General features: G+C 71.6%; 47 protein-coding genes and 3 pseudogenes (1 of these 50 running past the window's edge). 27 read left to right on the top strand and 23 right to left on the bottom strand.

What is annotated here, in order from left to right:
• Positions 1-264: 264 nt before the first annotated feature.
• Complete coding sequence (locus RV986_RS17550; protein WP_475918301.1) at positions 265-525, bottom strand: UBP-type zinc finger domain-containing protein; 261 nt, start codon at positions 523-525, stop codon at positions 265-267.
• A 60-nt stretch (positions 526-585) separates the two neighbouring features.
• Between RV986_RS17550 and RV986_RS17545 the strand changes: the two genes are divergently transcribed.
• On the top strand, positions 586-2,181 hold the full coding sequence (locus RV986_RS17545) for a Na+/H+ antiporter (RefSeq protein ID WP_475918300.1): 1,596 nt from the start codon (positions 586-588) through the stop codon (positions 2,179-2,181).
• Positions 2,182-2,210: 29 nt separating this feature from the next.
• On the opposite strand, the gene RV986_RS17540 is transcribed toward RV986_RS17545, so the two are convergent.
• The 3 genes from RV986_RS17540 to RV986_RS17530 form a co-directional block, all read right to left on the bottom strand.
• Positions 2,211-3,092, bottom strand: coding sequence for a 1-aminocyclopropane-1-carboxylate deaminase/D-cysteine desulfhydrase (locus RV986_RS17540; protein ID WP_475924312.1), 882 nt, complete (start codon positions 3,090-3,092; stop codon positions 2,211-2,213).
• Between the two features lie 160 nt (positions 3,093-3,252).
• Positions 3,253-3,843, bottom strand: a complete 591-nt coding sequence (locus RV986_RS17535; protein WP_475918299.1) for an N-acetylmuramoyl-L-alanine amidase — start codon at positions 3,841-3,843, stop codon at positions 3,253-3,255.
• Between the two features lie 181 nt (positions 3,844-4,024).
• On the bottom strand, positions 4,025-4,258 hold the full coding sequence (locus RV986_RS17530) for a hypothetical protein (RefSeq protein ID WP_475918298.1): 234 nt from the start codon (positions 4,256-4,258) through the stop codon (positions 4,025-4,027).
• Positions 4,259-4,524: 266 nt separating this feature from the next.
• On the opposite strand from RV986_RS17530, the gene RV986_RS17525 reads away from it, so the two are divergent.
• The 5 genes from RV986_RS17525 (at position 4,525) to RV986_RS17505 (ending at position 8,762) form a co-directional block, all read left to right on the top strand.
• Entirely contained in the window at positions 4,525-5,931 is a 1,407-nt protein-coding gene (locus RV986_RS17525; RefSeq protein WP_475918297.1) for a family 2B encapsulin nanocompartment shell protein, read from the top strand.
• Positions 5,932-6,101: 170 nt separating this feature from the next.
• Positions 6,102-7,154, top strand: coding sequence for a family 2 encapsulin nanocompartment cargo protein polyprenyl transferase (locus RV986_RS17520; protein ID WP_475918296.1), 1,053 nt, complete (start codon positions 6,102-6,104; stop codon positions 7,152-7,154).
• Positions 7,155-7,379: 225 nt separating this feature from the next.
• Entirely contained in the window at positions 7,380-7,991 is a 612-nt protein-coding gene (locus RV986_RS17515; protein ID WP_475918295.1) for a GNAT family N-acetyltransferase, read from the top strand.
• A gap of 26 nt (positions 7,992-8,017) precedes the next feature.
• Positions 8,018-8,341, top strand: coding sequence for a hypothetical protein (locus RV986_RS17510; RefSeq protein ID WP_475918294.1), 324 nt, complete (start codon positions 8,018-8,020; stop codon positions 8,339-8,341).
• 31 nt (positions 8,342-8,372) lie between these two features.
• On the top strand, positions 8,373-8,762 hold the full coding sequence (locus tag RV986_RS17505) for a DUF952 domain-containing protein (RefSeq protein ID WP_475918293.1): 390 nt from the start codon (positions 8,373-8,375) through the stop codon (positions 8,760-8,762).
• Here RV986_RS17505 and RV986_RS17500 read toward each other — a convergent pair.
• From RV986_RS17500 to sodN, 7 genes and pseudogenes are all read right to left on the bottom strand, one after another.
• Positions 8,759-9,235 (bottom strand): annotated as a pseudogene (locus RV986_RS17500) (VOC family protein); the annotation flags it as partial. The gene RV986_RS17505 and the pseudogene RV986_RS17500 sit on opposite strands and share 4 nt — an antisense overlap.
• 540 nt (positions 9,236-9,775) lie before the next feature.
• Positions 9,776-10,057: pseudogene (locus RV986_RS17495) on the bottom strand (VOC family protein); the annotation flags it as partial.
• Between the two features lie 20 nt (positions 10,058-10,077).
• Complete coding sequence (locus RV986_RS17490) at positions 10,078-10,932, bottom strand: ATP-grasp domain-containing protein (protein ID WP_475918292.1); 855 nt, start codon at positions 10,930-10,932, stop codon at positions 10,078-10,080.
• A gap of 57 nt (positions 10,933-10,989) precedes the next feature.
• The gene (locus RV986_RS17485) at positions 10,990-11,406 is read right to left on the bottom strand and encodes a VOC family protein (RefSeq protein WP_475918291.1); all 417 of its coding nucleotides are present in this window, start codon (positions 11,404-11,406) and stop codon (positions 10,990-10,992) included.
• Positions 11,407-11,416: 10 nt separating this feature from the next.
• Positions 11,417-11,842, bottom strand: coding sequence for a helix-turn-helix transcriptional regulator (locus RV986_RS17480; RefSeq protein ID WP_475918290.1), 426 nt, complete (start codon positions 11,840-11,842; stop codon positions 11,417-11,419).
• 429 nt (positions 11,843-12,271) lie between these two features.
• Positions 12,272-13,328: pseudogene (locus RV986_RS17475) on the bottom strand (ATP-binding cassette domain-containing protein).
• A gap of 180 nt (positions 13,329-13,508) precedes the next feature.
• Complete coding sequence (gene sodN / locus RV986_RS17470; protein WP_023546844.1) at positions 13,509-13,904, bottom strand: superoxide dismutase, Ni; 396 nt, start codon at positions 13,902-13,904, stop codon at positions 13,509-13,511.
• Between the two features lie 144 nt (positions 13,905-14,048).
• On the opposite strand from sodN, the gene sodX reads away from it, so the two are divergent.
• Positions 14,049-14,483 carry a nickel-type superoxide dismutase maturation protease gene (sodX, locus tag RV986_RS17465; protein ID WP_475918289.1) on the top strand — a complete coding sequence of 145 codons (435 nt, stop codon included), beginning with the start codon at positions 14,049-14,051 and terminating at the stop codon, positions 14,481-14,483.
• Here sodX and RV986_RS17460 read toward each other — a convergent pair.
• Positions 14,387-15,016: a CGNR zinc finger domain-containing protein gene (locus RV986_RS17460; protein WP_475918288.1), complete on the bottom strand. Its 630-nt coding sequence runs from the start codon at positions 15,014-15,016 to the stop codon at positions 14,387-14,389. The two genes, sodX and RV986_RS17460, sit on opposite strands and share 97 nt — an antisense overlap.
• Positions 15,017-15,136: 120 nt before the next feature.
• Here RV986_RS17460 and RV986_RS17455 point away from each other — a divergent pair, with 120 nt between their 5' ends.
• Positions 15,137-15,895 carry a class I SAM-dependent methyltransferase gene (locus RV986_RS17455; protein ID WP_475918287.1) on the top strand — a complete coding sequence of 253 codons (759 nt, stop codon included), beginning with the start codon at positions 15,137-15,139 and terminating at the stop codon, positions 15,893-15,895.
• A gap of 217 nt (positions 15,896-16,112) precedes the next feature.
• On the opposite strand, the gene RV986_RS17450 is transcribed toward RV986_RS17455, so the two are convergent.
• From RV986_RS17450 to RV986_RS17440, 3 genes are all read right to left on the bottom strand, one after another.
• Positions 16,113-16,865 (bottom strand): amino acid ABC transporter ATP-binding protein, encoded by a 753-nt coding sequence (locus RV986_RS17450; RefSeq protein ID WP_475924311.1) that lies wholly within the window; start codon positions 16,863-16,865, stop codon positions 16,113-16,115.
• Positions 16,866-16,987: 122 nt separating this feature from the next.
• Positions 16,988-17,926, bottom strand: a complete 939-nt coding sequence (locus tag RV986_RS17445; RefSeq protein WP_475918286.1) for an amino acid ABC transporter permease — start codon at positions 17,924-17,926, stop codon at positions 16,988-16,990.
• 38 nt (positions 17,927-17,964) lie between these two features.
• Positions 17,965-18,921 carry an ABC transporter substrate-binding protein gene (locus RV986_RS17440; protein ID WP_475918285.1) on the bottom strand — a complete coding sequence of 319 codons (957 nt, stop codon included), beginning with the start codon at positions 18,919-18,921 and terminating at the stop codon, positions 17,965-17,967.
• Positions 18,922-19,462: 541 nt separating this feature from the next.
• Between RV986_RS17440 and RV986_RS17435 the strand changes: the two genes are divergently transcribed.
• The 4 genes from RV986_RS17435 to RV986_RS17420 all read left to right on the top strand — a co-directional run bounded on the left by RV986_RS17435 (position 19,463) and on the right by RV986_RS17420 (position 22,901).
• Positions 19,463-20,686 (top strand): NAD(P)-dependent malic enzyme, encoded by a 1,224-nt coding sequence (locus RV986_RS17435; protein ID WP_475918284.1) that lies wholly within the window; start codon positions 19,463-19,465, stop codon positions 20,684-20,686.
• A 350-nt stretch (positions 20,687-21,036) separates the two neighbouring features.
• A complete protein-coding gene (locus tag RV986_RS17430; RefSeq protein WP_475918283.1) occupies positions 21,037-22,002 on the top strand; it encodes a zinc-binding dehydrogenase in 966 nt (321 codons plus the stop codon).
• A 123-nt stretch (positions 22,003-22,125) separates the two neighbouring features.
• Positions 22,126-22,335, top strand: coding sequence for a helix-turn-helix domain-containing protein (locus tag RV986_RS17425; RefSeq protein ID WP_475918282.1), 210 nt, complete (start codon positions 22,126-22,128; stop codon positions 22,333-22,335).
• Positions 22,335-22,901 carry a Clp protease N-terminal domain-containing protein gene (locus RV986_RS17420; RefSeq protein WP_475918281.1) on the top strand — a complete coding sequence of 189 codons (567 nt, stop codon included), beginning with the start codon at positions 22,335-22,337 and terminating at the stop codon, positions 22,899-22,901. Before RV986_RS17425 ends, RV986_RS17420 begins: the two co-directional genes overlap by 1 nt.
• Before the next feature lie 129 nt (positions 22,902-23,030).
• On the opposite strand, the gene RV986_RS17415 is transcribed toward RV986_RS17420, so the two are convergent.
• Both RV986_RS17415 and RV986_RS17410 read right to left on the bottom strand, forming a co-directional pair.
• On the bottom strand, positions 23,031-24,233 hold the full coding sequence (locus RV986_RS17415; protein WP_475918280.1) for a PadR family transcriptional regulator: 1,203 nt from the start codon (positions 24,231-24,233) through the stop codon (positions 23,031-23,033).
• Position 24,234: 1 nt separating this feature from the next.
• On the bottom strand, positions 24,235-25,125 hold the full coding sequence (locus RV986_RS17410) for a DUF4097 family beta strand repeat-containing protein (protein WP_475918279.1): 891 nt from the start codon (positions 25,123-25,125) through the stop codon (positions 24,235-24,237).
• 213 nt (positions 25,126-25,338) lie between these two features.
• On the opposite strand from RV986_RS17410, the gene RV986_RS17405 reads away from it, so the two are divergent.
• On the top strand, positions 25,339-26,229 hold the full coding sequence (locus RV986_RS17405) for a hypothetical protein (RefSeq protein WP_475918278.1): 891 nt from the start codon (positions 25,339-25,341) through the stop codon (positions 26,227-26,229).
• Positions 26,230-26,329: 100 nt separating this feature from the next.
• Here RV986_RS17405 and RV986_RS17400 read toward each other — a convergent pair whose 3' ends face one another.
• Positions 26,330-26,512: a DUF6104 family protein gene (locus RV986_RS17400; protein ID WP_005312030.1), complete on the bottom strand. Its 183-nt coding sequence runs from the start codon at positions 26,510-26,512 to the stop codon at positions 26,330-26,332.
• 170 nt (positions 26,513-26,682) lie between these two features.
• On the opposite strand from RV986_RS17400, the gene RV986_RS17395 reads away from it, so the two are divergent.
• The 13 genes from RV986_RS17395 (at position 26,683) to fxsT (RV986_RS17335) (ending at position 49,120) form a co-directional block, all read left to right on the top strand.
• Positions 26,683-27,282: a CU044_2847 family protein gene (locus RV986_RS17395; protein ID WP_475918277.1), complete on the top strand. Its 600-nt coding sequence runs from the start codon at positions 26,683-26,685 to the stop codon at positions 27,280-27,282.
• Positions 27,279-29,612: a VMAP-C domain-containing protein gene (locus tag RV986_RS17390; protein ID WP_475918276.1), complete on the top strand. Its 2,334-nt coding sequence runs from the start codon at positions 27,279-27,281 to the stop codon at positions 29,610-29,612. The genes RV986_RS17395 and RV986_RS17390 overlap by 4 nt, the downstream gene beginning before the upstream one ends.
• Positions 29,613-29,730: 118 nt before the next feature.
• Positions 29,731-30,915 (top strand): AAA family ATPase, encoded by a 1,185-nt coding sequence (locus tag RV986_RS17385; protein ID WP_475918275.1) that lies wholly within the window; start codon positions 29,731-29,733, stop codon positions 30,913-30,915.
• A gap of 7 nt (positions 30,916-30,922) precedes the next feature.
• Positions 30,923-34,402: an SAV_2336 N-terminal domain-related protein gene (locus tag RV986_RS17380; protein ID WP_475918274.1), complete on the top strand. Its 3,480-nt coding sequence runs from the start codon at positions 30,923-30,925 to the stop codon at positions 34,400-34,402.
• 65 nt (positions 34,403-34,467) lie between these two features.
• Complete coding sequence (gene fxsA, locus RV986_RS17375) at positions 34,468-34,650, top strand: FxSxx-COOH cyclophane-containing RiPP peptide (RefSeq protein ID WP_475918273.1); 183 nt, start codon at positions 34,468-34,470, stop codon at positions 34,648-34,650.
• A gap of 361 nt (positions 34,651-35,011) precedes the next feature.
• Positions 35,012-36,193, top strand: a complete 1,182-nt coding sequence (locus tag RV986_RS17370) for an FxsB family cyclophane-forming radical SAM/SPASM peptide maturase (RefSeq protein ID WP_475924310.1) — start codon at positions 35,012-35,014, stop codon at positions 36,191-36,193.
• Positions 36,193-37,707 carry an aKG-HExxH-type peptide beta-hydroxylase gene (locus RV986_RS17365; protein WP_475924309.1) on the top strand — a complete coding sequence of 505 codons (1,515 nt, stop codon included), beginning with the start codon at positions 36,193-36,195 and terminating at the stop codon, positions 37,705-37,707. Before RV986_RS17370 ends, RV986_RS17365 begins: the two co-directional genes overlap by 1 nt.
• Positions 37,708-37,899: 192 nt before the next feature.
• Entirely contained in the window at positions 37,900-40,911 is a 3,012-nt protein-coding gene (fxsT, locus tag RV986_RS17360) for an FxSxx-COOH system tetratricopeptide repeat protein (protein WP_475918272.1), read from the top strand.
• 106 nt (positions 40,912-41,017) lie between these two features.
• On the top strand, positions 41,018-41,440 hold the full coding sequence (locus RV986_RS17355) for a CU044_2847 family protein (RefSeq protein ID WP_475918271.1): 423 nt from the start codon (positions 41,018-41,020) through the stop codon (positions 41,438-41,440).
• A complete protein-coding gene (locus RV986_RS17350) occupies positions 41,437-42,381 on the top strand; it encodes an AAA family ATPase (protein ID WP_475918270.1) in 945 nt (314 codons plus the stop codon). The genes RV986_RS17355 and RV986_RS17350 overlap by 4 nt, the downstream gene beginning before the upstream one ends.
• 7 nt (positions 42,382-42,388) lie before the next feature.
• On the top strand, positions 42,389-44,302 hold the full coding sequence (locus RV986_RS17345; RefSeq protein WP_475918269.1) for a magnesium chelatase: 1,914 nt from the start codon (positions 42,389-42,391) through the stop codon (positions 44,300-44,302).
• Positions 44,292-45,608, top strand: coding sequence for a CHAT domain-containing protein (locus RV986_RS17340; RefSeq protein WP_475918268.1), 1,317 nt, complete (start codon positions 44,292-44,294; stop codon positions 45,606-45,608). The genes RV986_RS17345 and RV986_RS17340 overlap by 11 nt, the downstream gene beginning before the upstream one ends.
• A gap of 530 nt (positions 45,609-46,138) precedes the next feature.
• Positions 46,139-49,120: an FxSxx-COOH system tetratricopeptide repeat protein gene (fxsT, locus tag RV986_RS17335; protein WP_475924308.1), complete on the top strand. Its 2,982-nt coding sequence runs from the start codon at positions 46,139-46,141 to the stop codon at positions 49,118-49,120.
• Positions 49,121-49,190: 70 nt separating this feature from the next.
• On the opposite strand, the gene RV986_RS17330 is transcribed toward fxsT (RV986_RS17335), so the two are convergent.
• From RV986_RS17330 to RV986_RS17315, 4 genes are all read right to left on the bottom strand, one after another.
• A complete protein-coding gene (locus RV986_RS17330; protein WP_475918267.1) occupies positions 49,191-53,027 on the bottom strand; it encodes a multifunctional oxoglutarate decarboxylase/oxoglutarate dehydrogenase thiamine pyrophosphate-binding subunit/dihydrolipoyllysine-residue succinyltransferase subunit in 3,837 nt (1,278 codons plus the stop codon).
• 282 nt (positions 53,028-53,309) lie between these two features.
• Positions 53,310-54,413, bottom strand: a complete 1,104-nt coding sequence (locus RV986_RS17325; protein ID WP_475924307.1) for a HAMP domain-containing sensor histidine kinase — start codon at positions 54,411-54,413, stop codon at positions 53,310-53,312.
• A gap of 117 nt (positions 54,414-54,530) precedes the next feature.
• Positions 54,531-55,268, bottom strand: coding sequence for a response regulator transcription factor (locus tag RV986_RS17320; protein WP_362083054.1), 738 nt, complete (start codon positions 55,266-55,268; stop codon positions 54,531-54,533).
• A 113-nt stretch (positions 55,269-55,381) separates the two neighbouring features.
• Positions 55,382-56,059 carry a spermidine synthase family protein gene (locus RV986_RS17315; RefSeq protein ID WP_475918266.1) on the bottom strand — a complete coding sequence of 226 codons (678 nt, stop codon included), beginning with the start codon at positions 56,057-56,059 and terminating at the stop codon, positions 55,382-55,384.
• Between the two features lie 202 nt (positions 56,060-56,261).
• On the opposite strand from RV986_RS17315, the gene RV986_RS17310 reads away from it, so the two are divergent.
• Positions 56,262-57,146, top strand: coding sequence for a rhomboid-like protein (locus RV986_RS17310; RefSeq protein ID WP_475918265.1), 885 nt, complete (start codon positions 56,262-56,264; stop codon positions 57,144-57,146).
• Here RV986_RS17310 and RV986_RS17305 read toward each other — a convergent pair.
• Positions 57,119-57,483, bottom strand: partial view of an ATP-binding cassette domain-containing protein gene (locus RV986_RS17305; RefSeq protein ID WP_475918264.1) — the 3' portion only. The gene runs 124 nt beyond the window's last position; the window shows 365 of its 489 coding nt (coding positions 125-489); the start codon falls outside the window, past its right edge; it ends in the stop codon at positions 57,119-57,121. The two genes, RV986_RS17310 and RV986_RS17305, sit on opposite strands and share 28 nt — an antisense overlap.

The raw sequence follows: 57,483 nt of genomic DNA, 5'->3' as shown, positions 1-57,483 counted from the left end.
GCCGAGGGTCGCCCCCCGGGGTAACGCGCTAGGTGGTTCAGCGGTGACGCTACCGCGCTCCCAAGTTTCCTGTCCTGGGGACCCCGCCCCCTGCTGTCACTCATAGTAAGCCTATGAGTACGGACAGTGGCTAGGGGTCTGCGGGCCCAAATAGGAAGAGCGCGCGCCGGGTTGACGTACCCAGGCGTCAGACGGTCGAACCGTCCGGGTCGCGGGTCACGCGCCGGTGCGATCCGCGAGCTGTACCAGTATGCCGTCGAGGCGTCATGCGAGGACGTGGTCGACGAAACACCAGCGCCAGCTCTCACCGGGTTCGAAGGTACGCATCACGGGATGTCCGGTCTCCTTGAAATGTTCCGTCGCGTGTCGCAGCGGCGAGGAGTCGCAGCAGCCGAGGTGTCCGCAGCTCAGACACAGCCGCAGCTGCACCGGGTGCGTACCGGAGGCCAGACACTCCAGGCAGGTCTCGCTCAGGGGCTCGGGTTCGGGGTGCTGCAGCTCGTCGGAGTGCGTGCACTGTTTCATGATTGCCAGATTACGTCGGGCGCGCGGCATGTCGCGCGAAAACGAGGCGGGCGGAAGACGATGCACGTTTTGCCACTGCTGTTGCTGGTCGCGGGGAGCGCCGCGGTCGCCGGGTTCGCCCGTCGCACTCCGGTACCGGCACCGCTGCTGCTCGTCGCGGTGGGTCTGATCATCTCGTACGTCCCCGGAGTGCCCGGTTACGCACTCGACCCGGAGATCGTGCTCCCGCTGGTGCTGCCCCCGCTGCTGTACACGGCGGCCACCGACAGCTCGTATCTCGATCTGCGGGCGCATCTGCGGCCCATCGCGCTGCTGTCGGTCGGGTACGTGCTCTTCGCGACGCTCGTCGTCGGCTGGGCCGCCTATCTGATCGTGCCGAGCCTGCCGCTGCCCGCGGCACTGGTGCTCGGCGCGGTGGTGGCGCCGCCGGACGCCGTCGCGGCCACGGCGGTGGCGCGCCGGGTGGGACTGCCCTCGCAGATCACCACGATCCTGCAGGGCGAGTCCCTGGTGAACGACGCGACCGCCATCACCGCCTACAAGGTGGCCCTGGCCGCCGCGGTCGGCGAGGGCGCGACCTGGGCGGGCGGCATCCGCGAGTTCCTGCTCGCGGCGGTCGGCGGTGTGGTCGTCGGCCTCGTCCTGATGATGCCGATCCACTGGCTGCGCACCCATCTGAAGGAGGCGCTTCTCCAGAACGCGCTCTCCTTGCTGATCCCCTTCGTCGCGTACGGGGTCGCCGAGCAGGTGCACGCCTCCGGGGTGCTGGCGGTGGTCGTCGTCGCGCTCTACCTCGGGCACCGCGCCTGGGAGGTGGACTTCGCGACCCGGCTCCAGGAGGAGGCGGTCTGGAAGATGGTCGCGTTCGTCCTGGAGTCGGCGGTGTTCGCCCTGATCGGACTGCAGCTGCCGGTCGTCCTCAAGGGCCTCGGCCACTACGAGGGCGCCACCGTCGTCTGGTACGCGGTGGCCGTCTTCCTGGTCGTCGTCGCCGCCCGGTTCGTCTGGATCTATCCCGCCAGCTTCCTGCCCCGGATCCTGTCGGCGCGCATCCGGGAGCGCGAGGGGAACCTGACCTGGAAGGGACCGTTCGTCATCGGCTGGGCCGGAATGCGCGGGGTGGTCTCGCTCGCCATCGCCTTCTCCATCCCGCTCACCCTGCACGACGGTGCCCCCTTCCCCGATCGCAACCTCATCCTCTTCCTCACCTTCACGACCGTCATCGGGACCCTGGTCGTACAGGGACTCACCCTGCCCCCGCTCATCCGCCTCCTGAAGCTGCGGGGACGCGACGTCCAGGCCGAGACGCTCGCCGAGGCGAACGCGCAGGCACAGGCGTCCCGGGCCGCCGAGCGGCGCCTCGACGAGCTTCTCGCCGACGAGAGCAACGCCCTGCCCCCGCCCCTCGCCGACCGGCTCCGCTCGGTCCTGGAACGCCGTCGCAACGCGGTCTGGGAGCGGCTCGGCGCCGTCAACCCGGTGACCGGGGAGACCGCCGACGACACCTATCGCCGGCTGTCCCGCGAAATGATCAGCGCCGAGCGCGAGGTCTTCGTGAGGCTCCGCGACCACCGGCACATCGACGACGAGATGCTGCGCACGCTGCTGCGCAGGCTGGACCTGGAGGAGGCGGCGGCCTACCGGGAGGCGGCGTGAGGGCGCCTTCGCGCCGGTCGGCCGTGCCCTCAGCCGAACGGTGCCCCGGTGATCACCGCCGCCACCGTCGTCCCCCGCGCGAAGGCGCCCTCCTGCGCCAGCGCGACAAGTCCGTACAGCAGTTTGGCGACATAGAGACGTTCGACGGGCAGGCCGTGGCGCTGCTCGAAGTCCTCGGCGAAGGCGTCGAGGTCGGGCGTGGTGCGGGCGTATCCGCCGAAGTGGAAGCGGTCGTCGAGCGACCAGGCGCCGCGGCGGCCGCCGAAGGCGGACTCCTGGAGGGCGCCTATGTCGGCGCTCAGGAAGCCGCCCCTGAGGACGGGGACGCCCAGGGCCCGCTGGCCGGGGGCGAGCCCGGCGGCCAGGCCCGCGAGGGTGCCGCCGGTGCCGCAGGCCAGGGCGGCCACGTCGACACCGCCGTGCCCGCGCAGCTCCGCGCCGAGCTCCCGGCAGCCGCGTACGGCGAGGGAGTTGCTGCCGCCCTCGGGGACGACGTACGCGTCCTCGGCGTCCGCCGCGCGCAGCAGGGCGGCCAGGGTCCCCGGCTCGGTCTTGCGGCGGTACATCGATCTGTCGACGAAGTGGAGTCGCATGCCGTCGGCCGCGCACCGGGCCAGCGAGGGGTTGAGGGGGCGGTCGGCCAGCTCCTGGCCGCGGACCACCCCCACGGTCGTCAGCCCGAGGAGGCGGCCCGCCGCGGCGGTGGCGCGCAGATGGTTGGAGTAGGCGCCGCCGAAGGTGAGAACCGTGCGGCCCGCCGCCGCGCGGAGGTTCGGCGCCAGCTTGCGCCACTTGTTGCCGATCAGCTCCGGGTGGATCAGATCGTCCCGCTTGAGCAGCAGCCGCACGCCGTGGCGCGCGAAACGCTCGTCCGTCACCTGGCACAGCGGCGAGGGCAGCCGTGGCCGCAGACGGGTCGGGTCGAGCGCTTCGGGGACGTCAGCGGTGCTCGGGGTGCTCGGGGTGTTTCTGGTGCTCGGGGTGTCCGGGTCGTCCGGGGTCGCGGGGCTGGGCACCCCACCATTGTCGGACAGCTGTCCGGTATGCGGGCAGCCGCCCCGCGCCCCACCGTCATTTGAGGCGGTCGCGGACGCGTTCTCTCAGCGAGGCCATCGTGAAGCCGCGCGGGTCGATCTTGCCCGGCTGCCATTCCAGGTGGCCGATGACCGAGCGCTCCGACCAGCCGTGATGGCGGCAGACCGCGGCCGCGACCTTCTCGATCGCCTCCAGCTGGACCTCCGGCCAGGGGTCCTTGCCGTCGCCGAGGTTCTCGCACTCGAAGCCGTAGAAGTGGCGGTTGCCGTCGGTGTTCGCCTCGTTGTCCGGCGGGAGCGCCTTCTCCGCGATCACGGCGCGCAGTACGTCGTCGTCGCCCAGGCCCGCGTGGTTGGCCCGGCCGTAGCCCACGAGGTGGAGGACGCCGTCCTTGGTGATGACGCCGTGGCACAGCGGCCCGGGCAGGTCCGAGCGGCCCTCGCGGCAGATCCCGACGGTGCGCTCGCTGCCCGAGGTCACCGTGTGGTGGATCATCACCCCGTACACCGGCCCCCACGGGCCCTTGTGATTGCGGTTGTGATGCTCCCAGTCGTCGACCTCGACGACGGTGACGCCTTCCTCCCTGAGTTGGTCCAGGAATCTGCCCGCGGACATGGGTGGGGCCATGGCCGCCTCCTTCGCACTGCACGCCGGCCACCGGTCGCGGCCGTCTCGTATCGCGGCTTCTACCCGGAACTGGAAGCTCCGGCTCAGCCGTTCGTACGGCGTGCGAGTCGATCCGGTCAGGGGCGCGGGCGCGTTCGACCAGCGCGTTCAGGGCGCGTTCGGTGCGCGTTCGCGGGGTCTGTCAGGAGTGCAGGAACGCGTCCCCGTTCGTCGCGATGTGGCTTTCCAGGGCCTGGAGGGCCTGTTGGGTCGCCTCGGGGGAGCCGCTGCCGCGCCGCTCCGCGTAGTACGCGGCGCCCAGTCTCTTCAGGAGGTCGCCGCCCGCGCGCTGGGCCTGCACCTCGTCGAGCTTCTGCTTGCCCTGGGTGAGCCCTCGCTGCGCCTGTTCCTTGGCGCGGTCCAGGAAGCCTGCCATTGCCGTCTCCTGTCGTCGTCCGTCACCGCGTCAAACGGTTGGCCGGATCAAGGAGTTCCCGACCGCAACGGCTCCGCACTGTTCGAAGGGCGCGCCCCCGAGTCTTCGAACACGACGGCGTCGCACTGTTCGACCGATCGACAAAAGGGGACCCTCTGCCCAATCCCCTGTGATCCATTCCCCCTCATTCGTGTAATAGCACCGGCACACTCCGTGATGGAAGGGTGGTCGGCGCAGATCAGCGCATGACCGGGAGGGCAATTTTCATGTCGGTAGGCGAAGAGGTCCGTGCGGAGCAGGGCAAGCCGCAGCAGAGTCTCGGCACATCGGCCGCGCGGAACCTGGCCACCACCACCAAGTCCGCACCTCAGATGCAGGAGATCAGCTCACGGTGGCTGCTGCGCATGCTGCCGTGGGTGAACGTGCAGGGTGGCACGTACCGCGTGAACCGGCGGCTCAGCTACTCCGTGGGCGACGGCCGCGTGACGTTCGTGAAGACCGGTGACCGTGTGCAGGTCATTCCCGCGGAGCTCGGCGAGCTGTCCGTGCTCCGCTCGTACGAGGATCAGGAGGTGCTCGGCGAACTCGCTCAGCGGTGCCAGCAGCGGGAGTTCGCACCGGGGGAGGTGCTCGCCTCGTTCGGCAGTCCGGCCGACGAGGTGTTCCTGCTCGCGCACGGCAGGGTCGAGAAGGTCGGTACGGGCCCCTACGGCGACGACGCGGTCCTGGGCACCCTCGCCGACGGCGCGTACTTCGGGGAGCAGGCGCTCATCGACCCGGACGCCATCTGGGAGTACACGGCCCGTGCCGTCACCACGGTCACCGTGCTCACGCTGCCCCGCCAGGACCTCGAACAGGTCGCGGAGCGCGCCGAGTCCCTGCGCGACCACCTCGCGGAGCTGCGCGCGATTCCGGAGCAGCGCACCAACAAGTACGGCGAGAAGGAGATCGACCTCTCGGCCGGCCACACCGGGGAACAGGACATCCCCGGCACCTTCGTGGACTACGAGGCCGCGCCGCGCGAGTACGAACTGAGCATCGCCCAGACCGTGCTGCGCCTGCACACGCGCGTGGCCGATCTCTACAACCAGCCGATGAACCAGACGGAGCAGCAGCTGCGTCTCACCGTCGAGGCGTTGAAGGAGCGCCAGGAGCACGAGCTCATCAACAACCGGGAGTTCGGACTGCTCAACAACTGCGAGTACGACCAGCGGCTGCAGCCGCACGACGGCGTGCCCAGCCCCGACGACCTGGACGAGCTGCTCAGCCGTCGGCGTGGCACCAAGCTGTTCCTCGCCCACCCGCGCGCGATCTCCGCGTTCGGCCGCGAGTGCAACAAGCGCGGACTGGTCCCCGAGAGCATCGAGATCGCGGGCAACCGCGTCCCGACCTGGCGCGGTGTGCCGTTGTTCCCGTGCAACAAGATCCCGGTCAGCGACACCCGTACGACCTCGATCATCGCCCTGCGTACCGGCGAGGCCGAGCAGGGTGTCATCGGCCTGCAGCAGGCGGGTATCCCGGACGAGATCGAGCCGAGCCTGTCGGTGCGCTTCATGGGCATCAACGAGCAGGCGATCATCTCCTACCTGGTGACGGCGTACTACTCGGCCGCGGTCCTCGTGCCCGACGCCCTCGGCATCCTGGAGAACGTCGAGATCGGCCGCTGGCGGTGACCTTCCCGACGCCGGCCGTCGTGTTCCCGCCCGACCGGGCGGGAACACCGGGGGCGCGGCAGAGTCCGGCCGAGGCCCTCGACAGGCCCGGCCCCCTCGGGAGGCTGCCCACGGAGGCCGGTCACGAGGAGGGCGGTCGCCCGGAGGGTGGTCCCACGAACGGGAGGCCCATGGAAGGACAGATCCCGCCGGGTCCGCTCGACGGGCAGGAGGCGGCGGGCATCCTGGAGCGCGCCCGGGCGTCCGTCGACCCCGAGCTGCGCAGGGCCGTCGACTCGCTGCCGGGCTCCATGCGCCGGATCGCGCTCTACCACTTCGGCTGGGAGCAGGCGGACGGCACCCCGGCTGCGGGCAACGCGGGCAAGGCGATCCGCCCGGCCCTGGTGCTCACCGCCGCCGGAGCGCTCGGCGGGAAGCACGCCTCGGCCTTACGGGCGGCGGCCGCCGTGGAGTTGATCCACAACTTCACGCTGCTGCACGACGACGTCATGGACCGGGACACCACCCGCAGACACCGCCCCACCGCGTGGACCGTGTTCGGCGACGCCGACGCGATCCTCGCCGGGGACGCCCTGCAGGCGCTGGCCCAGCGGCTGCTCGCCGAGGACCCGCACCCGGCGTCCCAGGCAGCCGCCGCCCGGCTCGCGTCCTGCGTCGTCGAACTGTGCGAGGGACAGCACGCGGACACGTCCATGGAGAGGCGCGGCCCCGCCGAGGTCACCCTCGACGAGGTGCTCGCCATGGCCGAGGCCAAGACGGGCGCGCTGCTGGGCTGCGCCTGCGCGCTCGGCGGGCTGTACGCGGGGGCGGACGAGGAGGACGTCGAGGCGCTGGACGCGTTCGGCCGGGAGGCCGGGCTCGCCTTCCAGCTGATCGACGACGTGATCGGGATCTGGGGGGACCCGAGACACACCGGCAAGCCGGCCGGGGCGGACCTCATCGCCCGCAAGAAGTCCCTGCCCGTGGTCGCCGCGCTCGCCTCCGGCACCCCGGCGGCGACGGAACTCGCCGCACTGTACGGAGCCCCGTACGACGAAGAGGAAGGGGAACTGGAGCGCACGGTCCTGGCCGTCGAGCGGGCGGGCGGCCGCGACTGGGCACAGCTCCAGGCGGCCGACCGGATGTCCCGGGCGATGCACGAGCTGTCCCGGGCGATCCCCGACCCGGAGGCGGCCGGCGGCCTCCTCGCGCTCGCGGAGTTCGTGACGCGGCGCAGCAACTGAACCGTCCGCAAGGGCGGTGGAAGACCCCGGGGCCCTCGCGGCCGTACGGCACCTGACCTCCGTACGGCACCGGGCTCCGGCCGGAGCGGGTCCCGCGCATCCCCACGGTGCGCGGGGCCCGCCCCTCCTCGTTCTGCGCCCCCGCGCCTCCCCGGTGCACCCCGCGAGTGGGCCCGCGCCGCAACGGCCGTACGATCACGGGCAGTTGAGGCGAAGGGGCGGGACATGGGCAAGGCGATCCGGACGGCGGGCGAGGGCGACCGCGAGCTGGTCACCCGGCTGCTCGACGAGGCGTTCCAGGACGATCCCGTGAGCGGCTGGGTCTTTCCCGAGGCGGCGCACCGCCGCAGCAGGCACCCCCTGCTGATGGGGATCTTCACCGATGTCGTGCTAGCCGAGGGCCGCATCGACGTCACGGAGGACGGCACGGCGTGCGCGCTGTGGCTGTCCGTGCCCGCCGACGCCGACCACGGCGACGATGCCGACGACGCCGTACGGCTGCGCGAGGCCGTCGACCCGGACAACGAACGGGTCGAGCTGATCGGCCGGCTGACGGCCGGGGTCCACCCCGAGGGCCGCGCCCACGCGTATCTGTGGATGATCGGCGTGGCGCCGCGACGGCAGGGCGAGGGTCTGGGAACCGCGCTCGTCCGGTCGGCTCTCGACCGCTGCGACCGCGAGGGACTGCCGGCCTATCTGGAGGCGAGCAACGCCGGCAGCCGCAAGCTGTACGAACGTCTCGGGTTCGACCTCGTCGGCGACCCCCTCGACCTGCCGGACGGCCCCCGGATGTGGCCGATGTGGCGCGAACCGCGGACGGCCGGCGGGAAGCGCTGAGCCCTCTTCCGCAATACCCTGAATACATGGGCACCGATGAGCATGTCTGCCCCGCCTGCCGGCAACCGGTCACCACGGTCGTGCGGCGCCACAAGACCCTGGGCGCGTTCGTGCCCGTCTGGGGCCCCGGACCCTGCTGGAACCCCGAGTGCGAGGCGTACGCCGAGGAGCCCGGGGCGCGGACCCGCGCACGGACCAGGACCGGGGCCAGGACCGGGGCCAGGACCGGCGCGCGGACCGGGACCAGGTCCGGGCCAGGAGGCGGCCAGGTGTCCCGGGAACCGCCAGGAGAGCCCGTGGAGCCAGTAGAGCCCGTGGAGTCCGGAAAGCCCGTCACGGAAGAACCCTGAGGCGGCGCGGCCGAGGCCTTAGCGTGGCGGCATGACCGAACCCTTGGCGCCCCTGACACCCGTGGCACCCCTGTTGCACCTCACCGAACGCTCCCTGTGGGACGCGGCGCGCACGTCGGGCACGTACGAGATGTCCACCCGGGGCCGCACCCTCCAGGAGGAGGGCTTCATTCACTGCTCGCTGCGGCACCAGGTGCCGGGGGTCGCGTCCTTCCTGTACGGCGCCTACGACGGCCCCGACGAGTTGGTGCTCCTGGTCATCGACCCGGAGCTGCTGGACGTTCCGGTGCGGTACGAGGCGATGAAGCCCGGGGGCGAGGAGTTCCCGCACATCTACGGGCCGATTCCGGTGGCGGCCGTGGTGGACGTGGAGATCTGGGAGGCGGGCGGGCCCTCGGGTGACCGGGAGGGCGGGAGCTAGGCCCTGACGGCCGGGCCCGGGAGGCTGCCTGTTTCCGGGTCGCGACCCGTCAGGCAGTACGTGCCGCCGGCCGGGTCCCGCATGACCGCCCAGCGTGCCCCGGGGCCCAGGAGTGTGGCGCCGAGGTCTTCGTGGTGGGCGCGGACCGCCTCGATGTCCGAACAGGCGAAGTCGAGGTGGGCGGAGGTCGGGTCGGCGGTCTCCAGACGCTGCAGGAGGATGCGCAGCGGCAGCGCGGCGGGAGGAGCGACCAGGTGGAACTCCGGGAGCGCGCCGGGGTGGGACGTCCATCCGGTGAGGGCGCTCCAGAAGGCGACCTCGGCCTCGTACCGTGCCGGGGCCACGCCGATGCACAGCTGGTCCAGGCGACTGGTGGCGCCGCCGGGCCCCCGCACCACCGGTGGCCGCGCCGACTCGCCGTGCCACCGGACCGCACAGAACAGCTGACCGCCGGGGGAGCGCAGTACGACCAAGTCCTCCGAGCCCTCCGGGTCCTCCGAGCCCTCCGGGTCCTCCGAGCCCTCCGGGTCCTCCGAGCCCTCCGGGTCCTCCGAGCCCTCCGGGTCCTCCGAGCCCTCCGGGTCCTCCGAGCCCTCCGGGTCCTCCGAGCCCTCCGGGTCCTCCGAGCCCTCCGGGTCCTCCGAGCCCTCCGGGTCCTCCGAGCCCTCCGGGTCCTCCGAGCCCTCCGGGTCCTCCGAGCCCTCCGGGTCCTCCGAGCCCTCCGGGTCCTCCGAGCCCTCCGGGTCCTCCGAGCCCTCCGGGTCCTCCGAGCCCTCCGGGTCCTCCGAGCCCTCCGGGTCCTCCGAGCCCTCCGGGTCCTCCGAGCCCTCCGGGTCCTCCGAGCCCTCCGGGTCCTCCGAGCCCTCCGGGTCCTCCGAGCCCTCCGGGTCCTCCGAGCCCTCCGGGTCCTCCGAGCCCTCCGGGTCCTCCGAGCCCTCCGGGTCCTCCGAGCCCTCCGGGTCCTCCGAGCCCTCCGGGTCCCCCGAGCCCTCCGGGTCCCCCGGGTCCCCGTCGGCGGCGACGACCTCGGCGCCGAGCCGCCGGGCCGACTCCGCCAGTGCCCGTACGTCCTCGACGGCGAGGTCGAGATGCGCGCCGCCGTCGCCCGCGAGCACCCCCTGCGCCTTGCAGCAGGGGTCGGCTCCGTCGGGCACCAGGGTGACGAACTCGTCCTGTTCGCCGCGCGGGGCGGACAGCCCTGTCCCCGTGACGGCGGTCCAGAAGGCGCGGGCCGGGCCGAAGTCCTTCATGGGCCGGTCCACGAAGGCGTAGGTCCACCGGATGGTCTCAGCCATGGCTCGTTTCCCGCTCCCTGTCAGACGCCGCGTACGGCTCGTACCGTCTCCTGCCCGATCAATCCGCGCAACGACGTTTCGACGCGCGCGACGAAGGCGTCGCGCGCGCCGGGGGAGAGGACGTGCAGGGACAGATACGGATTGAGGTCCTCCAGTTCTACGAGGAGCAGCTCGCCGTCGGGGGCCCGGCAGGCGTCGACGCGCTGGATGCCGTACGCGATGTCGTTCCAGTCGACGAACCGCTGCGCGAACTCCCGGTCCCGCTCGGTCGGTTCGTACGGCTCCAGGGCCCAGCGCTCGTCCGGGCGGGGCGCGTACAGGGCGTACTGGAAGGCGCGGTCGACGAAGTAGAAGGACACCTCGTAGCGGAAGTCGATGCGCGGCTGGACGAGGAGGCCGTCGTACGACAGTTCCGCCAGCCGGTCGCGCGGCACGAACTCCAGACCCAGGGAGTCCGCCCCCAGCTTCGGTTTCACGACATACGTGTCGACGTCCGGCAGCCGGTCCAGATCGTCCGCGCGGTCGATGGTGGGGATGACCGGGAACCCCGCCGCGGTGAGGTCCGGCAGATACTGCTTCCCCGCCATGTCGCCCTTGCCCGACAGCTCGTTGTACACGCGTACGCCCCCCGCGAGCGCCCGTGCGCGGAACGCCTCGTACTCCGCCGGATAGTGCAGCACCGGTCCGCTGTTGCGTACGACCACGGCGTCGAAGCCGTCCATCAGCGCGGCCGCGTCCAAGGGATGGCACACGGCGATGTCGAACTTCTCCCGCAGCCGGGAGGTGAGGAAGATGTCCTCGTCGCAGTACCGCCGCCCCGCGGCCGGATAGGCCAGGTCACTGACGTAGAGGACGCGGGGGCGTGCGGACGGCATGGGTGATTCCTCGCGGGGGTGAAGAGGCGGGTGGGGCCGATGCGGCGGTGGCCCGGGTCAGGCGCGGGGGCGTTCGCTGAAGCGGAGGAGATTGCCCGCCGGGTCGCGGAAGGCGCAGTCACGGACGCCGTACGGCTGGTCCATCGGTTCCTGGAGGACATCGGCGCCGGAGGCACGGACGCGTTCGTAGAGGGCGTCGCAGTCGGTGGTGGAGAAGATGACGCCGCGCAGCACACCCTTGGCGAGGAGCTCCGCCATGGCCTGTTTGTCGGCGGGGGAGGTGTCCGGGTCCGCGGCGGGGGGCTCCAGGACGATCTGGACGTCGGGCTGGAGCGGGGAGCCGACCGTGACCCACCGCATCCCCTCGAAAGCGACGTCGCCCCGGACCTCCAGGCCCAGGACGTCCCGGTAGAACGCGAGCGCCTTGTCGTGATCGTCCACGGCGATGAAGCACTGGGAGAGTTTCAGGTCCATGGGTTTCAACCTAGAGGCGCGAGCCCGGTTCCGCTTCCGGGTTGCGGTGACGGGCCGGGCGGGTCAGACGCCGGGCCACGCACGGCGGGATCGCGGCGCCGTGGTCGTGCGGGCGGGCCCGGTACGCGCTCGGGGTCTCGCCGACCAGCTCCGTGAAGCGGGAGCTGAAGGAACCGAGCGAGGTGCAGCCCACGGCGAGGCAGACCTCCGTGACTGTCAGATCGCCACGGCGCAGCAGTGTCTTGGCCCGCTCTATGCGTCGGGTCATCAGATAGCCGTACGGCGTCTGCCCGTACGCCGCCCGGAAGCTGCGCTGGAAGTGGCCGGGTGACATCAGGGCGGTGCGCGCGAGCGCGGCGACGTCCAGCGGCTGTGCGTACTCACGGTCCATGCGATCGCGCGCCTGGCGCAACCGGACCAGATCCTCCAAGGTCACCTCATCAGGATGGCACGGGCCACCGACAGCCGGGCCGTGTACCTCCTCGCACCCCGCTGGCTGACCTACTCGGATGACCACGGAGCTGACCTTCCTCTCGCGGGTGACCTACCGCGACCGGGAGATCACCGGCCCCCGCCTGCGCGGCCTGCTCGCGCTGCTCGCGGACGACCTGCGCACCGGCCGCAGTGCCGCGCGCCTCATCGACGGGCTGTGGCCGGACGAGCGGCCGGAGGAAAGGCCGGAGAATCCGCCGAAGGCGCTCCAGGTACTCGTCGCACGCGCCCGTTCCCGGCTCGGCCCCGAGCTCATCGCCGGCACCGCCACCGGCTACCGGCTCACACTCGGCGAGGACCAGGTCGACAGCTCCGCCCTCCCGCTCGCCGCCGTCCCCGCCCACCGAGTCGCTCATGGCGTAGGCGAGGGAGCTCAACGGACGGTCTCCTTGAGGGAGCCGGGGGAGTCGGCGGTGTCGGGGGAGGTGGGGGTGTCGGTGGAGCCGGTGGGGCTCGTCAGGGCGGAGAAGACGTCGTCGAGGTCGGGGGTATGGACGGTCAGGCTCTCCGCCTCGATCGACTCGGCGTCCAGCCGGTCGAGCAGCGAGCGCAGTTCGCGACTGCTGCCGTCGCTCGGCACATGGAGGGTGAGTGCGGTGTCGTCGCGGGACATCTCGCGCAGGGAGCCCGCCGTCCGTTCGTAGCCGACCGGGTCGGCGAACCGGAGCCGCACATGCCCGCCGGGCACGAGCCGCTTGAGTTCCTCGGGACTGCCGTCGGCGACGATCCGCCCGCCGTTCAGCACACCGATCCGATCCGCCAACTGATCGGCTTCCTCAAGGTATTGAGTGGTCAGTAATACGGTGACGCCGCCCGCGACCAGCTCCCGCACGATCCGCCACGTCGCATGCCGGCCGCGCGGATCGAGACCGGTGGTCGGCTCGTCGAGGAAGAGGGTGCGGGGGTCGCCGACCAGTGTCATCGCGATGTCCAGGCGCCGCCGCATACCGCCGGAGCAGGCGGCGGGCAGCTTCTTCGCCGCGCCGGTCAGCTCGAAGCGTCCGAGCAGCTCGGCGGCGCGGCGCCTGCCCTCCCGGCGCCCCAGGTGGTGCAGATCCGCCATCAGCAGCAGGTTTCCCTCGCCGGTGAGCATGGCGTCCACCGCCGCGAACTGCCCGGTGACCCCGATGCCGGCGCGCACCGCGTCCGGATCACGCAGGGGATCGTGCCCGCCGACCCGCACTTCGCCGCCGCCGCCGCCGTCGCCGCCGATCAGCGCCGATCAGCGCCGATCAGCTCCGATCAGCATCGATCAGCGTCGACAGGATCTGTACGACGGTGGTCTTGCCGGCGCCGTTCGGCCCGAGCAACGAGTGGACGGTTCCTTCGGCGACGGCCAGATCGATCCCGTCGAGGACGACATGATCGCCGTATGCCTTGCGCAGTCCTGTCGCCCTGATCGCGCACTGGTTCGCTGGTGTGCTCGTCATGGAAGGAGCGTGCGGGCGGGCGGTTCTGCGGCGGCTTCACCGCGGTTTCACGAGGGGCCCGGGGAACCACCGGACGCAGCAGGGGCCCGGCCGGACATCCGGCCGAGCCCCTGCGAAAGCTCGCTGACCTGCGAGGGTGCACCGCTCGCCGGTCATGGCGAACCGGTAACGGACCCTGGATCAGGCCTTCTTGGTCTCCCAGAAGATCTTGTCGATCTGGGCGATGTAGTCCAGCGCCTTCTGGCCCGTGGCCGGGTCGGTGGACGCCTTGGCGGCCGAGAGGGCCTTCAGGGCGTCGTTGACCAGCTGGTGCAGCTCCGGGTACTTCTCGAAGTGCGGGGGCTTGAAGTAGTCGCTCCAGAGCACCGAGACGTGGTGCTTGGCGAGCTCGGCGCGCTGCTCCTTGATGACGGTGGCGCGGGCCTGGAAGTGCGGATCGTCGTTGCCGGCCATCTTTTCCTGGACGGCCTTCACCGACTCCGCCTCGATGCGGGCCTGGGCCGGGTCGTACACACCGCAGGGCAGGTCGCAGTGTGCGCTGACCTTGACCTTGGGGGCAAACAGGCGGGAGAGCATTGAGCTGTCCTTCCTCGTGATCGTCTTCTCAGGTGGGACATTACTCCGTGGGAGACGTCTTTTCTCGAGTGCCCCCATGGGCTTAGGACAAAAGTCCGGGGTGAGACTGGGACTGGTGGAGGATGGACCGGGGAGGTGCCGGTGATGCCGGAGCTGTCGCAGGAGACCGAGCGTGGGAGGGCCGTGCTGCCGTTCGGGGCGGCCGAGGTGACGGGACCCTCGATGGTGCCCACGCTCCAGCACGGGGATCGGCTGGTCGTGCAGTACGGGGCCAGGGTCAGGCCCGGCGACGTGGTCGTGCTACGTCATCCGTTCCAGCAGGATCTGCTCGTCGTGAAGCGGGTGGCGGAGCGTCGGGAGGGGGGCTGGTGGGTGCTCGGCGACAACGCCTACGCCGGTGGGGACAGCACCGATTACGGCACCGTGCCCGAGGAACTCGTCCTCGGGAAGGTGCGGTTGCGGTACCGGCCCCACCCGGCGGGTCAGCGGTCGCCGCTGGCGCTCGTCCGGTGGGCGCTCGGTGCCGCCAGGCCCGTGCTCTCCGACCGGTCCGCCTCCAGGCGCTTGCGGGCCCGGTAGGCGGCCACGTTGGCGCGGGTCGCGCAGCGGTCCGAGCAGTAGCGTCGGGAGCGGTTCGTCGACGTGTCCAGGTAGGCGTTGCGGCACGGGCTCGCCTCGCAGAGGCCGAGGCGGTCCACGCCGTACTCCGTCAGGTGGAACGCCAGGCCCATCGCGGCGATCGCGGCGTAGCCCGCCGTCGCGTTCGACGGGTGGTCCGCGAGGTGCATGTGCCACAGCGGGCGCCCGTTGTCGTCCCGGAAGTCGTGGCCGGAGATCTGTGGGCTCACCGGGAACTCCAGGAGCAGCGAGTTCAGCAGGTCGACCGCCAGGGTCTCGTCGCCGGTGTCCGCCGCCTCGAAGACCGCGCGCAGGCGACCGCGTACCGAGCGGAAGCGGGTCACGTCCGCGTCCGCGGCGCGGCGGGCCGCCGAGGAGTTCCCGCCGAAGAGGTCCCGGACCGCCTCGACCGAGGTGAGCGAGTCCTTGCCCCGGGTCGGCTCCTCGGTGTTGACGAGGCGTACCGCGTAATCCGAGTAATAGGCCAGTTCCACTTGTAGTCCTTACGGAGGCGCTCTATCGTCGTGCGTGCGGTCAGGTAACGGCCGATTGCCCTTCCAGGGTATTACGCGGGCACGTGAAGACGAGCAAGGACGAGCGACGAAGGGGCTTTCATGACCGTCAGCACCGAAACCGACTGGCACGCGTGGCAGGAGAGCTGGGACCGGCAGCAGGAGTGGTACATGCCGGACCGCGAGGAGCGCTTCCGGGTGATGCTCGACATGGTCGAGGCCCTGGTCGGGCCCGAGCCACGCGTCCTCGACCTCGCCTGCGGCACCGGCACCATCACGGCCAGGCTGCTGGCCCGCTTCCCGAAGGCCACCAGCACCGGCGTCGACCTCGACCCGGCGCTGCTCACCATCGCCGAGGGCACCTTCGCGGGGGACGACCGGGTCTCCTTCGTCACCGCCGACCTCAAGGACCCGCGGTGGACCACCCGGCTGCCGTACGACGCGTACGACGCCGTACTGACCGCCACCGCCCTCCACTGGCTGCACCTCGAACCCCTCGCCGCCCTCTACGGCCAGGTCGCGGGGCTCGTCCGTGACGGCGGTGTCTTCATGAACGCCGACCACATGATCGACGGGTCCACGCCCCGGATCAACGCGGCCGAGCGCGCCCAGCGGCACGCCCGGATGGATCAGGCCAGGGCGGACGGTGTGCTCGACTGGGCCGACTGGTGGGAGCTGGCCGCACGGGATCCCCTCCTCGCCGCCCCGACCGCCCGCCGCTTCGAGATCTACGGCGAGCACGCCGACGGCGAGACCCCGTCCGTCGACTGGCACGCGCGCGTGCTGCGCGAGAAGGGCTTCGGGGAGGCCCGGGCGGTGTGGCGTTCGCCGTCCGACGCGCTGGTACTCGCGGTGAAGTAGGACCCCGGCGAGCCTGGCCGAAGCCGTGCGCGGGCGTTCGATCCGGCGGTGTGGTGTGTACGTCCGAGAAGCTGCCGAACGGGGACGTTCCGGGCCCTCTTCGCGCAGGAGGGCGTGCGCCGTCTTCCGGTCGAGTGTTGTCGTAGTCGTCCCGGGTGCGCGGAGGGGCGGTACGGGCATCCCGTACCGCCCCTTCCCTGTGCCGCTCGCCGGAGGCTCAGAGCACCTTCGACAGGAACGACTGCGTCCGCTCGTGCTGCGGGTTCGTCAGTACGTCACGCGGGTGACCGGATTCGACCACCACACCGCCGTCCATGAAGACCAGCGAGTCGCCCACCTCGCGGGCGAAGCCCATCTCGTGGGTCACGACGATCATCGTCATACCGGACTCGGCGAGGTCGCGCATGACGTCGAGGACGTCACCGACCAGCTCCGGGTCGAGCGCCGAGGTCGGCTCGTCGAAGAGCATCAGCTTCGGGTCCATCGCCAGCGCGCGGGCGATGGCCACCCGCTGCTGCTGGCCGCCGGAGAGCTGCGAGGGGTAGCTGCCCGCCTTGTCGGCCAGGCCGACGCGCTCCAGGAGCCCGCCCGCGCGTTCCCGGGCCTGGGTCCTGCTGACGCCCTTGACCTGGACCGGTGCCTCCATGACGTTCTCTATCGCCGTCATGTGCGGGAACAGGTTGAAGCGCTGGAAGACCATGCCGATGTCCTGGCGCTTCAGCGCGACCTCGCTGTCCTTGAGCTCGTACAGCTTGTCGCCCTTCTGGCGGTAGCCGACCAGCTCCCCGTCGACGTACAGGCGGCCGGCGTTGATCTTCTCCAGGTGGTTGATGCACCTGAGGAACGTCGACTTGCCGGAGCCGGAGGGGCCGATGAGGCAGAAGACCTCGCCGGACCTGACCTCCAGGTCGATGCCCTTGAGGACCTCGATCGCGCCGAAGGACTTGTGGACGCCCTCGGACTTCACCATCGGCGTACCCGAGGCGTCCTTGGCCCCGTCCTTGGTGGTGGTGTTGTCGCTGGAGTCCTTGGTGCTGTCCTCGACGGTGTTGTCCGCGGTGTTCTCGGCGTCCTCGGCGGTGTCCTTCTCGGTCATGCCGTCGCCCCCTTCCGGCTCGACAGGGACGTCAGATTGGCCTTGATCTTCTGCCACGGAGTGGGCGGCAGCTGACGGCTGGAACCGCGGGCGTAGTACCGCTCGACGTAGTACTGGCCCACGCTCAGCACCGAGGTCATGACCAGATACCAGGCCGCGGCCAGGAACAGCATCTCCACCGGGGCGCCGGAGGTCTGCCCGATGTCCTGGGCATAGCGCAGAAGTTCGTAGTACTGCACGGCCGACACCAGGGAGGTCGTCTTGAGCATGTTGATGACCTCGTTGCCCGTGGGGGGCACGATCACGCGCATCGCCTGCGGGATCACGATCCGGCGCAGGGTCTTGGCGTGGCTCATGCCCAGGGCGTGCGAGGCCTCGGTCTGGCCCTCGTCGACCGAGAGCAGACCGGCGCGGCAGATCTCCGCCATGTAGGCGGCCTCGTTCAGGCCCAGGCCCAGCAGCGCCGTCAGGAACGGCGTCATGAAGTTGGACCAGTAGTCCTTGTAGATCGGCCCGAGGTTGATGTACTCGAAGACCAGACCCAGGTTGAACCAGACGAACAGCTGGACGAGGACCGGGGTGCCGCGGAAGAACCAGATGTAGAACCACGCGATGGACGAGGTCACGGGGTTCTTCGACAGACGCATCACCGCGAGCAGGATGCCGCCGCCGATACCGATCACCATCGAGAGCACCGTCAGCAGCAACGTCTGGCCGACGCCCTTGATGATGCGGTGGTCGAAGAAGTAGTCCGGTACGGCATTCCAGTTGATCTTGCCCTGGCCGAACGCGTAGATGATCGCCACGAGCACGGCGATCGCGATGACGGCCGAGAGATACCGTCCGTAGTGCCGGACGGGGATGGCCTTGATGGCCTGCGGCCCGGCCGGAGGAGTTGCCTCCGGCCCTGCCGTCTTGTCGATGTCAACAGTCACGGGTGTTGTTGCCTTTCAGTGCCCGCACGCGTCCGCGGTCACTTGCCGCCGTTGATCGTGGCCTGCGTGACCGTGCCGGCGTCGACACCCCACTTCGCGATGACCTTGCCGTACTCGCCGTTCTTGATGATCGCGTCGAGCGCGGCCTTCAGGGCGTCACGGAGCTGGGTGCTGGACTTGGCGACCGCGATGCCGTACGGCGCCGCCTCGACCTGCTCGCCGACGAGCTCGAAGTCGTTGCCGCCGCCCGAGGTCTTCACCGCGTACGCGGCCACCGGGAAGTCCGAGGAACCGGCGTCGGCGCCACCGGCGCGCACCCGGGTCTGGGCCTGCTGGTCGGTGTCGTAGGCCTCGATGGCGATCTTCTTGCCGCCCGTGCACTTCTTCGACTCGGACTTGGCGAGGTCCTCGGAGACCGTGCCGCGCTGCACCGCGATCTTCTTGCCACAGAGGTCGGCCCAGGTCTTGATGTTCTGGGTCTTGCCCTTGGGGGTGTAGTTCGAGACACCAGCGGTGAAGTAGTCGACGAAGTCGACGCCCTCGCCGACCTTCTTGCCGGTGTCGGAGTCGATACCGTCCTGGCGGTCCTTGGTGTCCGTCATCGCGGACATCGCGATGTCGTAGCGCTTGGAGCGCAGACCCGTGATCAGGGTGTCGAAGGTGCCGTTCTGGAACTCGAACTTCACACCGAGCTGCTTGCCCATGGCGTCCGCGAGATCGGGGTCGATACCGACCGTCTTGCCGGAGCTGTCCTTGAACTCGACGGGCGCGTACGCGATGTCCGAGCCGACCTTGATGACACCGGCGTCGCGGATCGACGCGGGCAGCTTGTCGGCCAGCGGAGCGGAGCTGCTGCTCGCGGAGGAGCTGTTCGAGTCCTTCTTGGTCTGGTCGCCGCAGCCGGTGAGGACCAGGGCCCCGGCGACCGCGATCGCGCCGACCGCTGCTATCCGGGACTGCGCGGCGGTCGTACGACGGGTGGAGCTTGCGGTCATGGTGGGTTCCTCCGGCGGATGAGGGAGTTGCCGATGGGTCGACGAGAACACACACCTTTGGGTGTCGCGACCTCGTGTGATGACGGCATCTTGCCATTCGGACTCAGCTCTTCAGGTGACCCGCTATGTCAAAATCGGATAACGGGTGACCCCCGAACCGCCAAGGACGACTCCATCAGGGCCGGACCTTGTGCGGGAATCCATCGTTCCGGCCGGAAGATCTTCGGCGCATCTCACGATGCGGGCCGCCGCGACTCCGCACTTGCGGCGCCCTGAGGTCATGTCCTGGACTTGTCCACATATCCAGGTATGAGTCATGTCACCGGAGTGTGAGCTTCGCGTTGTGGACTCGTCGTCGACATGGTCGGTCCGGTAAGAAGGTTCTTTACACCCCTCATCCGGGGCTCAGGGCGCGTGTGCGGCGCGCTCGTCGCGTATCCGCCCGTACGCAACCACGGCGGCAGGGCGTACGCGGTGCCCGCCCACCCCTCAACCAGGAGTGGTCACCCTCAAATCAATGAAGACTTAAGGGGTAAAAAAAGTGGCAGCGGAGATCGTCAATCCTCGCAGCGACAGCAGTACGGATCAGGAGGGCGGGGCCGAGCCCCTCGATTCCTTCGACCCTGCGTTCGCGCTGCATCGTGGCGGCAAGATGGCCGTGCAGGCCACCGTGCCCGTCCGTGACAAGGACGACCTGTCCCTGGCGTACACGCCCGGCGTCGCGAAGGTGTGCAGCGCCATCGCCGAGCAGCCCGAGCTGGTCTACGACTACACGTGGAAGTCGAACGTCGTCGCGGTGGTGACGGACGGGACGGCTGTTCTGGGGCTCGGGGACATCGGTCCCGAGGCCTCCCTTCCGGTCATGGAGGGGAAGGCGATTCTGTTCAAGCAGTTCGGTGGGGTGGACGCCGTGCCGATCGCGCTGGACTGCACGGGCGTCGACGAGATCGTGGAGACCGTGGTCCGGCTCGCTCCCTCGTTCGGGGGCATCAATCTGGAGGACATCTCGGCGCCGCGGTGCTTCGAGATCGAGCGGAAGCTGCAGGAGCGGCTGCACATCCCGGTCTTCCACGACGACCAGCACGGGACCGCGATCGTGACGCTGGCGGCGCTGCGGAACGCGGCGAAGCTGACCGGGCGGACGCTGGGTGATCTGCGGGCGGTGATCTCGGGCGCGGGCGCGGCCGGGGTCGCCATCGCCAAGTTCCTGCTGGAGGCGGGGGTCGGCGATGTCGCGGTCGCGGACCGCAAGGGCATCGTGTCCACGGACCGTGAGGACCTGACCGACGTCAAGCGGGAGCTCGCCGAGATCACCAACAAGGCGGGGCTGACCGGGTCGCTGGAGTCGGCGCTCGCCGGTGCGGACGTCTTCATCGGCGTTTCCGGCGGTACGGTGCCGGAGCCGGCGGTGGCTTCGATGGCGGAGGGGGCCTTCGTCTTCGCGATGGCCAACCCGAACCCCGAGGTGCACCCCGAGATCGCCCACAAGTACGCGGCCGTGGTCGCCACCGGGCGGTCGGACTTCCCGAACCAGATCAACAATGTGCTGGCGTTTCCCGGGATCTTCGCGGGGGCGCTGCAGGTGCGGGCCTCTCGGATCACGGAGGGGATGAAGATCGCGGCGGCCGAGGCGTTGGCGGCGGTGGTCGGGGACGACCTTGCCGCGGACTATGTGATTCCGTCGCCGTTCGACAAGCGGGTGGCGCCCGCGGTGACCGCGGCGGTGGCTGCGGCTGCTCGGGCGGAGGGGGTCGCTCGCCGCTGAGCCGTACGGTTTCTTGGGCCTCGCCGGGTTGTCGTCCGGCGGGGCCCGGATTTTTGCCTGGGGGGCGGGGTGCGGCCTTCGGCCTTGTCCTCAAGCGCCGGAGGGGCTGAAGGATTGTGGGCCTGTGCCCCGTCAGGGGCGCGGGGAACTGCGCGCTCAGCCCCCACCGGCCGGCAGTCGGGCGGATTCGGGTAGGTGGGGGATTCGGGGCGGAGCCCCGGCTTCAGGGGTGCGGGGGACTGTGTGACAAGCCTCCACTTGCCCGCGGCTGGACGCGGCTGGACACGGGGGACGCGTGTCACAGGGGGACGTGGTTCCGTCGGGCGGGACCGGAGCCTATCGTCAAGGTCATGTTCGCTGCCTACGCCGCCCGAATCGACCGTGACCAGCCGCTCAATGGCCTGGAGTTGGGGGAACGCCCTGCCCCCGAACAGAGGCCGGGCTGGACCACCGTGAACGTCAGGGCCGCCTCCCTGAACCACCACGACCTCTGGTCCCTCCGCGGAGTCGGCCTCGCCGAGGACAAGTTGCCGATGATCCTCGGCTGCGACGCGGCCGGTGTCGACGAGGACGGCAACGAGGTGGTGCTGCACTCGGTCATCGGACAGACGGGGCACGGAGTCGGTCCGAACGAGCCCCGTTCCATCCTCACGGAGCGCTACCAGGGCACATTCGCCGAGCAGGTCTCCGTCCCGACATGGAACGTCATTCCGAAGCCCAAGGAACTGTCGTTCGAAGAGGCCGCCTGTCTGCCGACGGCGTGGCTGACGGCGTATCGCATGCTCTTCACCAACGCCGGGGTCCGGCCCGGCGACTCCGTCCTCGTCCAGGGCGCCGGCGGCGGCGTGGCGACCGCCGCGATCGCGCTCGGCAAGGCCGCGGGTCTCCGGGTCTTCGCCACCAGCCGCGACGAGGCGAAGCGGAAGCGGGCGGTCGAACTGGGGGCCGTGGAGGCGCTGGAGTCCGGCGCGCGGCTGCCGCAGCGGGTGGACGCGGTGATCGAGACCGTGGGCGCGGCCACCTGGTCGCACAGCATCAAGTCGCTGCGGCCCGGGGGCACTCTGGTCATCTCGGGCGCGACGAGCGGCGACCGTCCCTCGCACGCCGAGCTGACCCGCGTCTTCTTCCTGGAACTCAAGATCGTCGGTTCCACGATGGGCACCAAGGACGAGCTGGAGGATCTGTTGTCCTTCTGCGCCGCCACGGGAGTGCGGCCGGTCATCGACGAGACGCTTCCGCTCGACCGGGCCCGGGAGGGGTTCGAACGGCTGGCGGCGGGCGATCAGTTCGGGAAGATCGTTCTTACGGTGGAGTAAGTCACGGGGCAGGGAATTTCGGCGGCGGGCTCGGAGGTCTTCGAGCCCGCCGTTCGTATGTCCGCACCGCCGAGAGTGTCAACTTTGGTTGACGTGGGTGGGGTGTCAATGTAAGTTGACATCATGACCGAAGCAACGGACCTCGCCGAGCGCGCGGGTGACCGCGATCCGCGGATCGGGCTGCGGGCGGTCTCCGCGCTGCGGAGGCTGCTGGAGCAGTTGGAGGCGGTACAGGTGCGCAGTGCGCGCAATCAGGGCTGGTCGTGGCAGGAGATCGCCGCGGGACTCGGAGTGAGCAGGCAGGCCGTGCACAAGAAGTACGGGAGGCAGTGATGTTCGAACGGTTCACGAAGGACGCCCGGGCCGTGGTCGAGGGGGCGATCGGGTACGCCGAGCGGGCCGGTGCCGAGACGGTTGAGGAGGAGCACATGCTCCTTGCCCTCCTGGACCGGGAGGGCAGTCGCGCGTCGTTCGTGCTGGCGTCGCTGGGGGTGGCCGAGCGGCGTGACTCGGTGGAGCGGGAGCTCGGCGAGGCGCGTCGGCGGGGTGGGCTCTCCCGCGCCGACGCGGACGCGCTGTCCGGGCTGGGCGTCGATGTCTCGCAGATCGTCTCCCGGGTCGAGGAGGCGCACGGGGTGGGGGCGCTGGAGTCGGGGGCGCGGCGCGGAGGCGGGCGGCGCTCGCGGCGCCGACCGTTCGCGCAGGGGGCCAAGGATGTGCTGACGGGGTCCCTACGGGTGGCGCTTGCCCGTCATGACCGGTACATCGGCGACGAACATCTGCTGATGGCTCTGACCGTTCGGCCCGGCGTGCCGGCGGAGGTGCTCGCCGATCACAGGGTCACGCACGAGGCGGTGACGCGCGTGCTGTACGGGGGCGGGGAGGCCAAGGCGGGGTGAGACGGGGTCGGGTCGGGCTGAGATGAGGTGAGGTGGGGTGGGGTGGGGTGCGCGGGGTGGGTGGGGTGGTGGATCTGCGGGTGGTTGCGTGTCCTCCCCCCCCCCGGCCCGCCCCCGTGCTGCCGAAGGTCAGGCCCGGGGTGTGCGCAGTGTCGCTCCGATGTGGGCCGCCGCTGTCGACAAGTGGCTGCGGGCCGACCGGAGTTGGTCCTCTGTGACTCCGTGATCGCGGGCCGCGTCGCGGATGTCGTCGCGGAAGCGGTCCAGGAGGCGGTCGAGGTCGCGGGCGGGGTCACCGGTACCGGTGGAGTCCTCGTGGGCCCAGGAGGGTGTGTAGTCGGCTGGGATGTCGTCGGGGGTGAAGGTGTATTCGGGGTCCCTGGGGCGTCCGGACGCGGCTTCCGCGGTGTCGGTCCCGCCTGCCGTGCCTGTTGCACCCGCTATGTCTGTTGCGCCTGTGGTGCCGGCTGTACCGGCCGTGCCTGTCGTGCCGGCGTCCTTGCCGAACTCCTTGGCGAAGTCCTTTCCGAAGGTCTTGCCGAAGTCGCCGAACTCCTTGGCGAGTTCGGTCAGGCCTTCGCGGACCCCCGTCGGCCAGTCGCCGCGTGCGAAGTGGTCCTGGACCTGGTCCTGGACCCGCTTGGCCATGCGCTGCATCTCTTGCTGCGCCTCGGCGCGGACCCGCTCCTGGGTCTCCTTGGCCTGGCGCCGGGCGCGCTGGGCCTCGTCACGGGCGCGGCGGCTCTCGTCCTTCGCGCGCCGGGCCTGCTCCTTCCACTCCTGCTTGACGCGCCGCATCTCCTCCTTCGCGGCCCGCCACGACTCCTTGTCCTGGTGGTCCCCGAAGCCCTCGTATTCTCCGGAGGCCCCGCCCTGGCCGCTGTCCCTCTGGTCCCCCTTGTCCCCGAGTCTGCCGGTGGCGGAGGCCGCGCCCCTGGTGCCGTGCCGGGCCTCGGAGGCCGCCGCCCGCATCTCCCGGCGCAGATCGCCCGCCGCGCCCCGCACATCGGCGCGGATCTCCGCGGCGAGCTCGGCGACCGACTCGCGGATCTCCAGCTCCAGATCGGCCAGTTCACCGCTGCGGTCGGCCAGTTCGGCGCGACCCGCGTCCGTGATCGAGTACACCTTGCGGCCACCCTCGCTGGTGTGGGTGACCAGCCCTTCTGCCTCCAGCTTCGCGAGCCGCGGGTAGACGGTGCCCGCCGAGGGCGCGTACAGCCCCTGGAAGCGCTCCTCAAGGAGGCGGATCACCTCGTACCCGTGGCGGGGGGCCTCGTCCAGCAGCTTCAGCAGATAGAGGCGCAGACGGCCGTGGGCGAAGACGGGGGGCATGTCAGAGCACCTTCTTGTCGGTCGGGCCGGACGACGCGGCCGTGTCGGTGGGTGCGGCCGGGTCGGCCTCGTACGGTTCGTCCTCCGTCGGTGGCCTGCGGAGCAGGGCGATGGAGCCGGAGGCGGTCATCGCCTTCAGCCTGCCGTTGCCCGCGCCCAGGCGGCCGGTGATCTTCTTGGCGCCCCACTGGCCGCTGACCCGGAGGTCCTCGAAGGCGCTGGAGACCGTGCCGCTGGCGGTGTTGGCCTCCACCTCGGCGTTGGCGGGGTGGGGGAGGCGGATGGCGATCTCCCCCGAGACGTTCGACAGCTGTACGTCGGTGGGGGTGCCCTTGGGGTCGAGGTCCACGATCATCGAGCCGCTCACCGAGTCGGCGCGCACACGGGAGCCCGAGGCCTCGACCACGGTCAGATCGCCGGAGACGGAGTTGAAGTGGAGGTCGCCGGTGACGGCCTGGGCCTCCAGGCTGCCGGAGACGGTGCCCACCCGGACGGGGCCGGCGATCCGTACGAGTGTCGTGTCGCCCGTGACGCCCTTGACCTCCACCTGGCCCTCCACCCCCGAGATCACGGCGGCGGCGCCGACCACGCCCACCTCGACGCGGGTGCCCGCCGGGACGGCCAGCGAGACCACGGCGCTGCGGCGCCAGCCCTTGCGGTCGAGCCACTTGAGGAAGCCCTTCCAGGGCAGGTCCTCGTACGCAACGGTGAGTATGCCGTCCTGCTGGGTGACCTGCAGCGGCGGGCCCTCCAACTCGGACACCTGGAGTCGGGCGGAACTCTCGTCGGTGCCCACGACGTTCACCGTTCCGTTGACGACGCGCACATGGAGTGCCGTCACGGGGGCGTCGAAGGCGAGCTTCCTCGGCTCTGCGACGGACCACTCTGACATGGTGCAGACCTCCCAATGACCGGACCGGACCGGACCAGGCCGTGGCGTGTACTTGGACCGGACTCGACGCGCCATATCGCGTCTTGCGTTATTCACGATATATCGCGGATACGGAAAGTCAAGACACTCGTTTGGGGGTGCGGGATGTCCGTCGGTCCGGGCGTGGGGGAGTAAAAGGGGCGATTCGCGGATGAATCGACCTACCGTATGACCATGTCCACGACGCCCGACGCGCCTCACGCCAAGGCCACCGGCGCCCTGCTGCTCTGCCGGGCCGGACCCGAGTCCGTAGGCCCGGCCGCCCGGCTGCTGAGGGAGCGGATGCTGCTCACCCGGGCGGGCCCGGAGTGGAGTGTGCTGGTCCCCGAGGGCACACCCTGGCTGCACGGCGCCGAGCCGGTCGACCGTGTCGTCTCCGGGTGGGCAACCGCCCTCGCCGTCAGCGCCCCCTGGCCCGTACTGGCCCTGTGGTGGGACGCCGACCACAGCGGACTCACCCTCGCCGCGGGGTTCCGGCGCGCTGTGGGCTACGAATGGCTGGCGAACGGCACCCCGGTCGGTGAGGACGAGGCGATGCGCACCTTCGCCGCCCGGCTCGGCCTCGACCCGGTGTTCGGTATGCGCTCGCTCGACCCGCTGACCGAGCCGGCCCCCGGCGCCGACGCCCGCGCGCGCCTGCGGGGGCTGCTCGCCGTCCTCACGCGCGCGGGGTTGGCCCTTCCGGCCGGGCTCGGCCCCGGGGAGCCCACCGGCCGGCTCCTCGACGCGGCCCGGATCCAGCCCGGTGCCGAGCCGATCGAGGCGAGTGAGTGGAGTGGCTGGGGTGAGTGGGGCGAGTGGGGTGGATGGCATGGATGGCGTGAAGGGGGCGGATGGCGTGCGGCGGTTCGGGCCGAGCTGGACGCGATCGAGGGTGCCGGAGCGGGTGCCTGGGCGCACGGGCCCCGGGCCGATGTCCTCTCCGCCGGGCAACTGGCCGTCGGACTGCCGCTCACCGCCTGGGGCATACGGCACCGTAGCGGCGGGTGGCTCGTCGCGGGGGCGCTCCTGATGGTCCACGGCGCGCTCCGGCTCGCGTACGACCGGCTGCGCGCCTTCGACTGACGCACGCGCACCCGTGGCCCCCCGCTCTGACGTCTGCGCCCGTGCTCGCGCCTCGACGTCTGCGCCCGTGCTCGCGTCCTGACGTCGGCGGGCGGGGGGCCTACTCCTCGTCGTCCTCGTCGTCCAGCCGCGCCAGCCACGTCGCCAGCCGTTCCACCGGCACCTCGAAGTCCGGATTGAGGTCGACGAACGTACGCAGTTGCTCGGCGAGCCACTCGAAGGTGACCTCCTCCTCGCCGCGCCGCTTCTCCAGTTCCTCGATGCCACGGTCGGTGAAGTACATGGATGGTGCTCCGTCGGTGAAATTGAAGTGGAAGGGTGGGAAGAAAAGGATAGGTGGGGGGCGCACTGAGTGCGGAGGTCCTCTGTCGCGGGCGCCCCCCTGCGGCTAGCCTGCCGCAACCGGCGGGCGGTACCACGGGGGCGTGGGGGAACGGGGTGACGGGGGATGTCATGGGTGACGAAGTGACCCGGATCGCACGGATCGAAATGCCGGACGGGACGCCGGTGTGGGCCCGGATATCGGGCGCGGAGGAGTTGGAGGAGCCGTCCGGGGCGCTGTCCTTCACGGACACCGGGTTCGGCGAGCGGGTGGAGGCGCAGGTCGAGAGCCTGCAGTCGGTGATCGTCAGTGTCGCGCGCTCGCTGGCGGCGCCGCTGCGCGCCGTGCGCCCCGACGAGGTCAGCGTGGAGTTCGGGATCGAGCTGACGGCGAAGGCCGGCAAGGTGGTCGGCCTCCTCGCGGACGGCGAGGCCAAGGGCGGGCTCACGGTGACGCTCACCTGGAACGGCGGTCCACCGGATCTGGACGACCCTCGGGGTCCCGAAGACCCTCGGGGTCCCGAAGATTCGCGGGGTCCCGAAGGCCAGCGTGGCTCTGAAGGCCCGCGTGGCTCTGGAGACCCTCGGAGTCCTGAGGACCCCGACGACCCCGACGACCCCCGGGATCCCGAGCGCCTCCGCATTCCCGGACGCGCCGGCGCTGGGGGCGCGTCCTCCGGCGCCCAGGCGCACGGGGGCTCAGACGATGCCTCCGTCAGGGGCGCGGCATGACGGACGGGCACGCCCGGGGCGCACCCGGAGGCCCCGAGAACGCTCACCGTGCACTCCGTGATCTCGTCATGGCGGCCACCGTGCGCATCCATCGCGCGGGGGCCGGGTATGACGTGGAGGAACCCGGCACGTTCCTCGGGAGCGGCTTCTTCATCGCTCCGAACTGGGTTCTCACCTGCGCACACGTGGCACGGAGTGGGGAGGGGGGCGAGGTCACCGTGGTCTACGAGACCGGGCCGGGGCGCGGTACGTCCGCCGTCGTCGGCGAGGTGGCGACGGCCCTTCCGGAGATCCCTTCGAAGGCACTCTCCGGGGTCCGGCGGGGCAACTGGCCGGCCCCGGACCTGGCGCTCGTCCAGCTGCGCGAGCCCGTCGACCACGACTGCGCGTACGTCACCGAACGTCCGGCCGCCTACTACGGCGAGGCGACCGTCCTCTACTCCGGCTGGTCCGTGGTGGGCGGCGAGCTGCGCCGGATGATCGGGACCTGTTCGGTGCAGGGCACCCTCGGCGGCTGGTCCACGGACGAGCAGATACGCCTGGGCGGCGACGTGCTGCCGCCCGGCGTCTCGGGCGGGCCGGTGGTCGATCCCGTACGCGGGGAGGTCGTCGGCGTCCTGAAGTCGCAGGCGGACCGGGGGCTCGGCGGCACCTCCACGGGGGTCGAGCAGTTACGGTCCCTGCCCGTCCCCGTGGACGGGGTCAAGGCCGAGCACGACGACCTCTACCACGCCGTCTTCCACGCCCACGATCGCTACCACCGGGACCGGCAGCGCCACCCCGACCCCGGCCGCAGCACCTGGGCCGACGTACAGGGCCAGCTCGGCGCACGGCCGGGGCGCGCCCTCAGCCCGGACGAGCGCACCCAGTTGCTCGGCAGGCTCGCGGACCTTCCGCCGCCGGTCAGCACCAGCGATCTGCTCGCACTTCTCGAACCCCTTCTCGGCAGCCAGGCCGCGATCCCGCACCCGGCGCCGCGCGGCTGGCGCGACGGTCTGGGCGCGCTGTACGAGAGCTCGCGTGAGGACGCCGCGCTGGAACTCGTCCTCAACTACGCGATGAGTGTCATGTCCGCCGAACGCCCCTACTTCCTGCCCGGCACGCAGGGCGCGGTGCGGGCCCTGTGGGAGTGGGTGCGACAGGCCTCGGAAGGACTCGGCCCCCGGTACCGCCGGGAACTCGCACAGCGGCGGATCGAGTTGTTCCGGATGCCCCCGCGCCCGCCCGCACCCCGGACGGCGCCGCGCCGTGGCGGGCCAGGCTCCATGGACGGCGTACCGGACGCGACGGGTGTGCCGCGACATGTCGTACGGGATGTGGTGGGGGGTGTTGTAGGGAGTGCCGTACGGGATGTGGCGGAGGATGCCGCAGGGGCTGTGCGGGCTCCTGGCGAGGCCGCGGCCGAGGCCGAGGCCGAGGTGGCGGTCGCGCGGCGCGTGGACGCGTCGTCGGGGCACGCCCCGGCGCACGTCGCCAAGCGCGCGCCCCGCTCGTTCGTCCGGCTCGAACTGGTGCAGTGCGCCTGGGAGACGGACCGCTGCGACTGGCGGGTCTCCGTGGTCCATCCGGCCGACGAGGTGGTGAGCGTCCAGGAGGGGCAGCGCACGCTGCTGGAGGAGCACCCCCGCCGACTCGCCGCGCCCCTGGCGGAGGCCTTCCGGCACTGTGACGAACCCGGGGCGCCCGCGGTCCTGGAGGTCGCGCTGCCCTACCTGATGCTCGGGCTCGACGTGGACGCCTGGCGGGTCGACCCGGGCGGGCTCGGGCTGCCGCTCGGCGCCCAACGGCCGGTCGTCGTGCGGTGCGCGGACTGGGAGCAGCTTTCCGCCGAGGACGCCTCCGCCGCCCCGGAGATGTCCGCCGACGAGGAGCACCACGAGCGCGAGGACCGGTGGCGTTGGGTCCACACGCACGGCGCTCAGGCCGAAGTCCTGGATTGCGAGGACGGGTTACGGGTACCCGTGCCCGCGGCGGAGTCGCTGCGCGGGCTGCCCAACCGGACCGTGCCGGTGCTCTGCCGCTTCGGCGACCACCGGTTCGAGGACGACCCGGCGGCGCTCGTGCGGATCGTCCACGGCGGCTTCGGCGTCGCGCTGTGGCGGCGCTGGCGGGGCCGGCCCGACGCGGTGTGCGGCGAGTTCCACCGCCGAGCGGGTGACACGGTCGCGGGAGCGGGTAGTGCGGAGCGGCTCCCGGAGCTCGTCCACGCGCTGCGCGCGGGGGTGCGCGCCGGGCGGGCGGAGACGTACTGGGCCGACGGCATCGCCCTCTTCTACGACGATCCGCACCGGCCCCTGCCCGGCACGGGCGACCTGTTGGAGGCGCCATGAGCCCACCCCGCGCTCTGTCCCACCGAACTCTTACGAGCCCTACCGAGGGTCGATACGGTGAGCACGATCGGCGGCTGCCATGCGGACGAGTGACGACGAGGACTGGGTGGACTGGGCAATGACCGAATCCAGCGAGTGGCTCATCTACCGAGGCGCCGGTGAACCCCACGACGGCATAGGCCGCCTCCCGGCCCCACCCCCCTGGCGCGACTTCGCGAGCCGGGACGAGGCCGGGAGGGGCGGTGCAGGGAGCGAAGCCGGCGACAGGGCCGGGGACGGCGTCGGGGACGGCGTCGGGGACGGTTCCGAGGACCGCAGGCTCGGCGCGCACCGGCATCTGGCCGAGCTGCACCGGCCGGGCGCCGAGGAACTCGAGATGATCAACGCGGCGCTCTATCTGCGCCGCCCGCTGCTCGTCACCGGCAGCCCCGGCGCGGGCAAGAGCACGCTCGCGCACTCGGTGGCGTACGAACTGGGTCTCGGCAATGTGCTGCGGTGGCCGATCGTCAGCCGGTCCACCCTCCAGGACGGCCTCTACCACTACGACGCGATCGCCCGGCTCCAGGACGTGCAGATCGCGGCGGGCGGCTCGTCCTGGACGACACCGACGACACCGACGACACCGACGACATCGACGACATCGACGACATCGGCGACGCCCCAGACGCCCCAGACGCCCGGTGTGTCCGGTACGTCTGGTACGTCCGGGGCGGTCGCTCCCGGCTCCGTCGAAGGCATCGGCAGCTACATCCGGCTCGGCCCCCTGGGCACCGCGCTGCTGCCCTCCGACACCCCGCGCGTGCTGCTCATCGACGAGCTCGACAAGAGCGACATCGACCTGCCGAACGATCTGCTCAACGTGCTGGAGGAGGGCGAGTTCGCCGTCCCCGAGCTGGAGCGCGTCGCCGACCGGCTGCCGGGCGGCGAGGCCGAGGTGCTGACCGCCGACGGCACCAAGGCGCGGGTGCGTGACGGCCGGGTGCGCTGCCGTGCCTTCCCCTTCGTGGTGCTCACCAGCAACGGCGAGCGCGACTTCCCGGCCCCGCTGATGCGCCGCTGCATCCACCTGGAGCTCGGCCGGCCCGACCACAAGCGGCTGGCCACCTTCGTACGGGCCCATCTCGGTGACGAGGCCGCACGTGCCGGGGACGACCTCATCACCCACTTCCTGGAGCGCTCCCGCAGCGAACTGGTCGCCGCCGACCAGCTGTTGAACGCCATCTACCTCACCGACGCGGCCGCCCCACCCAGCCGCGACCGCCTCGCGGACCTGCTCATCCAGCGACTCGACCGCCCGAGGTGACGAGCTGATGCCCGACGCCGCGGCGCGCCACGGTCCTGGCGCACCTCCTGTGCCCCCCGTTCCTCCCGTGCCCCCCGTTCCTCCCGTGCCCCCCGTACCCCCTGTGTCCCCTGATGGGCCCGGCTCCGGGGGGACCGGTGGCGACCTCATCGCCGAACTCGTCGCCCGGCTGCGGCAGATCGGGCTCGACCCCGACGCCGACCAGCTGTGCGACGCGCTCTGGCTGGCCCGCTGGGCGCGCCCCACGGACGGCGCCGAGGTGGTGGGGGAGGGCGGCGTGGCCGTGCCCGGTGACCTGCCCGCCGGGCGCGACTTCGCCGGGGAACGCCCGGCCGGCTCCGACACCGCACCGCCGTCGCCCGCCGAGCGGGTCGTCCCGCCGCAGGTCGCGGGGGCCGACCGGCGGGTGGCCCTGTACCCCGTGCCGCAGGACGGCGGAGCACGGACGCGCGGCCCGGGCCGTGCCACCGCGCTTCCGGTGGGGGTACCGGCCGCGCCCGCGTTCCCCTCCCCACTCGAACTCCAGCGCGCTTTGCGGCCCTTGCAGGGCTACCGGACCGCGGCGCCGCCGCTGCGCACCACCCTCGACGAGACGGCCACGGCGGAGCTGAGCGCCCGCGCCGGAGGGCTGGTACTGCCCGTCTTCCGCGGGGTGACCCGGGCCGACGCCGCGCTCCAGCTGGTGATGGACGCGTCCTCGTCGATGCGGGTGTGGGACCGGATGTTCGCCGAACTGGAGCAGGTTTTCGGCCAGTTGGGCGCCTTCTGGGACATCCAGGTCAGCCATCTGCACCAGGGCCCGGACGGCGAACCGGCGGTCAGCCGCAGCCCGGAGGCGCACGCCGCCCCGCTGCACTCCGCGGACCGGCTGAGCGATCCCACGGGCCGCCGGATCACCCTCCTGGTCAGCGACTGCGCGGGCCCGCTGTGGCACAGCGGCCACGCCCACCGGCTGCTGCACCACCTGTCCCGGCAGGGCCCCGCCGCCGTGCTTCAGCCGCTGCCGCAGCGCATGTGGAACCGCACCCGACTGCCCGTGTCGTACGGCGAGCTGACGCGGGGCGAGGGACTCGCGGGCGGGTCCGCGCTGAAGGTCCGCCTCCCGACGGGCACCCCGCCGGAGGTGCGCGCGGGCGCGCTTCCGGTGCCCGTGCTGCCGCCCGAGCCCGTGGCGCTCGGCGCCTGGGCGCGGCTGCTGTCCGGGGCCGGTGCCGGTCCGGTGCCCGGCGCGGTCGGCTGGGTGCGCCCCGATCACCAGCCGGCCGCGGCCGCCCGCCCCGGGCGCACGCTGTCCGCGCTCGAACTGGTCAGCCGCTTCCGCTCGCACGCCTCCAAGGCCGCCGGACGGCTGGCCGGCTACCTCGCGGCGGCCCCGCTCAGCCTGCCCGTGATGCAGCTCGTCCAGCGGACCATGCTCCCCGACTCCGGGCCCTCCGAACTGGCCGAGGTGCTGCTCAGCGGTCTGATCTCGCGGGCCAGGGCGGAGGAGTACGGGGCGGACGGCGCCCAGTGGTACGCGTTCGCGCCCGGCGTGCAGGAGGCGCTCCTGTCGCCGCTGGGGCGGGACGAGGCCATGCTCGTGCTCAAGCACTGTTCCGAGTACATCGAGCAGCGCTTCGGCAAGGGCGGCCCCAACTTCCCCGCCCTGGCGCTCGCGCAGCTCGGAGACGGCGGTTCCGGGCGCCCGTACGCGCCCGCCGCCCACCCCGGCGAGAACGGCGAGAACGGGGAGAACGGGGTGAACGGCGACCACGGCGGCGCCCCCATGGTCCCGCAGCCCTTCGCCGAGGTCGCCGCGCGCGTTTTGGAGCGCTTCATGCCGCTGCCGGAGCAGTTCGCGCTGCTCGGCGGCCGGGGACGCGCCCACCCGCGGGACGAGCGGCCCACGCACGCGGCGGTGCCGCGGGCCCGCACCCTGGTCGCACAGTTCGACACCGACGGCATGGTCCAGGACCTCATCGACGCCGTACAGCTCCTGCGCGGCGCCACCGAACACGAGCGGCCCGGGGACGCGGACCCCGAGCTGTGGGCCGAGTACGCCAACTGCCTGCTCCGCCTCTGGGAGGTGCAAGGCGGCGCGGAGCTGTTGCGGGAGGCGGAGACGGCCGCCGAGCGCGCCGTCGCGCACCCGCGCGCCCTGCGCGAGCGGGCCGTGCTGGCCCGGGTGCTGCACGCCGCCGCCACCGACCGCAGGCGCCGCGGCGACCGGCACGGCGCGCTCGATCTGCTGCGCCGCGCCGACCGCGAGTACGCCGTGGCCTGCGCGGCGCCCGACCTGGAGACCCCCGAGGCCCTGCGGCTCACCCTGGAACGGGTACGCGCGCTGGAGGCCCAGTGGCGGCTCGGCGGCGACAGCGCGCTGCTGCAGGGCGCGGTCGGCATGCTGGAGGCGTTCGCCGACGCCTGGCCCGACCGGCGTGAGCGCCCGCCCGAACTCCCCCTGGCCCACGGCCGTGTCCTGCTCCGCCTCTCCGGCGCCACGGCCGACCCGGAACAGGCCCGCCTCTACGCCGAACAGGGCGTCCATTCGCTCAGCGACGCCCTGGACCCGGGCCCCGAGCCCGCCCTCCCCCTCTCCGGCGAGCCCTCCCGCGACCGCGTCCGCGTCCGCATCCTCCTCGACCTCGTCGACGCCCTCCTGAAGTCGGGCAGCTCGCTGGACGAGGCCCAGGCCCGGGTCGACGAGGCCCTCGGGCTCACCCGTGAGCAGGGGCTGCGCGCCTCGCTGTGGGTGCGCGCCGGGCGCATCCGGGTGGCGCGCTACGACGAGACGGGCGACCCGCGCGAGCTCCAGGGGGCCGCGGACCACTTCGAGCGGGCCGCACGCGGGGTGCCCCGGGACGCGCCCGCGCACGCCGATGTCCTCGCCGAATGGGGCGAGGTGCTGCTGCGCCGGGCGATGCTGCACAACGGTGCCGCCACACGCGAGGCGCTGTCCCGGGCGATCAGGGTGCTGCGCGACTGCCGCACCGAGACCCCGGCGGGCAGCGGGGAGCTGGCCCACCGTCTGCTGCTGCTCGGCAGGGCGCTGATGCTGCGCCATCGGACCCGGGGTGACCGGGTGGACCTGCGTGAGGCCGAGCACCTGTTCGGGCTCGCCGCCGCCGAGGCGACCGAGGCGGGCGATCCGCTGCTGGCCGCCCACTGCTTCCTCGAACTGGGCCAGGCCCAGTTCGAGGCGTACCGCAGCCTGGGCCGGCCCGCGCGGCTGGACGAGGCCGTCGACGCCTTCCGCGGCGCCACGGAGGCGGCACGCGAGGCGGAGGAAGCGGCCGAAACCGACCGGCGGCGTCAGGAAGCCGTGGAGTTGGGGGCGCAGGCGCACCACTGGCGGGGTATGTCCTATCAGGCGGCGGCACGCCCGCGCGCCGCGCGCGAGGCCTATCGGGCGGCGCGGGCGGAGTGGTCGCGGCTGCCGGAGGACGCGGTGGCCACGGGGGAGCCGACGGCTCGGCAGACGGTGGAACGGCTGGCCGAGCTGGAGTGAGCACGGGCCGGTCGACGGAGAAGCAGAAGTCGACGTAGAAGGCGAGAGGGAGAGAGGGGGAGGGCATGGGCGTACCGGATCAGGGCGAGGTGCCGGCTGCCGAGGAGCGGCTTCCGGACCTGCTGGGGCTGGACCTCACGGACCTGCGGACGATTCGGCATCCGGTCCTGGAGGAGGTACTGGAGGAACTCAGGGAGCGGGCGGGGCAGCCGAGCGAGATGTTGTGGGGGTTCAACAACGCCTTCTGAGAGAAACGGGCCGGACAGGAGCCAGGACAACGCCGGGGCAGAGCCTGGACGGAGCCGGGGACGGAACCAGGGCGGAACCAGGACGGAAACAGGACGGAAACAGAACAGAACCAGAAGAGGGGCGGTCAATTTGCTTCCACGGGGGGACAGTTCCGGTCCGTCCCGCGGTTGAACCGGACAACTTCGATCGTTCCGCGTTTGCAAGGTGAGCCCGTCAGGGAATGCGGCCCCGTACGGCAGGGGGCCGTGGTGCGGAACCGCGGGCCGTACGGCATGGGGGTGCGGAGTGTCTGACGAGGCGACCTCCGTCCGGCCTCCCGATCCGGACGCTGTACGGTCCGGGACGCCCGAACCCGCCCCCGTGCTCTCCGGGCCCCCGGGGCACCCCGGACCGCCCTTCCCTTTTCGGCAGTTCATCGTCAAGGTGCACGGCCGGTGCAACCTCGCCTGCCGCTACTGCTACCTCTACGAGGGCCCCGACCGCACCTGGCGCGCCCGCCCCGCCGCCGCTCCGCCGGACGTCCTGACCCGTACGGCGGACCGCGTCGCCGAACACGCCCGTACCCACCGTCTGACGGCCCTCTCCCTGGTCCTGCACGGCGGCGAACCCCTGCTCGCCGGTGTGGACACCCTCGCCCGCTTCACCGATCGCGTACGGGACCTGGTCCCCGCCCCCTGTGCCGTCCATGCCACCGTCCAGACCAACGCCACCCTGCTCACCGAGCGGCGGCTCGCGGCCCTGGCCCGGCACGACATCCGTGTCGGCATCAGCCTCGACGGCGGCTCGGCCCGCCACAACGCGCTGCGGGTGGACCACGCGGGACGCGCCTCCTGGCCCGCCGCCGCGCGCGGCGCCCGCCTGATCGCCGACCGCTTTCCCGAGGCGTACGCAGGGATCCTCACGGTCGTCGATCCGACGACGGACCCGGTCGAGACGTACGAGTCCCTGCTCGCCCTGCGTCCACCGGCCCTCGACCTGCTGCTGCCGCACGGCAACTGGTCGTCCCCGCCCCCGAGTTGGGACCGGACGGGGGTCCCGTACGGCGACTGGCTGTGCGCCTTCTTCGACCGCTGGTGGGGTGCCGGACGGCGGGAGACCCGGGTGCGGCTCTTCGAGGAGTGCATCGCCCTGCTGCTCGGGCTGCCCGCCGCGACGGAGTCGCTGGGCCTTGCCCCGTTCGACGCCGTGGTCGTGGAGACGGACGGCTCGATCGAGCAGGTGGACTCCCTGAAGTCCTGCTACGAGGGGGCCGCGGCGACCGGCCTCGACGTCTTCCGGCACACCTTCGACGAGGCACTGCGCCACCCCGGCGTCGCGGCCCGGCAGGCGGGCGTCGCCGCGCTGGCGGCGCGCTGCCGGGCCTGCCCGCTGCTCGCCGTCTGCGGCGGCGGACACTACGCGCATCGATACCGGGCCGGGGAAGGCTTCGCCAACCCGTCCGTCTACTGCGGTGACCTGCAGCGATTCATCCGCCATGTGGCACGGAGGCTCTCCGTGGACGCCGTGCCCGCAGCCGCCTCCCGCGAAGGGGGTGTCCTGTGATCCTGCCGGTGGTCCCGCAACGAGCCCTGGAAGAACTCGGTCGCACCGAAGGCGGCCCCGAGACCCTGGGGCTCCTGGTACGCGATCAGCACACCCGGCGGCTGCTCCTGCTGCGCGCGGTGCTCGACGCCGTCGAGGCGGCCGATCCCGCGGTCTGCCCTGCCGATGCCAAGGCCCGGCTGCGGGAGGACTGGGCGTTGCTGGAGGAGGCGGACCGGGAGACGGCGCGCGGCCGGTCGGTGACCTCGCGGTACCCCGGACCGGGAGCGACGGGCTCCGCCGACGGAGTCCGGGCGGCGGGTTGCGTCGCGGCCGCGGGGCCCGCGCCGTCACCGGTCCGCGCCCTCCTCCTGCATCCCCTGGTCGGACCGTGGGCCCGGCACTGTCTGCGTGGGCTTGCCGCGGGCGGCGGACCGGGCGCGGAGCGGGACACGCGCGAACTGGGCCAGGACCTCGCCCACTTCAGCACCCTCGCCGTGGTGGCCGCCGCCCGCGCCGGGGTCTCCTGCACGGTACGACTGCTCCCGCGCGACGGAGTGCTCACGCTGCCCTCTCTCGGCGCACTGCGCACGACCGCCCCCGGCAACTCCCCGGTCGACGTCCTCCACCGCCACCGGAGCTTGACACTGCGTCGACCTGGGGAGAAGGACGTCGTCGTACGCCTGCAGAGCGGCATCGGCGCCTGGTCCGACGACGCCGCCTGGACGCCCGCGCACGCGCTGCCCGGTCTGCTGCCCGGCTCCGCGCCCGTACCACTGGACGACCTCGACCCCTACCGCACCGCACGCGGCGCCCCCGGCCACCACACGCTGAGCGGCCCGGTCAGTCTCGACGACGCCGAGCGCAAGCGCTGGCTGCAGTCCTGGTCGGGCGTCGCGTCCGAGCTGCGGCTCGGTGGCGAGTACCGCGTCACGGAGGCTGCAGACCTGCTGCGCTGTCTGGTCCCGCTGTCCGCGCCGCCCGGCTCGCCCCCCGGCGGCCGCACCACCGGCAGTTGCAGTGGCACCCGGCGCGAGGCCTTCGGCGCCGTTCTCAGCAGCACCCCGCCCAGCCCCACCGTCTTCGCGGCCACCCTGGTGCACGAACTGCAGCACACCAAACTCGCCGCGCTGAGCGACATGCTGACCCTCCATCACGCCGGACCGCAGGCACGTTACTTCGCACCCTGGCGTCCCGATCCGCGTCCGTACGACGGATTGCTGCAAGGCGCCTACTCCCACCTCGCCCTGGCGGACTTCTTCCAGCGCCGCGCGCTGGCCGGCACGCACCCGGCCGACCGCGACTCCGCCTGGGCCCAGCACGCGCGCTATCGGGAGCAGGTCGGCGCCGTACTGCCGGCCCTCGTCGGGTCGGGCGATCTCACCCCACGCGGGCGCCGGTTCGTCGACCAGATGGTCCTGGTGTACGAACGGCTGGCGGAGCATCCGGCGCCCCGCGGGCAGGCGGCCCGTGCTCAGGCGTACGTCCAGGCGGCCCGCGCGCTCTGGACGCAGCGTCACGCCCCCACGGATTGAGCCATGTGCCGCCGAACGAGCCATGCCGCCGCAGAATGCTCCGGGATCCCGGACGCGGGACGATCATTGCGTCAAGATCGTCGCTTGAAAGGGAACCGTGCGGAAACCGTGGAGCAAGCGACTGGTATCTCGTCAGCGCCCTATCGCGGGACCTCGCCCAGGTTCTAAAATCACGCGCGGGGAGGCCGCTGCATGTCTGGAGCTCTTACGCCGGTCGGGCCAACCGAGAGGGGGGCCGCGAGGCAGACCGTCACGATCAGCTTCGCCGGTTTCAACCGGGCCTGGGCGGCCTGGATCGGGGACCGTCTGAAGCGGCGCGGCCTGCGCGTCCACTTTCTGCTGTGGGAGTCTCCGGCCGAGGTTCCCCTCGTGGACCTGTTGCGTGACCTGAAACTCGCCGAGGGCCGGATCCTGGTCGTCGTCAGCGAGTGGTATTTCCAGCTGGGTCCGCGCACCCACGAGGAGTGGAACGCGGCCCTGCGCGAGGTCGTGGTTCCCGACCCGACCCGTTTCGCGGCCGTCTCGGTCACTTCGGCCTCGGTGCCCAGCGCCGCCGCGGTGTTCGCCGCCGTCGACCTGACCAACGTGGGTGCCGACGAGGCCGAGCGGCGTGTCCTGGAACGCCTCGACCTGCCCGCCGACCCACTGCCGAACTCTGCGGACGGCGCCCGGCGCGGCCCCCGTTTCCCGGCGGCCATGCCCGAGGTGTGGGGCGGCGTACCGCGGCGCAACACCCGCTTCACCGGCCGCGAGCGGCTGCTGAGCGAGGCCTACCACCTGCTCCAGGGCGCCGAGGCCGGCGCCGGTGTCGTCACCCTGCACGGCATGCCGGGGGTGGGCAAGACACAGTTCGCCGCCGAGTACGTGTACCGGTTCGGGTCCGAGTACGACGTGGTGTGGTGGGTGAACGCGGAGAAGCGGGTCACCTACCGCCGCCGACTGGCGGAGCTGGCACCGCAGTTGGGACTGTCGACGGGCGCGGAGTACGGCGAGCGGCTGCGCGCGGTCCGGGACTCGCTGCGGCGCGGTGAGCCGTACTCCCGCTGGCTGCTGATCCTGGACGGTGCGGACGAACCCGACCAGATCTGGGACCTCGTACCGACCGGCCCCGGCCATGTCCTGATCACCTCCCGCAACCCCGAGTGGAGCGAGCACAACAGCAAGCTGCTGGAGGTGCCGGTCTACGCGCGCGACGAGTCGGTGGCCTTCATCCGCCGCAGGGCACCCCGGCTCACCGACGCCGAGGCCGACCAGTTGGCCGACGCCCTGGAGGACCTTCCCCTTCTCCTCGACCAGACGGCGGGCTGGCTCAACGACTCCGACCTCTCCGTGCAGGACTACATCGCCCTTCTGGACGGCGGTATCGACGGGGATGTCGTCAAGGTGTCCGCGGACTTCCCGGTCGCCTTCCAGACCGCCTGGTCGATACTGCTGAACAAGCTCCGCGACACCGTCCCGGAGTCCGTGGACCTGCTGCGCCTGTGTACCTTCTTCGCGCCCGGCTTCATCCCCGTACGCCTCCTCAGGGAGATGCCGCACGACGAGTTGCCCGAACAGATCGTGGGGCTCCTCAACGACCCGCTGCTGTGGAACAAGGCGATCAACCAGCTCCGCCAGTACTCGGTCGTGCGTCTGGAGTCCCACGAGACGGGCATGGACGAGACCGCGTCCTCCGGCGAGTCTCTCTATCTGCACCGCATGGTCCATCAGATCGTCCACAAGGACATGCCGGACGAGGATCACCGCGAGTTCGTCGACGTGGTGCGGCGGGCCCTGGCCGCGGCCGATCCGCGTCGTCCCACGGACACCCGGCTGTGGCCCGGATACGCGGAGATCGTGCCGCACCTGAAGTACGCGGACGTACTGCAGAGCAAGGACCCCGCCGTACAGGGGCTGGTCTTCAACTGCCTTCGCTACATGTACCTCTCGGGCGAGTACAACGCGGGCATCAAGCTCGGCGAACGCGCCATGGAGGCATGGAAGGCACTGCTCGGTGAGAACCACCCCCGGGTCTGGGAGCTGACCCACCACTACGCGAACCTGCTGCGCAAGGTCGGCGACTACCAGCGCACCGAGGCCATCGAACGCGCCGCCGTCGAGCACCTGCGCGAGGAACGTGGCCCCCAGGACCTGGAACACCTGCGCGCCGCCATGGGCCTCGCCGCCGACCTGCGCGGCCTCGCCCGCTACGACGAGGCGCTGGAACTCTCCCAGTGGATCTTCACCGCCTACCGCGACCTCCTCGGCGACGCCGACTCGCGCACCCTGGGAGCCCAGAACAACCTCGCGGTGTCCCTGCGGCTGCTCGGCCGCTTCGAAGAGGCCCTGCGTATCGACCGGCAGACCATGGAGTCACGCGGGCAGCTGTTGCGCGGACGGCATCCCTGGACGCTCAGTTCGCAGATCTCGTACGCGACGGATCTGCGCCTCCTGGGCCGCTACGCCGAGGCGGAGTCCATCCAGGCGGAGAGCGTGCGCGAACACCGCATCGTCATGGGGCTCGACCACCCGCAGACCCTGGACGCCGAACACAACCTGGCCCAGTGCCAGTACCGCAGCGGCGACCGCCGGGCCGCGGGTCCGCTGTTCGCCCGGGTGCTGGAGCGCGGTGAGCGGGTGCTGGGCGAGACGCACCCGGACATGCTGAGGTACGCGGCCATCACAAGCTGTTTCGTGCGCGAGCACGGCGACATCGACCAGGCGCGGGAGATCGGCGAGTCCGCCCTCGCCCGCTACGAGGTGATGCTCGCCGAGGGGCACCCCTACATCGCCGGAGTCCGGGCCAACCACGCCCTGGTCCTGCGCAGCGTCGGCGAACGCGACCAAGCCCACGTCGTGAGCGAGGAAGCGCTGGCCGACATGACCGCGGCCGTCGGCGAGAACCACCCCTGGACGCTCGGCTGCGCCATCAACGCCGCCGCCCTGCGCAACCTCATCGGCGACCCCGAGTCGGCCGCCACGCTCAGCCAGGACACGGTCACCCGGGCCATCGAGACCCTGGGGCGCACCCATCCGCTCACCCTCTCGGCCCGTATCGCCCTCGCCGCCGACCTGCGTGGACTGCGGGACGGCCGGCAGGCAGAGAAGGTCGAACAGGAAGCCCTCACCGACCTGGTCGGCACGCTGGGCCCCCAGCACGTCCACACCATTTCGGCCCGCTCCCGAAACCGCCCCTACTGGGACTTCGAGCCCATCTCGACCTGATCCCCGAGTGTCCGCCCCTGGTGCGCATAACCCCCTGTGTGCCGGGGAATGACCCTGTTCTCTCTCAACGGTCGCACAACACACGAGAGTTGGATCAGGGGGGCGTGTGGTGATCTTAGTGGGGCCTGTCCCGGCGGGCGCGGACGGGCCGATTCCCATCGAAGTCGACACCGAGCCGAGCGAGGCCGCCTCCGACGGCCTCGACCTCGTCTACGGCGACGAGGACACCCGGGACGGGGCCGCCCGGCGCGTGGTCGAGGTCGCCCGGGACGCCTACGGCGACGGACTGGACCTGGCGCGCCGCTGCGCCGTACAGGCCGTACGGAGGTTCGGTGAACTCGACGATCGGCTGCGGCCCGACGAGATCGAATTGCAGCTCTCCATCAAGGTGGACGCCGGGGTGGCCGCGCTGGTGAAGAGCGGGGCCGAGGCGCAGCTGCAGATCACCTTCAAGTGGCAGACCTCCGGTGCCGTGTCCGGCGGCGCGCCGGACGGCGCGACGGGGAGCCCGGAGGGGGCGGCCTCGTGAGCCGGGCGGCGGGTGCCGTGCGCATCCTCCCGTACAGCCGTGTGGTGGGGCAGGACGATCTCAAGCTGGCGCTGGAACTCAACCATGTCGTGCCACGGATCGGCGGTGTGCTGATGGCCGGGGCGCGGGGGACCGCCAAGTCCACCCTCGTCCGGGCCTTCGCCCTCATGGTCCATGAGGAGCTGCCCGTCACCCTTCCCATCAACGCGACCGACGACCGGGTCCTCGGCGGCTGGGAACTCGACGCGCTGATGCGCGGCGAGGCCCGGCCGCAACCCGGACTCCTGGAGGAGGCCGACGACAAGGGCCTGCTCTACGTGGACGAGGTGAACCTTCTGGACGACCACCTCGTCAACATCATCCTCGACGTCGTCTCGACGGGTGTGCTGTCCGTGCAGCGGGAGGGGCTGGCCGCCGCCAAACACCTCTCGTTCGGCCTGGTGGGCACGATGAACCCCGAGGAGGGCGGGCTGCGGCCGCAGCTGCTCGACCGCTTCGGGCTCATGGTCACCGCCACCCACCTGGACACCGAGGACCGCTGCCGGATGATCCGAACCGTGCTGGACTTCGAGGAGGAAGGCGACAAGGAGGAGTCCGGCTGGCTGACCGAGGCCCACCGGGACAACGCCGCGATCCGCGCCCGGCTGGAGAGCGCGCGGGAGCGGGTGCCGCGGACCCGGGTGCCCGACGACGTCGTCCGGCTGTGCGCGGAGGCGGCCGTACGGGTGGAGGCCGTCGGTCAGCGCGGGGAGATCGTGGCCGTCCTGGCGGCCCGCGCGGTCGCCGCGCTCGACGGCGCGGACCAGGTGGAACCCGGTCATCTGCTGCGGGTGCTGCCGCTGGCACTGCGGCACCGTCGGCCGGAGTCCGCCCACGGGGGGACCTTCGAATGGGGTCCGGGCGACCAGGCCCGGCTCAAGGACCTCTTCGACGCCGGCTGACCGCGCCATGCCCAGCGAACCGACCGGCGACAGCGAGGCACCGGACCCGCCCGCCGCGCACGAGGAACCCGACGGCCTCGCGCGGCGGCTGGTCCGCGCCCTCGTGTGCGCCGCCGTCGACCCGGCGCTGACCGGTGTCCTCCTCTTCGACCTGGAACCCCGGCTGATCACCCGGGTGGCCGGGGTGTTCGCCGACATCCTGGCGGGATCCGAGGGGCCGGCCGGGGCCCCGGTCGTGCTGGGAGCCGCCAGCCGCGACGAAGACCTGTGGGTCCGGCCCGAGCTGCACCAGGAACGGGACGGCGTCTCGTTCCGGACGCGACCCGGCCCGCTCATCGCGGCGGACGGCAGCCCCGGGCCGCCCCCGCTGATCGTGGTGCCGGACCTGACCCGGCTGAGCGTCGCCGGCATGCGCGCGGCCGTCCAGCTCCTCGGCGCCGAGGTCGCCGTGGTCGAGCACGCCGGGCTGAGCCACCAGGCCCGGCCCCGGGCACGCTGGCTGGCCGCCTGTCCATCGGCCGACGCGGGCCGGATCAGCGCCCACCTGCTGGACCGGTTCGCCCTGCGACTGCCGGCCGCGGGCCTGCGGCTGCCACCGGCCGACCAACTGCTCGAAACGGTGCCGGCCGCCTGGCTCACCGCCGCCGCCGAGAGCGCATCGCGCCCCGCCGCCCCGGCGGCCACGGTCACCGACGACGCCATCGCTCGCGTACGGGAACTCCTGGGCCCCGACGCGAGCGTCCGCAGGGAACTCGCGCTTGCGCGGCTGACCCGGACTCTCGCCACGCTGGACGGGGAGCGGACGGCCACGGCCCGCCACGGCGACGAGGCGGCACGACTGGTGGGGCTGGGCGTCACGCCCGCACCGCAGTCCGCCGATCCGGGACCCGGCCCGACCGACCCGCCGCCGTCCGCGCGGACCGGCCAGGGCTCCCAGAGCAGCGTCCCCGACCTGAGCCGACCCGCACAGGACAAGCCGCACCGCCCCCGGCCCGGCCGGCCGCTGCTGGAGACCGAGCCCGCGGAAGGCATCGGGAGCATCCCCGGCGGCGCTCCCGCCGTCCGGGCAACCCCCTACCCCGAGGACGACGCGGTGGCGCCGGGCGACTACGCCCCCCTGCGCAACCCCTGGCAGCGCACGGCCGGCCCGGCCTCGACGCGCGGCGTCGTCATCGGGACCCGGCGGGCCAGGGAGCTGCGCGACCTCGCCTATGTGCGCACCGTGCGCGAGGCCGCCGTGCACCAGCGCGTGCGCCGTACCGAACGGTTCACGGTCTCGCCCGTCGACCTGCACAGCAACGTCCGCGCCGGAGCCTCCGAACGCCTGCTCGTCCTGGTGCTCGACCACACCTGCCGCGAGGACTGGGACTGGCAGGACGCACTCACGCCCTTCCTGGAGTGGGCCTACACCGGACGGGCGGCGGCCCAGGTGATCGAGGTGGGCGGCGCGGAGGCGCCCGACGAACTGCGGGCGGAGTCCTTCGCCGCCCGCAGTGTTCTCGACCCCCGCGTCCTCGCCGCGCTGTACCGGCCCCAGGGCCGCGCCACTCCACTCGCCCACGGCATCGAACAGGCCGGGCAGACACTGCGCCGAGCGTTCCGCCAGCACGGGAACAGCCTGGTGGAGGCCTGGCTGGTCGTCGTCACCGACGGCCGCGGCAACGTACCCCTGTGGGCCAGCCACACCGGCCGGACGGCCGGTCAGGTGGGCGCCGAAGGCATCGAGGACACCTTCAAGGCCGCGGCACACATCAGCTCCATGGACAGGACACGCGTGCGCGTCGCCGTCGTCGACGCGGCCCGGCAGCCGTACGGGGACCTGCCGTTCGCGCTGGCCGACGCACTCGGCGGCACCGTGGTCGAGGGACGCGCCGCCGGGGGCCGGGCAGGAGACGGGGAAACGGGTGGCGGTGACCGGTGAGCCGCAGCGCGGTGCGCGCTGGCTGACGGGGGCGGGCTCCGCGATGCGCCGTGCCGCCCTCCCCGGTCTGCGGGCCGCGGCCCGCCGCGAACCCGCCCCCGTGCTCCCACTGCGTCACCCGCACGATCCGCCCGCCGGGATCGGCGAGGGCGCGGTCCTGCCCCACGCCCGTCTGGAGGACGGGTTCGCCGTGCTCCACGTCGTACGCGCCGAAGGGGCGGGCGGCCGACCCGCCTACCGACTGCGCGGTTGGTGCGGCGACCTCACGGTGACGTGTTCGGCCGGCCCGACCCGGCTCACCGCTCCCGCCGTCAGCCTCGGAAACGTCAGCGGCGAGGGCGAGTACCCCTCCGAGATCCTGCGCGCCATCCAGCTCTGGTCCGGCAACCAGGACGAGCTGGCCCACTGGATCAACCGGATTCGCGCCCGGCACGGTGCCGCGCTGCGTCTCATCGTCTGGGACGACACCGGATACGAACTTCCCTGGGAACTCTTCTGGATACCCGCGGACACCCGGCACGACCTGAAGGGCGGGCTGTTGGGCGCGCTGCTCGCCATGGCCCGCTGGACGACCGTGCGCGACACCGGCCAGGACCTGCCGCGCGAGAAGGGGGACTGCCACGGCCGGGTCCTCGGCTATCTCCACAAGGACATGGTCGACGACGGCAGCGTCTTCGCGCCCTACACGCACCACCTGCACCTGGAGATGACGCCCTTCCTCCAAGCACTCGACACGCCCGTCCATCGCACCGGTCTGATCTACATGGGCTGCCACGGGACCTACGGCGACACCGTCCCGCGACTCTCGCTCGGCGACCGCACCTGGGCCGAGTTCAACAGCCAGACCATGCGCGTCCTGCGCGCCGACCGCTCCCTGGTCTGTCTCAACGCCTGCCACTCCGGGCGCTTCGTCGACAACAGCGGCCAGGGCGAGGAGGCATTGCGCGGCTTCGCCGAACTCTTCCTGCGCAAAGGGGCCGGCGGCTGCATCGTCACCTCGGGGAAGGTCGGTGACCAGGAGGCCCGCGCGCTGGTCCGGCGGCTGGTCCGCGAGGTGACCGGCCACCCGAACACCCCGGTCAGTGAAACCCTGCGGTCCTTCCGGGCCCGCGCGGTCGAGGAGTTCGGCTCCCTGGCGGCCATCCCGACGATTCGCAACGATGACGGTCAGGTCGACAGGCTCGGCCAGAAACGGGTTCTGCGGCTTCTGTACGCCTTCATGTTCCACTACTACGGGCACCCGCTCACCACCCTGCGGCTCACCGGGGAGGACGAGTGGCGCACCCGAGGGGAAGGGGTGTGGTGAACGGCGACGAGCATCCCCTCCTCATCGAACCCGTCGTCGCCTGGCCGCGGCAGGCCGAGACGGAATGCGACTACCTGGTCACCGTCGACCTGCGCGGCCCGCTGTCCGCGGCGGGCGACGCCTCGCCCGCCTGGCCCTACCCGGAGGAAGAGTTCACCTTCACCGTCTCGCTCGACGGCTCCCCGTACTTCGTGTGCACGGCCCTCGACGAACCGAGCGTCGTGCTCCACCGCTTCGGCGGTACCTACGGCCCGGCCCGCTTCCGGGTGTCGACCGGCCGGCAGTCCGGGCGGGCCGCGCTGTGGCTGACCGTCAGCAACCAGTGGGGTGTGCCGGTCCGTAAGGCCGAACTGCTGTCCGAGGTCCGTACCCGGGAGTCGGGGCGGGCACCGACGGCGAAACTCGCGGAGGTGGTACGTGAACGGGCCTCCGCACCGACCCGGCTGCCGATTCCAGAGGCATCTCCCGCGCCGACACCCGAGCGCCTCCGGCGTGTTCCGACCGGGGAAAGCCCGCGCTCCGGTGAACCGCTGGAGCCGATCGGGGCGCGACTCCCGGCCCGCACCGGACGGCAGACGGTCACGATCAGCTTCGCCGCATTCGACCGGGCCTGGGCCGTCTGGATCGGGGATCTGCTGGAGCGGCACGGCCACCGCGTCTCGTACCAACGCCGCTATCCGGCGGACGACATCCTGCTCGACCAGGAGCTGCGCGATCTGCTCCTGGCACCGGGACCGGTTCTCCTGGTCATCAGCGAGTGGTATCTCGAACCCGTCCGGCGCAACCCCGAGGAGTGGGACGCGATCGTGCGCGAGGTCGTCGTTCCTCACGCGGACCGTTTCGCGACCGTCCTCGTGACGACGACCTCCCTGCCCGTCCCGCTGACCACGCTCGCCCCGGCCGACCTGCACGGCGTGCGCGCCGACGAGGCGGAGCGCCGTGTCCTGGACCGGCTCGGCCTGTCCACCGACCCGGCACCCACGACCGCGAACAGTCCCGTCCGGGGCCCGCGCTTCCCGGCGGCCCTGCCCGAGGTGTGGGGCGGCGTACCACGCCGCAACACCCGCTTCACAGGCCGCGAGCCGCTCCTCAACGACATCTATCACCTGCTGCGGGACACCGAGCGCGGGACGGGCATGGTCACGCTGCTCGGCATGTCGGGCGTGGGCAAGACACAGCTCGCCGCCGAGTACGCGCACCGGTTCCGCTCCGAGTACGACGTGGTGTGGTGGGTCGGCGCGGAGAGCCGGGTCACCTATCGGCGCCGACTGGCCGAGCTGGCACCGGAGTTGCGGCTGTCGACGGGCGAGGAGTACGGCGAGCGACTGCGCGCCGTACGGGACTCCCTGCGCCGGGGGGATCCGTACGCCCGCTGGCTGCTGATCCTGGACAGTGCGGACGAGCCCGACCAGGTCCTGGATCTCGTACCGACCGGTCCGGGCCATGTCCTGATCACCTCGCGCAATCAGGGGTGGGGCGAGCACAACAGCGGGCTGCTGGAGGTGCCGGCCTTCAGCCGCGACGAGTCGGTGGCGTTCATCCGCCACCGTGTCCCACGCCTGACCGAAGCCGAGGCGGACCGACTGGCCGTCGCCCTCTGGGATCTGCCGCTGCTGCTCGACCAGGCGGCGGGCTGGCTCAGGGACTCCGCCATGTCGGTGGAGGAGTACGTGGAACGCCTGGACACCGACCTCGCCCAGAGCCCCGCGCAGGTGTCGACCGACTTCCCGGTCGCCTTTCGGACGACATGGTCGATCCTGCTGAACAAACTCCACGAGATGGTCCCCGAGTCCGTGGACCTGCTGCGCCTGTGCACGTTCTTCGAGCCCGGCTCCATACCCGTACACCTGCTCAGAGCGATGCCGACCGAGGGGGTGCCGGAGCGGGTGACCGCATTGCTGACGGACCCGGCGCTGTGGAGTGCGGCACTCCAGCAACTGCGCCGCTATTCGGTGGTCCGCCTGGACTCCCACGAGACCGAGGGCTCGGCCTCCTACCTCGCCATGCACCGTATGGTTCACCAGATCGTCCGCGGCGACATGCCCGAGGAGGACCGCCGGGAGCTGGCCGACGTGGTCCACCGCGCCCTGGCCGCAGCCGACCCCGCCACCCCCGCGGAGACGCGCGCGTGGCCTCGCTACGCCGATATCGTCCCCCACCTGAGATACGCGGGCGTGCTGCGGAGCACCGCCCCGCCCGCCCGCAGGCTGGTGCTGAACTGCCTTCGGTACATGTACCTCTCGGGCGAGTACGGTGCGGGTGTCCGGATCGCCGAACAGGTCGTGCCCGCCTGGCAGGAGCTCCTCGACACCCACGACGTGCGGGATCTGGGCCACCATTACGCCAACCTGCTCCGGGCCTGCGGCGACTACCAGCACAGCGAGGCCGTCAGCCGGGCGGCGCTGGAGCAGCACCGAGAGGTACACGGCGCCTCGGACCCCGAGTATCTGCGTGCCGCGGGCAGCCTCGCCGCCGACCTGCGGGCGCTCGCCCGCTACGAGGAGGCACTGGCCCTGTCCCGGGAGGTCTGCGACGGCTATGCCCGGCTCCTCGGCGCGGCCGCTCCGAGGACGTTGGCGGCGCAGAACAACATGGCGGTCTCGCAGCGACTGCTCGGCCGCTACCTGGAGGCCATGGACATCGACCGGGAGACGCTCACCGCCCGTCGGGAGATCCTGGGACCCCGGGATGTGTGGACGCTCTACTCGGAGATCTTCTGCGCGACCGATCTGCGTCTGCTGGGCCGGTACCGGGAAGCCGCGTCGCTCCAGGAGACGAGCGCACGTCTGCACCGTGAAGTCCTGGGCCCGGACCATCGCCAGACGCTCCACGCCGAGTACAACCTGGCGCAGTGCTGGAACCAGGTCGGCGACGACGGGGCAGCGGGGGCGCAGTTGGTCAGGGTCCTCGACCGGGGCGAGCGTGTCCTGGGCGAGCACGATTCCCAGACGCTGATCTTCGCGGCCGGCTACAGCTGCTTCGCCCGCGACCACGGCGACATCGACCAGGCACGCGAGCTGAGCGAGTCGGTCGTCGCCCGTTACGAGGCGATGCTCCCGCAAGGCCACCCCTACGCCGCCGGAGCCCGTGCCAACCATGCCCTGATCCTGCGCCACGTCGGCGAGCGCGAGCAGGCGCGTGTCCTTGCCGAGCAGTCCCTCGCCGACATGACCCTGGCTGTCGGCGAGCGGCACCCCTGGACGCTCGGCTGCGCCCTCAACGCCTCCGCGTTGCGCGACCTCGCCGGGGACGCGGAGTCCGCCGCCGCGCTCACCCGTGACACGGTCGCCCGCGCCACCGAGGTCCTCGGCCGCAGCCACCCCCTGACCCTGTCCGCCCGTATCGCGCTCGCCGCCGATCTGCGGGCGCTGGGGGACCGTCAACAGGCGGCGAAGACCGAGCAGGAGACGCTGGCGGAGCTGGCCGCCACGCTGGGACCCCAGCATGTGCACACCGTTTCGGCCCGTTCCCGTACCCGGCCGCACTGGGACTTCGAACCCCAGACGACCTGAGGGAAGCCGACGGGCCCGGTCCCGAGTCCGAAGACTCGGGGCCGGGCCCCTTCGTGCGTGCGCCCGAGACCTACGCCTCGAACACCTCTCGTACCAGCTGCTCCTGCTCGGCCTGGTGCCGCTTCGCCGAGCCCACGGCCGGGGACGAGCCGGCCGGGCGGGAGATGCGGCGCAGCCGCTCGGCGCCCGGGATGTCGGCGCCGACGGCCAGGTCCAGGTGGTCGATCAGGTTGAGGGCGATGAAGGGCCACGCGCCCTGGTTCGCCGGCTCCTCCTGGGCCCACAGGTACTTCTCGGCGTTCGGGTACTTGGCGATCTCCGCCTGGAGCTCCGCACCCGCGAGGGGGTACAGGCGCTCGATGCGGATGATGGCCGTGTCCGTGACGCCGCGCTTCTTCCGCTCGGCCTCAAGGTCGTAGTACAGCTTGCCGGCGCAGAAGACGACCTTGCGGACCGCCGCGGCGTCGACCGAGTCGTCGCCGATGACGGGGCGGAAGGCGCCCGTGGTGAACTCCTCCGTCTTCGACGCGGCGGCCTTGAGGCGCAGCATCGACTTCGGGGTGAAGACCACCAGCGGCTTGTGGTGCGGGTTGTGCACCTGCCACCGCAGGAGGTGGAAGTAGTTCGACGGGAGCGTCGGCTGGGCGACCGTCATGTTGTTCTGGGCGCAGAGCTGGAGGAACCGCTCGATACGGGCGGACGAGTGGTCCGGGCCCTGGCCCTCGTAACCGTGCGGGAGCAGGAGGGTGACGCCGGACGTCTGGCCCCACTTCTGCTCCGCGGCCGAGATGTACTCGTCCACGACCGTCTGCGCGCCGTTGACGAAGTCGCCGAACTGCGCCTCCCACATCACGAGGGCGTCCGGGCGGGCCAGCGAGTAGCCGTACTCGAAGCCCATGACCGCGTACTCGGAGAGCAGGGAGTCGTAGACGTTGTAGCGGGCCTGGTCGTCGGAGAGGTACTGCAGCGGGGTGAAGTCCTCGCCCGTGACCCGGTCGATCAGGACCGCGTGGCGCTGGCCGAAGGTGCCGCGGCGGGAGTCCTGGCCCGACAGCCGGACCGGGGTGCCCTCCAGGAGCAGCGAGCCGATCGCGAGGGTCTCGCCCATGCCCCAGTCGATCGTGTCGTCCTCGATCATCGCCGCCCGGCGCTGCAGCTGCGGGAGCAGCCGCGGGTGCACGGTGACGTGGTCGGGGATGTTGACCTGGGACTCGGCGATCCGCTTGACGATCTCCTGGGAGACCGCGGTCTGCACGGCCACCGGGAACTGCGCCTGCGGGTCCGTGATCTGCACCTCGGGGGCCTGCGAGACGGCCTCGCGGACCTCGGTGAAGACCTTCTCCAGCTGACCCTGGAAGTCCTGCAGAGCCTGCTCGGCCTCTTCGAGGGTGATGTCGCCGCGGCCGATCAGGGACTCGGTGTAGAGCTTGCGCACCGAGCGCTTCTTGTCGATCAGGTCGTACATCAGCGGCTGCGTGAACGCCGGGTTGTCGGACTCGTTGTGCCCGCGGCGGCGGTAGCAGATGAGGTCGATCACGACGTCCTTGTTGAACGCCTGACGGAACTCGAAGGCCAGCCGCGCGACACGGACGACGGCCTCGGGGTCGTCGCCGTTCACATGGAAGATCGGGGCCTCGATCATGCGGGCCACGTCGGTGGCGTACATGGAGGAGCGCGACGACTCGGGAGCCGCCGTGAAGCCGACCTGGTTGTTGATGACGATGTGGACCGTGCCGCCGGTGCGGTAACCGCGCAGCTGCGACATGTTCAGCGTCTCGGCGACCACACCCTGGCCCGCGAAGGCCGCGTCACCGTGCAGGGCGATCGGCAGGACCGTGAAGTCCGTGCCGCCCTTGTTGATGATGTCCTGCTTGGCGCGGGCGATGCCCTCGATGATCGGGTCGACCGTCTCCAGGTGGGACGGGTTCGCGGCCAGCGAGACCTTGATCTGCTCGCCGTCCAGGCCCGTGAAGGTGCCGCCGGCGCCCAGGTGGTACTTCACGTCGCCGGAGCCGTGCATCGACTTCGGGTCGAGGTTGCCCTCGAACTCGCGGAAGATCTGCGCGTACGACTTGCCGACGATGTTGGCGAGGACGTTCAGACGGCCGCGGTGGGCCATGCCGATGACGACCTCGTCGAGGCGGGACTCGGCGGCCGAGTCGATCACCGCGTCGAGCAGCGGGATGACGGACTCGCCGCCCTCCAGGGAGAAGCGCTTCTGGCCGACGTACTTCGTCTGCAGGAAGGTCTCGAAGGCCTCCGCCGCGTTCAGACGGCGCAGGATGCGCAGCTGCTCCTCGCGCTCCGGCTTGGTGTGCGAGCGCTCGATGCGGTCCTGGATCCACTTGCGCTGCTTGGGGTCCTGGATGTGCATGAACTCGATGCCGGTGGTGCGGCAGTACGAGTCGCGCAGCACGCCGAGGATGTCGCGCAGCTTCATCAGGGACTTGCCGGCGAAACCGCCGACCGCGAACTCGCGCTCCAGGTCCCACAGGGTGAGGCCGTGCTCGGTGATGTCCAGGTCGGGGTGCTTGCGCTGGCGGTACTCCAGCGGGTCGGTGTCGGCCATGACGTGGCCGCGGACCCGGTAGGAGTGGATCAGCTCGAAGACCCGGGCGGCCTTCGTGACGTCGTCGTCGTGGCTGGCGTCGATGTCCTTGAGCCAGCGGACCGGCTCGTAGGGGATGCGCAGGGCCTCGAAGATCTCGTCGAAGAAGCCGTTCTCGCCGAGCAGGAGGTTCGCGACGTTCCTGAGGAACTCGCCGGAGGCGGCGCCCTGGATCACCCGGTGGTCGTAGGTCGACGTGAGCGTCATGACCTTCGAGATGCCGAGCTTGTTCAGGGTGTCCTGGGAGGTGCCCTGGAACTCCGCCGGGTAGTCCATGGAGCCGACGCCCATGATGACCGACTGGCCGGGCATCAGACGCGGCACGGAGTGGACGGTGCCGAGGCCGCCGGGGTTGGTCAGGGAGACCGTGACACCGGTGAAGTCGTCCATCGTCAGCTTGCCGTCACGGGCGCGGCGGACGATGTCCTCGTAGGCCTGCCAGAACTCGAAGAAGTTCAGCGTCTCGGCCTTCTTGATGCCGGCGACGACGAGCTGGCGGTCGCCGTTCGGCTTCACCAGGTCGATGGCGAGGCCGAAGTTGACGTGCGCGGGCCTGACGAGGGTGGGCTTCCCGTCCTTCTCCGCGTAGTGCCAGTTCATCGACGGCATGGCCTTGATGGCCTGCACCATCGCGTAGCCGATCAGGTGCGTGAAGGAGATCTTCCCGCCCCGGGCCCGCTTCAGGTGGTTGTTGATGACGATGCGGTTGTCGAAGAGCAGCTTCACCGGGACCGCGCGCACGGACGTGGCCGTGGGCAGGTCCAGGGAGGCGTTCATGTTCTTCGCGACGGCACCGGCAGGGCCACGCAGCGTGACGTACTCGGGACCCCCGGGGGCCTCGGTCACGGGCGCCGCCTTCGGCGGGGCGGCGGCCGGAGCGGCCTTCGCGGGAGCCGGGGCGGCGGCAGCGGGCTTCGCGGCCGGAGCGGCCGCCGGGACAGCCGCGGGAGCGGCGGCCGGGGCGGGCGCAGGAGCAGCGGGAGCGGCCTGGACCGGGGCTGCGGGCGCCGTGGGCGCGGCAGGGGCCGCCGGAGCGGCAGGCGCGGTCTGAACCGCCGTGGTGGTCCCTGCGGCCCCCGCGGCCGCAGTACCCGCCGGAGCCGAGGCGGCTGGCGCCCCGGGCTTGTAATCGGCGAAGAAGTCCCACCAGGCTCGGTCTACCGAATTCGGGTCCTGGAGGTACTGCTGATAGATCTCGTCGACGAGCCATTCGTTCGCACCGAACGCGGCCGCGGGGTTCTTCCCGACGGCTTGGTCATCGGTCGAGATGCTCGAGTTACTGGGGGACTGTGGCGACACGGCGGCAACCGCCCTCTTCCGCTTCACAAGGTGATGGACAGCGGGAATCAAGGCTACGCCCCCATGGCCGAGAAGGTCAGGCCGGGCCGGTCCAACGTCGCGTAAGTCACATCGGGAAGCGTGTTTCAGGGAAGGAAATGGCGGGAAACAAGCGGGGTTTCGGTCCGGAACGGGTACGGAAATCGAGGGTCGCGGCACGACTCACGCGGCCCTCTGCCTGATCACACGTGTCCACGAGCACGGAACAGTGATGGATCTTGTGGCTCCGGTTCGAACTTTACGTCAACTTGGCAGAGATGGAAGCCCTGGAAGGATGACCTGGATCCGGCAGCCCCGCTGGGATTCGGCCACGCCGATCCGCCCGCCGTGCAGATCGACCGCCCAGCGGGCGATGGCGAGCCCGAGGCCCGTACCGCCGTCGCTGCCCGGGCCGTGCGGCGAGGGCACCCCGCCGCGGTTGAAGCGCTCGAAGACGCGGTGCCACTCCGACTGCGGAATGCCGGGGCCCTCGTCCAGGATCTCCAGGGCCAGCGACTCCGGGAGGTCGCCCCGCCGCGCCTTCACCGTCACCCGGCCGTGCGGCGGGCTGTGCTTGACCGCGTTGTCGATGAGGTTCGCCACGACCTGGTGGATCCGCTCCGGGTCCGCGTGCGCGGTCAGCTCCGGCGGGGACACGTCGAGGTGCAGATGGACGTCCGTACGGGTGTGACTGCCGGAGCCCGAGGCGATGCCCGCGCGCGCGGAGGCGACCATGTTGGCCTCCTTGAGCACGCCGGAGAGGTACGGCCACACCTCGAAACGCCGCAGACGGAGAGGGACGACCCCGTTGTCCAGCCTGGAGAGGTCCAGGAGCGTCTCGACCAGCCGGCCCAGCCGCTCCGTCTGCTTCAGGGCCGTACGCATCGTCTCGGGGTCGGCGGCGGAGACGCCGTCCACGACGTTCTCCAGGACCGCGCGCAGGCCCGCGATGGGGGTGCGCAGCTCGTGCGAGACATTCGCCACGAGCTCCTTGCGCTGGCGGTCCTGGGCCTCCAGCTCGTCGGCCATCAGGTTGATCGTCTGGGCCAGGTCGCCCAGCTCGTCCCGCCGGTCGTCACGGACCCGGCGGGTGTAGTCGCCGTGCGAGATGGAGCGGGCGACCGCGTTCATCTCGTCCAGCGGCGCGGTGAGCGAATGGGCCACGAACTGCGTTATCAGGAGTGTGGCGATCATCGAGAAGACCGTGATGAAGCGCAGCTCCGTCTTGGTGTGCACCGCGATCATCGACAGACCCGTGGTGATGAGCACGGAGATGACCACCAGCGCGCCCAGCTTGGTCTTGATCGAGAAGGGACGCACGGAGCCCCAGGACCCCTCACCGCGGCCCGGATCGCCCGAACCGCTCACGACGCCCTGACCGCTCACGACGCCCGTGGTCCTGCCCGCTTCACCCAGCCCGCTCATGACATCAGCCCCCTACATGAGGTCCCCACGCGAGGTCCCTGGTCCCTTGGGAGGCCCGGCTCAGGGAGTCGGGGTCTCCAGCGCGTAACCCACGCCGTGGACGGTGCGGATCCGCTCCGCGCCGATCTTCCGGCGCAGCGCCTTGATGTGGCTGTCCACGGTCCGGGTGCCCGATGCGTCCGCCCAGTCCCAGACCTCGGCCAGCAGCTGCTCGCGGGAGAGTACCGCGCGCGGCGTGTTGGCCAGACAGACCAGGAGGTCGAATTCGGTGGGCGTGAGGTGCACGTCCTCCGAACGCACCCGTACCCGGCGCTGCGCGTGATCGATCTCCAGCTCGCCGAGGCGCAGGATCCCGGTGCGCGGCGTCGAGGCGGCCACCACGGCCCGCTCGACCCGGCGCAGCAGGACGTGCACGCGCGCGGCCAGCTCGCGCATCGAGAACGGCTTCGTCATGTAGTCGTCGGCGCCGACGCCGAGCCCGACCAGCATGTCGGTCTCGTCGTCGCGCGCGGTGAGCATCAGCACCGGCACCGGGCGCTGGGCCTGCACGCGCCGGCAGACCTCCAGGCCGTCGAAGCCGGGCAGCATGATGTCGAGGATCAGCAGGTCCGGCTGCCAGGCCTCTGCTGTGTCGACGGCGGCCGGTCCGTCGCCCGCGGTTTGCACGAGGAACCCCTCGGCTCGCAGGCGGGCCGCGATGGCGTCGACGATCGTCGGGTCGTCCTCGACCACCAGCACCCGGCGCTGAGCGCCCGGCGTCGCCGCCGTGCCGTTGTGGGATGTGTGGGTCTGCTCCATCGCCCGCCCCTGAAGTGTGCTTTCCGGAATCCGTGGGGTGATCCCATGACTGCGCTTGACGCTTGAATGATCTGCGTCAGGCAAGCAGGGTACGGGCAGTCCCCTTCGCTCGGCTATCCAGGTTCGACCGCCAGGTGGACGACGTCCGGAACGCCCCGGGCAACGGGGATCTCTTCGGTACGCACCCCATGGAATCCGGCATTCCGCAAGGATTGTTCAAATTCCGGAGAGGGCCGCGCCGACCACACCGCGAGTACTCCGCCCGGCCTCAACGCCCTTGCGCAGCTTGCCAGTCCGGCCGGTCCGTACAGTCCTTCGTTGCCCTCGGTGACCGTCCAGCCGGGCCCGTTGTCGATGTCCAGGCACAGCGCGTCGTACGTGGCGGAAATCTCATTGACGTGAGCGAGCAAATCGGCTCGGACGACCTCGGTCCGCGGGTCGGCGAGCGCCGCCGCGGAGAACTCGGCGAGCGGTCCCTCGCGGTGCCAGCCGACGACGGCCGGCTCGCGTTCGACGACGGTGATGCGCCCCCAGCGCGGGTTCGCCGCCGCGTGCGCCAGTGAGAACCCGACACCGAGGCCCCCGATCAGCACACTCGGCTCTGCCCGCCCGTCCAGGGCGTCCAGCGCGGCGTCGACGAGCAGCCGCTCCGAGCGGCCGTCGGAGGTGTCCATCAGGAAGCATCCGTTGGCGATGATCTGCAACAGCCCACCGTGCCGCCGCAACACGACCTCGCCGTAAGGGCCTTCCCGGCGATCGATGACTACAGGAATGTCGTAAGGGGCAGTCATGGCCCCATCGTGTCAGTCGCCGCCCGCCGGGCCGTGGTGTGCCGTGTGCCGGGAGTTGGTGCCCCGGCCACCGGACGGACGCGCGGGACGTCGGTGAAGTTGCTCTGTGAAGTTGCCATGAATCCGGTGCCGGGTGGCGTCGGTCATAGACAGCGGCGCGCCGGACACCAAGGGTGGAGCGGTACGGAAGGAGCCCCTCACCGTGGACCGGAGCACGACGGCGACGGCAAAAGACACGGCCTCCTCGGCCGACGTCACGCCCAGGGACCCGGAGACGGGCACGCCTCTCCTGGACGGGGTACCGCGACAGCGCGGCGGCAAGGCCTGGGCACCCCCGCCCCAGGCCCCGGCAGCGCCCTCCATACCTTCCCCTCCTGCTTCCGGCCGCCTCGCCCGGCTCCGCTCCCTGCACTCCTGGCGCCTGTTCCCCACCCCCACCGGAACGCCCTTCACCTTCGGATACGCGGTCGTGCTGGCCGTCACCTCCGTGGTGGCCGACTACGCGGCCCCCTCCGTCGTGGACGCGTTGTACCAGGGGTCCAGCACGGATGTCGCGCACCTCGTACGGCATCCGGTGCTGGTGCTGCTGGCCAGCGCGCTGTGGGTCGCGGGCGGGATCGCCTCGTCGTACGCGATCGGGTTCCTGCTCGTGCTGACCGCGCTGGAGCGGCGCATCGGCGGGCTCCGGGCGGCCGGGGTCTTCCTGCTCGGACATGTCGTGGCCACGCTGGCCACCGAGGTGCCCGTCGGGCTCTCGGTACTGGTGGGACACCTGCCCGGCAGCTCCCTGCACCGCCTCGACTTCGGCATCAGCTTCGGCGTCGCCACGAGCGTCGGCGCGCTCACGGGGCTGCTCACCCCCTGGCTGCGCTGGCCGGCGCTGATCGGCTTCGCCTCGATGCTCGTCGGCGACCTGATCGCCTTCACCGACCCGATGACGAACTGGGGGCATCTGATGTCCCTGGCGATCGGTGTCGCGACCTGGCCGCTGGTACGCGGCTGGCGGCGCGCCCGTACGGCGGCGGTCCGCGACCCCGGCGCCCCCGTCGAGCGCGCCGCTCAGGCGTCCGGCGCCGGCGCCGCGTAACCCCCGGCCGCCGTCAGCTCGGCGACCGTGCCGTGGAAGGCGACCCGACCCGCGGCCAGCATGGTCACGTCCGAGCAGGCGTACTCGATGTCCTCGACCTCGCGCGTGGCCAGCACGACACAGGCCCGGCGCCCCAGTTCTCGGACGAGGAGATGCAGGTCGGCGCAGCCGCGCGGGTCCAGCCCGGCCGTCGGCTCGTCGAGGACCAGCAGCGCGGGGGAGTTCACGACGGCCTGCGCGATGCCGACGCGCCGCCGGTGGCCGTAGTCGAGCGCGCGCAGCCGCTGCTCCAGGTGGTCACGGAGGCCGACCGACTCCGCCGCGTGCTCCACGGCCC

Source organism: Streptomyces sp. RLA012 (assembly GCF_056270325.1).
This window is presented reverse-complemented; position numbering and strand designations above follow the sequence as displayed.

Excerpts from the sequence above, each read along its gene's own strand:
- RV986_RS17400 (WP_005312030.1), bottom strand. The coding sequence starts at position 26,512 with ATGTACTTCACCGACCGTGGCATCGAGGAACTGGAGAAGCGGCGCGGC.
- RV986_RS17440 (WP_475918285.1), bottom strand. The coding sequence starts at position 18,921 with ATGACCGCAAGCTCCACCCGTCGTACGACCGCCGCGCAGTCCCGGATA.
- RV986_RS17425 (WP_475918282.1), top strand. The coding sequence starts at position 22,126 with ATGACCGAAGCAACGGACCTCGCCGAGCGCGCGGGTGACCGCGATCCG.
- RV986_RS17535 (WP_475918299.1), bottom strand. The coding sequence starts at position 3,843 with ATGGCCCCACCCATGTCCGCGGGCAGATTCCTGGACCAACTCAGGGAG.
- RV986_RS17450 (WP_475924311.1), bottom strand. The coding sequence starts at position 16,865 with ATGGTGAAGTCCGAGGGCGTCCACAAGTCCTTCGGCGCGATCGAGGTC.
- RV986_RS17520 (WP_475918296.1), top strand. The coding sequence starts at position 6,102 with ATGGAAGGACAGATCCCGCCGGGTCCGCTCGACGGGCAGGAGGCGGCG.
- RV986_RS17345 (WP_475918269.1), top strand. The coding sequence starts at position 42,389 with ATGCCCAGCGAACCGACCGGCGACAGCGAGGCACCGGACCCGCCCGCC.
- RV986_RS17515 (WP_475918295.1), top strand. The coding sequence starts at position 7,380 with ATGGGCAAGGCGATCCGGACGGCGGGCGAGGGCGACCGCGAGCTGGTC.
- RV986_RS17385 (WP_475918275.1), top strand. The coding sequence starts at position 29,731 with ATGACCGAATCCAGCGAGTGGCTCATCTACCGAGGCGCCGGTGAACCC.
- RV986_RS17420 (WP_475918281.1), top strand. The coding sequence starts at position 22,335 with ATGTTCGAACGGTTCACGAAGGACGCCCGGGCCGTGGTCGAGGGGGCG.
- RV986_RS17510 (WP_475918294.1), top strand. The coding sequence starts at position 8,018 with ATGGGCACCGATGAGCATGTCTGCCCCGCCTGCCGGCAACCGGTCACC.
- RV986_RS17550 (WP_475918301.1), bottom strand. The coding sequence starts at position 525 with ATGAAACAGTGCACGCACTCCGACGAGCTGCAGCACCCCGAACCCGAG.
- RV986_RS17315 (WP_475918266.1), bottom strand. The coding sequence starts at position 56,059 with ATGACTGCCCCTTACGACATTCCTGTAGTCATCGATCGCCGGGAAGGC.
- RV986_RS17490 (WP_475918292.1), bottom strand. The coding sequence starts at position 10,932 with ATGCCGTCCGCACGCCCCCGCGTCCTCTACGTCAGTGACCTGGCCTAT.
- RV986_RS17320 (WP_362083054.1), bottom strand. The coding sequence starts at position 55,268 with ATGGAGCAGACCCACACATCCCACAACGGCACGGCGGCGACGCCGGGC.
- fxsA (WP_475918273.1), top strand. The coding sequence starts at position 34,468 with ATGGGCGTACCGGATCAGGGCGAGGTGCCGGCTGCCGAGGAGCGGCTT.
- sodN (WP_023546844.1), bottom strand. The coding sequence starts at position 13,904 with ATGCTCTCCCGCCTGTTTGCCCCCAAGGTCAAGGTCAGCGCACACTGC.
- RV986_RS17390 (WP_475918276.1), top strand. The coding sequence starts at position 27,279 with ATGACGGACGGGCACGCCCGGGGCGCACCCGGAGGCCCCGAGAACGCT.
- RV986_RS17530 (WP_475918298.1), bottom strand. The coding sequence starts at position 4,258 with ATGGCAGGCTTCCTGGACCGCGCCAAGGAACAGGCGCAGCGAGGGCTC.
- fxsT (WP_475918272.1), top strand. The coding sequence starts at position 37,900 with ATGTCTGGAGCTCTTACGCCGGTCGGGCCAACCGAGAGGGGGGCCGCG.
- RV986_RS17380 (WP_475918274.1), top strand. The coding sequence starts at position 30,923 with ATGCCCGACGCCGCGGCGCGCCACGGTCCTGGCGCACCTCCTGTGCCC.
- RV986_RS17395 (WP_475918277.1), top strand. The coding sequence starts at position 26,683 with ATGGGTGACGAAGTGACCCGGATCGCACGGATCGAAATGCCGGACGGG.
- RV986_RS17525 (WP_475918297.1), top strand. The coding sequence starts at position 4,525 with ATGTCGGTAGGCGAAGAGGTCCGTGCGGAGCAGGGCAAGCCGCAGCAG.
- RV986_RS17415 (WP_475918280.1), bottom strand. The coding sequence starts at position 24,233 with ATGCCCCCCGTCTTCGCCCACGGCCGTCTGCGCCTCTATCTGCTGAAG.
- RV986_RS17455 (WP_475918287.1), top strand. The coding sequence starts at position 15,137 with ATGACCGTCAGCACCGAAACCGACTGGCACGCGTGGCAGGAGAGCTGG.
- RV986_RS17505 (WP_475918293.1), top strand. The coding sequence starts at position 8,373 with ATGACCGAACCCTTGGCGCCCCTGACACCCGTGGCACCCCTGTTGCAC.
- RV986_RS17410 (WP_475918279.1), bottom strand. The coding sequence starts at position 25,125 with ATGTCAGAGTGGTCCGTCGCAGAGCCGAGGAAGCTCGCCTTCGACGCC.
- RV986_RS17485 (WP_475918291.1), bottom strand. The coding sequence starts at position 11,406 with ATGGACCTGAAACTCTCCCAGTGCTTCATCGCCGTGGACGATCACGAC.
- RV986_RS17545 (WP_475918300.1), top strand. The coding sequence starts at position 586 with ATGCACGTTTTGCCACTGCTGTTGCTGGTCGCGGGGAGCGCCGCGGTC.
- RV986_RS17405 (WP_475918278.1), top strand. The coding sequence starts at position 25,339 with ATGTCCACGACGCCCGACGCGCCTCACGCCAAGGCCACCGGCGCCCTG.
- RV986_RS17430 (WP_475918283.1), top strand. The coding sequence starts at position 21,037 with ATGTTCGCTGCCTACGCCGCCCGAATCGACCGTGACCAGCCGCTCAAT.
- sodX (WP_475918289.1), top strand. The coding sequence starts at position 14,049 with ATGCCGGAGCTGTCGCAGGAGACCGAGCGTGGGAGGGCCGTGCTGCCG.